51 protein-coding genes and 1 pseudogene are annotated in these 54472 nt (G+C 31.5%); 7 read left to right on the top strand and 45 right to left on the bottom strand.

Annotated elements, in window-relative coordinates; translation table 11 throughout:
- Window positions 1–572 precede the first annotated feature (572 nt).
- The 7 genes from QM536_00510 to murB all read left to right on the top strand — a co-directional run bounded on the left by QM536_00510 (window position 573) and on the right by murB (window position 19081).
- Window positions 573–11807: a T9SS type A sorting domain-containing protein gene (locus QM536_00510; protein ID MDI9355495.1), complete on the top strand. Its 11235-nt coding sequence runs from the start codon at window positions 573–575 to the stop codon at window positions 11805–11807.
- 225 nt (window positions 11808–12032) lie between these two features.
- Window positions 12033–14951: a gliding motility-associated C-terminal domain-containing protein gene (locus tag QM536_00515; GenBank protein ID MDI9355496.1), complete on the top strand. Its 2919-nt coding sequence runs from the start codon at window positions 12033–12035 to the stop codon at window positions 14949–14951.
- 97 nt (window positions 14952–15048) lie between these two features.
- Entirely contained in the window at window positions 15049–15489 is a 441-nt protein-coding gene (locus QM536_00520; protein MDI9355497.1) for a hypothetical protein, read from the top strand.
- A 35-nt stretch (window positions 15490–15524) separates the two neighbouring features.
- On the top strand, window positions 15525–15908 hold the full coding sequence (locus tag QM536_00525; GenBank protein ID MDI9355498.1) for a hypothetical protein: 384 nt from the start codon (window positions 15525–15527) through the stop codon (window positions 15906–15908).
- Window positions 15909–16206: 298 nt separating this feature from the next.
- Window positions 16207–16788, top strand: coding sequence for an acetolactate synthase small subunit (gene ilvN / locus QM536_00530; protein ID MDI9355499.1), 582 nt, complete (start codon window positions 16207–16209; stop codon window positions 16786–16788).
- 6 nt (window positions 16789–16794) lie between these two features.
- Window positions 16795–18042 carry an ABC transporter permease gene (locus tag QM536_00535; GenBank protein MDI9355500.1) on the top strand — a complete coding sequence of 416 codons (1248 nt, stop codon included), beginning with the start codon at window positions 16795–16797 and terminating at the stop codon, window positions 18040–18042.
- A gap of 4 nt (window positions 18043–18046) precedes the next feature.
- Window positions 18047–19081 carry a UDP-N-acetylmuramate dehydrogenase gene (gene murB, locus QM536_00540; GenBank protein MDI9355501.1) on the top strand — a complete coding sequence of 345 codons (1035 nt, stop codon included), beginning with the start codon at window positions 18047–18049 and terminating at the stop codon, window positions 19079–19081.
- On the opposite strand, the gene rnc is transcribed toward murB, so the two are convergent.
- The 45 genes and pseudogenes from rnc to rpsJ all read right to left on the bottom strand — a co-directional run bounded on the left by rnc (window position 19074) and on the right by rpsJ (window position 54370).
- On the bottom strand, window positions 19074–19808 hold the full coding sequence (gene rnc / locus QM536_00545) for a ribonuclease III (protein ID MDI9355502.1): 735 nt from the start codon (window positions 19806–19808) through the stop codon (window positions 19074–19076). The genes murB and rnc overlap by 8 nt on opposite strands.
- Window positions 19809–19811: 3 nt before the next feature.
- Window positions 19812–21065, bottom strand: coding sequence for a beta-ketoacyl-ACP synthase II (gene fabF / locus QM536_00550; protein ID MDI9355503.1), 1254 nt, complete (start codon window positions 21063–21065; stop codon window positions 19812–19814).
- A 9-nt stretch (window positions 21066–21074) separates the two neighbouring features.
- Window positions 21075–21314, bottom strand: coding sequence for an acyl carrier protein (locus QM536_00555; GenBank protein MDI9355504.1), 240 nt, complete (start codon window positions 21312–21314; stop codon window positions 21075–21077).
- Between the two features lie 313 nt (window positions 21315–21627).
- On the bottom strand, window positions 21628–22752 hold the full coding sequence (dnaN, locus tag QM536_00560) for a DNA polymerase III subunit beta (GenBank protein MDI9355505.1): 1125 nt from the start codon (window positions 22750–22752) through the stop codon (window positions 21628–21630).
- Window positions 22753–22784: 32 nt separating this feature from the next.
- On the bottom strand, window positions 22785–23777 hold the full coding sequence (locus QM536_00565) for a MoxR family ATPase (GenBank protein ID MDI9355506.1): 993 nt from the start codon (window positions 23775–23777) through the stop codon (window positions 22785–22787).
- A 250-nt stretch (window positions 23778–24027) separates the two neighbouring features.
- Window positions 24028–24927: a sugar phosphate nucleotidyltransferase gene (locus QM536_00570; protein ID MDI9355507.1), complete on the bottom strand. Its 900-nt coding sequence runs from the start codon at window positions 24925–24927 to the stop codon at window positions 24028–24030.
- 51 nt (window positions 24928–24978) lie between these two features.
- Entirely contained in the window at window positions 24979–26085 is a 1107-nt protein-coding gene (locus QM536_00575; protein MDI9355508.1) for an NADH-quinone oxidoreductase subunit H, read from the bottom strand.
- 44 nt (window positions 26086–26129) lie between these two features.
- Window positions 26130–26909: a (Fe-S)-binding protein gene (locus QM536_00580; GenBank protein ID MDI9355509.1), complete on the bottom strand. Its 780-nt coding sequence runs from the start codon at window positions 26907–26909 to the stop codon at window positions 26130–26132.
- Window positions 26910–27157: 248 nt separating this feature from the next.
- Window positions 27158–28204 carry an aminoglycoside phosphotransferase family protein gene (locus QM536_00585; protein ID MDI9355510.1) on the bottom strand — a complete coding sequence of 349 codons (1047 nt, stop codon included), beginning with the start codon at window positions 28202–28204 and terminating at the stop codon, window positions 27158–27160.
- Window positions 28205–28717: 513 nt separating this feature from the next.
- Window positions 28718–30826: a SurA N-terminal domain-containing protein gene (locus QM536_00590; protein MDI9355511.1), complete on the bottom strand. Its 2109-nt coding sequence runs from the start codon at window positions 30824–30826 to the stop codon at window positions 28718–28720.
- Between the two features lie 192 nt (window positions 30827–31018).
- Window positions 31019–32842, bottom strand: a complete 1824-nt coding sequence (locus QM536_00595) for a LysM peptidoglycan-binding domain-containing protein (protein ID MDI9355512.1) — start codon at window positions 32840–32842, stop codon at window positions 31019–31021.
- Between the two features lie 66 nt (window positions 32843–32908).
- A complete protein-coding gene (locus QM536_00600; GenBank protein ID MDI9355513.1) occupies window positions 32909–33040 on the bottom strand; it encodes a hypothetical protein in 132 nt (43 codons plus the stop codon).
- Between the two features lie 604 nt (window positions 33041–33644).
- A complete protein-coding gene (gene recJ / locus QM536_00605) occupies window positions 33645–35351 on the bottom strand; it encodes a single-stranded-DNA-specific exonuclease RecJ (protein ID MDI9355514.1) in 1707 nt (568 codons plus the stop codon).
- Window positions 35352–35360: 9 nt separating this feature from the next.
- Window positions 35361–36647: an iron chelate uptake ABC transporter family permease subunit gene (locus QM536_00610; protein MDI9355515.1), complete on the bottom strand. Its 1287-nt coding sequence runs from the start codon at window positions 36645–36647 to the stop codon at window positions 35361–35363.
- A gap of 1211 nt (window positions 36648–37858) precedes the next feature.
- Entirely contained in the window at window positions 37859–38845 is a 987-nt protein-coding gene (locus QM536_00615) for a M23 family metallopeptidase (protein ID MDI9355516.1), read from the bottom strand.
- Window positions 38846–39057: 212 nt separating this feature from the next.
- Window positions 39058–40050, bottom strand: a complete 993-nt coding sequence (gene mgrA / locus QM536_00620) for an L-glyceraldehyde 3-phosphate reductase (protein ID MDI9355517.1) — start codon at window positions 40048–40050, stop codon at window positions 39058–39060.
- Between the two features lie 278 nt (window positions 40051–40328).
- Window positions 40329–40742, bottom strand: a pseudogene (gene rplQ / locus QM536_00625) (50S ribosomal protein L17).
- A 6-nt stretch (window positions 40743–40748) separates the two neighbouring features.
- On the bottom strand, window positions 40749–41738 hold the full coding sequence (locus tag QM536_00630) for a DNA-directed RNA polymerase subunit alpha (GenBank protein MDI9355518.1): 990 nt from the start codon (window positions 41736–41738) through the stop codon (window positions 40749–40751).
- Between the two features lie 15 nt (window positions 41739–41753).
- A complete protein-coding gene (gene rpsD, locus QM536_00635; protein MDI9355519.1) occupies window positions 41754–42359 on the bottom strand; it encodes a 30S ribosomal protein S4 in 606 nt (201 codons plus the stop codon).
- 22 nt (window positions 42360–42381) lie between these two features.
- On the bottom strand, window positions 42382–42774 hold the full coding sequence (gene rpsK, locus QM536_00640) for a 30S ribosomal protein S11 (protein ID MDI9355520.1): 393 nt from the start codon (window positions 42772–42774) through the stop codon (window positions 42382–42384).
- A 13-nt stretch (window positions 42775–42787) separates the two neighbouring features.
- Window positions 42788–43165 carry a 30S ribosomal protein S13 gene (gene rpsM / locus QM536_00645; GenBank protein ID MDI9355521.1) on the bottom strand — a complete coding sequence of 126 codons (378 nt, stop codon included), beginning with the start codon at window positions 43163–43165 and terminating at the stop codon, window positions 42788–42790.
- 2 nt (window positions 43166–43167) lie between these two features.
- Window positions 43168–43284, bottom strand: a complete 117-nt coding sequence (gene rpmJ, locus QM536_00650; protein ID MDI9355522.1) for a 50S ribosomal protein L36 — start codon at window positions 43282–43284, stop codon at window positions 43168–43170.
- A 5-nt stretch (window positions 43285–43289) separates the two neighbouring features.
- Entirely contained in the window at window positions 43290–43511 is a 222-nt protein-coding gene (gene infA, locus QM536_00655; protein ID MDI9355523.1) for a translation initiation factor IF-1, read from the bottom strand.
- A gap of 18 nt (window positions 43512–43529) precedes the next feature.
- Window positions 43530–44846, bottom strand: a complete 1317-nt coding sequence (gene secY, locus QM536_00660) for a preprotein translocase subunit SecY (GenBank protein ID MDI9355524.1) — start codon at window positions 44844–44846, stop codon at window positions 43530–43532.
- 22 nt (window positions 44847–44868) lie between these two features.
- A complete protein-coding gene (rplO, locus tag QM536_00665) occupies window positions 44869–45336 on the bottom strand; it encodes a 50S ribosomal protein L15 (protein ID MDI9355525.1) in 468 nt (155 codons plus the stop codon).
- 16 nt (window positions 45337–45352) lie between these two features.
- Window positions 45353–45541 (bottom strand): 50S ribosomal protein L30, encoded by a 189-nt coding sequence (gene rpmD / locus QM536_00670; GenBank protein MDI9355526.1) that lies wholly within the window; start codon window positions 45539–45541, stop codon window positions 45353–45355.
- A 6-nt stretch (window positions 45542–45547) separates the two neighbouring features.
- Window positions 45548–46045, bottom strand: coding sequence for a 30S ribosomal protein S5 (rpsE, locus tag QM536_00675; protein MDI9355527.1), 498 nt, complete (start codon window positions 46043–46045; stop codon window positions 45548–45550).
- Between the two features lie 32 nt (window positions 46046–46077).
- Window positions 46078–46428: a 50S ribosomal protein L18 gene (gene rplR, locus QM536_00680; protein MDI9355528.1), complete on the bottom strand. Its 351-nt coding sequence runs from the start codon at window positions 46426–46428 to the stop codon at window positions 46078–46080.
- Window positions 46429–46432: 4 nt separating this feature from the next.
- Window positions 46433–46993: a 50S ribosomal protein L6 gene (gene rplF, locus QM536_00685; GenBank protein MDI9355529.1), complete on the bottom strand. Its 561-nt coding sequence runs from the start codon at window positions 46991–46993 to the stop codon at window positions 46433–46435.
- 16 nt (window positions 46994–47009) lie between these two features.
- A complete protein-coding gene (gene rpsH, locus QM536_00690) occupies window positions 47010–47408 on the bottom strand; it encodes a 30S ribosomal protein S8 (GenBank protein ID MDI9355530.1) in 399 nt (132 codons plus the stop codon).
- A 40-nt stretch (window positions 47409–47448) separates the two neighbouring features.
- Window positions 47449–47718, bottom strand: a complete 270-nt coding sequence (rpsN, locus tag QM536_00695; protein MDI9355531.1) for a 30S ribosomal protein S14 — start codon at window positions 47716–47718, stop codon at window positions 47449–47451.
- Window positions 47719–47721: 3 nt separating this feature from the next.
- Window positions 47722–48276 (bottom strand): 50S ribosomal protein L5, encoded by a 555-nt coding sequence (rplE, locus tag QM536_00700; protein MDI9355532.1) that lies wholly within the window; start codon window positions 48274–48276, stop codon window positions 47722–47724.
- 6 nt (window positions 48277–48282) lie between these two features.
- Complete coding sequence (rplX, locus tag QM536_00705; GenBank protein MDI9355533.1) at window positions 48283–48612, bottom strand: 50S ribosomal protein L24; 330 nt, start codon at window positions 48610–48612, stop codon at window positions 48283–48285.
- Between the two features lie 4 nt (window positions 48613–48616).
- Window positions 48617–48985 (bottom strand): 50S ribosomal protein L14, encoded by a 369-nt coding sequence (gene rplN, locus QM536_00710; protein MDI9355534.1) that lies wholly within the window; start codon window positions 48983–48985, stop codon window positions 48617–48619.
- Window positions 48985–49242, bottom strand: a complete 258-nt coding sequence (rpsQ, locus tag QM536_00715; protein MDI9355535.1) for a 30S ribosomal protein S17 — start codon at window positions 49240–49242, stop codon at window positions 48985–48987. The genes rplN and rpsQ overlap by 1 nt, the downstream gene beginning before the upstream one ends.
- Complete coding sequence (gene rpmC, locus QM536_00720) at window positions 49239–49442, bottom strand: 50S ribosomal protein L29 (GenBank protein MDI9355536.1); 204 nt, start codon at window positions 49440–49442, stop codon at window positions 49239–49241. The genes rpsQ and rpmC overlap by 4 nt, the downstream gene beginning before the upstream one ends.
- A 1-nt stretch (window position 49443) precedes the next feature.
- Window positions 49444–49866, bottom strand: coding sequence for a 50S ribosomal protein L16 (gene rplP, locus QM536_00725; protein MDI9355537.1), 423 nt, complete (start codon window positions 49864–49866; stop codon window positions 49444–49446).
- Between the two features lie 38 nt (window positions 49867–49904).
- Window positions 49905–50783: a 30S ribosomal protein S3 gene (rpsC, locus tag QM536_00730; protein MDI9355538.1), complete on the bottom strand. Its 879-nt coding sequence runs from the start codon at window positions 50781–50783 to the stop codon at window positions 49905–49907.
- A 23-nt stretch (window positions 50784–50806) separates the two neighbouring features.
- Entirely contained in the window at window positions 50807–51235 is a 429-nt protein-coding gene (gene rplV / locus QM536_00735) for a 50S ribosomal protein L22 (protein ID MDI9355539.1), read from the bottom strand.
- An 11-nt stretch (window positions 51236–51246) separates the two neighbouring features.
- Entirely contained in the window at window positions 51247–51522 is a 276-nt protein-coding gene (gene rpsS / locus QM536_00740; protein MDI9355540.1) for a 30S ribosomal protein S19, read from the bottom strand.
- A gap of 1 nt (window position 51523) precedes the next feature.
- Window positions 51524–52345, bottom strand: a complete 822-nt coding sequence (gene rplB / locus QM536_00745; GenBank protein MDI9355541.1) for a 50S ribosomal protein L2 — start codon at window positions 52343–52345, stop codon at window positions 51524–51526.
- A 15-nt stretch (window positions 52346–52360) separates the two neighbouring features.
- The gene (gene rplW / locus QM536_00750; GenBank protein ID MDI9355542.1) at window positions 52361–52648 is read right to left on the bottom strand and encodes a 50S ribosomal protein L23; all 288 of its coding nucleotides are present in this window, start codon (window positions 52646–52648) and stop codon (window positions 52361–52363) included.
- A gap of 6 nt (window positions 52649–52654) precedes the next feature.
- Entirely contained in the window at window positions 52655–53281 is a 627-nt protein-coding gene (gene rplD / locus QM536_00755) for a 50S ribosomal protein L4 (protein ID MDI9355543.1), read from the bottom strand.
- A 12-nt stretch (window positions 53282–53293) separates the two neighbouring features.
- Complete coding sequence (gene rplC / locus QM536_00760; protein ID MDI9355544.1) at window positions 53294–53917, bottom strand: 50S ribosomal protein L3; 624 nt, start codon at window positions 53915–53917, stop codon at window positions 53294–53296.
- A gap of 147 nt (window positions 53918–54064) precedes the next feature.
- Window positions 54065–54370 carry a 30S ribosomal protein S10 gene (rpsJ, locus tag QM536_00765; protein MDI9355545.1) on the bottom strand — a complete coding sequence of 102 codons (306 nt, stop codon included), beginning with the start codon at window positions 54368–54370 and terminating at the stop codon, window positions 54065–54067.
- Between the last annotated feature and the right edge of the window lie 102 nt (window positions 54371–54472).

The following is a 54472-nucleotide window of genomic DNA, read 5'->3' on the forward strand; positions in this document are numbered from 1 at the left end:
TATAAGACCAGTTTAGAAACTTTATTAACCATGAACTTCCATATATTCGAAAAAAATGTGTAATTTCGGAGAGAAGTGGTGCATGGCAAAGTTCATTTATTTTTTTAATTTAATTTGTAATGAGTATAATTATGTAGAATAAAAGTTTTGTGTGTTATGGATATACATATTTTTTTTAAATCTCTATTTAACACTCTCTAAAAAATTATCTTATTCTGAATGTAAATATTGAATCCACTCCCAAATTTTTTTTTGCAAAAATATTAGTTTTTAAACTTACTGATAATCCAGTGAGTTACAAAACTACAAACGTTCTAAAAGTTACTTTTCAGACACTCTTACTCTCTTCCCTTTCCATATTTATTCATTCGGTGAAAAGATTTTTATACTTTCTTATAATGCTTCTATGATTAATAACCCCAATATTTCACTTTTTTATGAAGAAATAAGTAGGAAATTGCTTTTTATTGTGTTATATTATATTTTTTTTGTATTATAATTTGTATTATATATTGCAATGCAATATAATGATTCGGTAATAGGTAAAAAAATTAAAATAAATAATTGAAGTAATGAAAAAATCTTTTGTAAGAGTACAGTTTGTTTTTTGTGGGGTTTTTATGTGGAGCGTGTTAGGTGTGTATGGAGGAGTGATTATGCGAGAGAATACTACTCTCTTAGCACCTGTGGTATATACTCCGATTGAGGTGACAACTCAAAGTTTTGTAGCAAGGTGGTCTCGAATTGCAGGCGCTACGGGATATAGATTAGATGTGTCTACTAACTCTCATTTTACTTCTTTGTTACCAGGATATGCAAATCTTTTATTGACAGATACTACAAAAGAAGTATTAGGTTTGGAAACAAGTTATATTTATTCGGTGGAGTATCGTTATTTTTATAGAGTGCGAGCTGTTAATACCACTACTAATACTATTTCGGGAAACTCCGATACTATTACTGTTATACCACCACCTCGTTTTACAGAGATGACGAGTAGTGGTTTTTCTCTGGTAGGGGTCAGTAATAATCCAAGTAATAATATTGGGAAGGCTACAAGTAGTTTTGGAGATTTTGATAATGATGGTGATTTAGATTTATTTCTTGCGGGGAGGTCTTCTTATAATACTGTTATCTCAAAACTTTATAGGAATATGGGGGCTGCGGGTTTTGTGGAGATGAGTGGTCCTTATTTTTCCTTTGTGGCAGTAGAGCATTCCACATGTTCTTGGGCTGATTACAATAAAGATGGGTATGTAGACCTTTTTATATCTGGTGAAAATGGAAATCAAAAATATGCTTATCTTTATAGAAACGAAGGTGGGATAGCATTTTCTGTGGCATCTTTTTTTGAAGCGGTAAGTTCTGCTACCAGTTGTTTTGGAGATTATGACAAAGATGGGTATCCGGATCTTTTTGTTTCGGGTGTAAATAGCAGTGGTAGTGTTACTATATCCAATATATATAAAAATAATGGGGGAAATTGGTTTAGTCTTGTTCTTAATACTAATATTGCAGGAACAGAAAATGGTTCGGCGGTTTGGGGGGACTATGATAAGGATTCGGACCTTGATTTATTGCTTTCGGGAACAGTTGGGTCGAGTGGTCCTTATTTTTTTCGTGTGTATGAAAATAGAAATGGTACTTTTACTCCTTCGTATAGTTTTGCATCTTCTGTTTATAATGGTAGCATAAGTGTTGGAGATTATGATTCGGATTCTGATATAGATGTATTCATTACCGGTCATTTCACGAGTTTGTATGGTATTTCCAAATTATATAAAAATAACTCCGTAAGTGCATTTTCTTTTTCAGAAGCATATCCTGGTAATTTTACAGGTTTAAAAAGTTCTACGGGAGCATTTGGAGATTACGATAACGATGGGGACTTAGACTTATTTCTTTCGGGAGTAAATGTTTCAAATGAAACACCTGTTATACAGATATATTATAATACAGGAAATGGTTTTGTAGAAGATCAGTATCATTTTCTTTCAGGTGTTTCTTCGGCTACTCAAAGTGTTGGAGATTATGATAATGATGGGGATATAGATATATTTATTTCAGGTAGAAATGCAAGTAATAATCTCGTTTCCAAGTTTTATAGAAATAACAGTATGAGAAATAGCCCCCCTCTTGTTCCTACTCATCTTCGTAGTGTAGTGAATGGACAAACGGTCACCCTCACATGGGATGCTACAGATGATAGAACTGCTACTTCTGCTCTGAGTTATAATATATACATAAAAAGTATATACAATAATCAGATTCTAAATGTAACGAATGCTCTTGCAAATGGAGTCCGTAAGATTGCTGAAAGGGGGTCAATTGCCAAAAATAGCTACACCATTACTCTGCCATTTATTGCATCGTATTATAAATGGAGTGTTCAAGCGATAGATGCTTCTTTACAAGGCGGAGCATGGGCAGCGGAGAGAGATAGTTTTTTTCTAAAACCTGTTGCTTTTCCCGCACAGAATATTACTACAAACTATACTTCTTATTTACAACCAACAGAATTTACTGCTTCGTGGAATGAATCACTAGGAGCAACGGGCTATCGTGTTGAAGTGGCATTAGATACAGGATTTACACAATATGTTCATGGATATTCTGATACATTAGTAAGTGGAACAAATCTACGAGTAAGAGGGTATCCTTACACTACTTTTTATTATTACAGGGTTCGTGCTGTAAATACAACTACTAACTTTGTTTCTTTATATTCTAACAGAGTTTCTCTTTTTGCTTCCAAGAATTTGAATCAAATAGGATTTGCAGAATGTAATACTTTTTTAGGGCAAAAAAGATCTTCTAATGATGTAGGAGATTATGATGGGGATGGGGATTTAGATATCATTGTTTCGGGAAATGGACAATATTCACAGCTCTACCAAAATCAGGGAAATGGAAATTTTATAGAAGTATACCCAAATACTTTTATAGGGATTTATAAAGGGTATACTACATTTATAGATTATGATAATGATGGCGATGAAGATATTTTTGTAACAGGGGGTAATGTTCAAAATGCTCTTAATCCTGTGGTAAAATTATATAAAAATAATGAAACGGGCTTTACAGAGTCGGTATTGCTTGTGGCTCCTTTTGAAACTCTCCATTCCCCAACGGGTGCTATTGGAGATTATGATAGTGATGGATATTATGATATATTTCTTTCGGGAGAAAGAGCAGATAGGAGTGCTTATAGTCAGGCATTTTACAGAAATATGGGAGGAACGGCTTTTACAAAAGTAGTATTTGACTCTATCCAAGCTGTAGGGAACGCTACCGCAAATATGGCGGACTTTGATAATGATGGAGATTTAGATTTATTTTTGGGAGGGAGGAGGTCATTGATGGATTCTACGGTTGTATTATCTCAATTATACAGAAATATAGGAACAGGATTTCGTAAAATGAGCAATACTTTTACGGGTATAAGAAATGGAACTTCTGCATTTATAGATTACGATAAAGATGGTTTTGTAGATCTCTGGGTTTCAGGAAACAACGGGACTACCAGTCCTGTACATCTTTACAAAAACATGAATGGAACGGGATTTACGAGGAGTAATTTTTCTGCTTTTACATACGCTCATAATGTACATTCTACTTCTTGGGGTGATTACGATGGTGATGGGGACTTAGATGTTTTTATAGGACAAGCAGTATCAGGTTCTGTTTCCAAAATGTATAAAAACAACATAACGGGTTTTTCAGAAGTAGTGGGGAGTGCAAATTCGGGATTTCAGTTACCCTATTTAAGAAACGGAAGTAGTAATTTTGGGGACTTCGATGGAGATGGAGATGCTGATTTATTGGTTGCAGGAGAAAATGAATCCTCACTTTCTTTCACAAAAATATATTGTAATAAGTCCATAGAAAATGAAACACCCTTTGATACACTTACTTTAGCATTAGATGATAGTTCTTTTACGGCATTAAATGGATCTGGCTCTATTCTTTTACAATGGAATAATACTACTCCTAATCGTCTTGCATTTAATTATGATATTTATATAGATAAATATTCTCGTTTTGATACCCTTCGTTCCCATATAAAAAAAACCAATGCTACTTCTCCCTATTTTAGAAGAATTAATAATATTCCATATACGTCTGCTTCTTATACAGAAAATAATCTATCGCCTGGTTTTTATTATTGGAGTGTAAGACAATCGGATGGGCAAAGTTATTTAACAGAATGGGGTTCAGAAAGAACGTTTATGATTATTCCTCCCGCCAGTAAGGTTACTAAAAACTCTTTTGTTGCCATATGGAATAGATTAGACAGTGTCAGAAGTTATACAATGGAAACATCTCCCTCTTTTAATTTTACTACTATTGATTCTATCTATACGAACATAAGAGATACTGTCAAACAAATATCAGGCATCAATAATTCGTTATATTACCGAATAAAACCAATAAATGCCGATACCAGTATACACTATTCTAATATTATTTCTGTGAGATTAGATACGGGATACTTCTCCCCCAGTTATTCTTTTGCAGGAATGCATAATGGTGCTTCTGCTTTTGGAGATTATGATAATGATGGAGATATGGATATATTTATAATGGGTATTGGTAGCACAGGTATTCCTATTAGTATGCTTTATAAAAATAATGGTATAAGAGGGTTTTCGGAAGTATTTCCTAACTTTTTTCCAAAAATAGCAAATGGTGCTGTTGATTTTAAAGATAAAGATGGAGATGGGGATTTGGATATTTTACTAGTGGGAAATAATAACGGAACCGCAGCAAATTTCTTTTATACGAACAATAATGGAACCAGTTTTACTCCCGTTTCTTTCTCTAATGCTATTTACGATAATGTAAGAACTGCGTTAGAAGATTATGATAACGATGGCGATATAGATATATTTCTGTCTTCTCGGAGAGAACCACTTTATGAAGATATTATTTTTCGGAATAATGGAACAGGATTTGTGAGTATGAATACTCCATTTTCATCTGCAGACCAAATACAATTAGCAGATTTAGATATTGATGGAGATTTAGATATATTTGTAACCCAAAGGAATGTTGGAACTAAAGCCCCTGTTGTGTATTGGAATAGAAATGGCATATTTTCTACTTTAGATACTGCTCTTTCTACTTATTCTACCAAAAATGCTGCCTTGGGAGATTATGATAACGATGGAGACTTAGATATTTTTTTAGGAAACAATGCATCTTCTCTTTTCAAAAATAATAATGGTATTTTTTCAGAAAAAATACCAACCCCTTTTCCTAGTACTTCTAATGGGTCCAGCGTATTTGCAGATTATAATAATGATGGTTATTTAGATATGCTTCTCACCGGAAATATATCCCCTTCTAATCCTATTACACGACTGTATAGAGGAATTAAAAACGGATTTTCATCTAGTTATTATACCTTTGTAGGGGTACAGAACGGAATCGCAAGCTTTGTAGATATCGATTTTGATGGAGATCTGGATGTTTTTGTAAATGGACAAGATAATACAAATGCTTCTTATTCTATTCTCTATCTCAATAATAAAGATAATTTTAACCGTTCGGCAAATCCTCCCCTAAGATTAGAACACTCTGTGGTATCAAATAATAAAGTAGTTTTGAGTTGGGGAAATGCTACTGACATAGAAACACCTCAAAATGCTTTACAGTATAATATATCTCTGCGAAGCTCCCCATCAGGAAGTGAAATACGCAGCTCTCATTTTTCTTCTATAAATAGCTTTAGAAATATAATAGAAAGAGGAAGCATCCAAGGAAATACAACATTTTTACAAACTCTTTCCCCGGGAGTTTATTATTGGAATGTGCAAGCAATTGATGCGGGATTAAAAGGTGGAGCATGGGCAACACAAAAAGCATTTACTATTACTCATGGGAAAAATGCTCAAACTATAAGTTTTGATTCCCTTAGAACTCTCATTCCAACAAATCCACCTCTCTTACTTACTGCTACTTCCAGCTCGTCATTAACAGTATCTTACCAAAGTACGAACACGAATATTGCTCTTATTTCAAATGACTCTCTCAAGACGAGAGGAGTAGAAGGAGAAACATATATTATTGCTTTTCAACAAGGAGATTCTTCTTTTTATGCTGCAGAACCAATTGTACGAAAACTTATAGTGAGTCGGACTTTTCAAACATTAGATTTTTTAAATCCCATATCTAAAACTTATGGAGATAGTACCCACATACTTCCTGCTACCACTTCTGCGGGACTCATCGTTTCTTATATGAGTTCTAACTCTGGAGTAGCTACTATATATAACAATACCGTTACCCTCATAGGAACAGGCACTACCCTCATCACTGCTACACAAACAGGAAATATAAGCTATACTCCCATTTCTCTTTCTCAAGTATTACGATACTCCAAACTTCAAACTATTACCTTCTCTCTCCCAATGCAAGTAGAAGCTTGTAAAAGAACTAAGGTTATAGCAACCGTATCATCAGGTCTCACTCTATCGTACAGTAGCACCAATACTATGTTTATGAATACCATTCAAGATACTTCGCTTACTATACAACCCCTTTCTCCTAATATATTGCCATATAACCACACCATTACCGCGTATCAACCAGGAAACATACACTACTACCCCTCAATACCCGTCACCCAAACAACCAATATCACAAAAATAAATACCTCTATCACTTTTGATACTATATCACGCAAAAGATACAATGATATATTTACACTTCCTAACAACAGCTCTACAAATCTATCAGCTTGCTCAAATACTACTTTTCCTATAACTTATACTACAGCCCAGACAAATATTCTCCAAATATCTAATAATACTATACAAGCAATAGGAGTGGGAACAGCAACTATAACCGCAACGGTATCTTCTAATTTTAGTAGTGTGTTTGGAAATTTTCACACACCAAGCCCTGTTTCTCGAGTGGTAATGGTAGAAAAAACAACACAAAGTATCTCTTTTATAAATCTTTCTAACACCAGTTTAGGATATGTGGGTGCAAAAACAATCAATGTATCCGCAAGTTCAGGACTCCCCGTAACTTTATCTCCCACGAGTTTAAATATTGGAAATATAACAGGTTCTCCGTGTAATTCATGGACAAGTTGTACTATCAATTTTACAGGAGGTGGTGGAACAGGAGGATCCAGAATTATTACTGCGAGTCAAGCAGGAAATTCTTATTATCTTCCCACACAAGTAGATATAAGTATACCTGTGAAAGAAAATCAAACCGTAACATTTGTAAATCCATCACCACGAGAATACCGTTACGGTGATCCTCCGTTTGTTCTCACAACACCACAAGTTCAATATTCACCATCTATAACTACTAGAGTTTTTCCATTCCCTATAGACAGCTTGCGTGGTACAGTAAATTCTAAATATGACAGCATACTCGCAGCTGCTAATACTTCTGATAGTATAGTAATTTCTGGAATAGAAAGATTACGTGCAATATCGCTTTATAGAATGGACAGCTCAATTGATGACAGAATAACTTCTGCAACCAACATCTTTTTTGGGGTTAATAGTGGAGCAACTTCTGTAAAAGGAAGCAAGGAAGTTACAATTACTGGTCCAGTTATCCCAATCTTTCTCAGTTCTGATACTGAAGTAATTTCTATGAATAACGGTATGAGCGGCAATACAGCTACTATAGCAGGAGTTGGATTTGCTGAGATTAATGCTTTCGTTCCCGAAAGTGATAGATATTTTGAAGGAAACTCCTTTTATTCATCTTCTTTTTTACCTGTGAATGTACTGCAAGGAACACAGACGATTACCTTTAATGCTCTTCCTGATAAAATATACAGTGATACGAGTTTTATTATACTTGCATCTACAAATAGTAACCTTCCTATTTATTATGTAAGCACGAATACTACTATTCAAATAACCGGTGATAGAGTAACATTAGTAAGACCGGGGGGAGCAACCATAACTGCTTACCAAACAGGAAATATTAATTACACATCTGCATCTCCCGTAAGCAGATCTTTTTCTATATTCAAAGCACCTCAATCTATTTCTTTTTCTTCGCTCCCTGAAGTAACATACGGAGATAATTATATACTTTTAACAGCAGTATCGAATAGTCGGTTACCCATTTCTTTTAACACTGATTTTACGGGAGCGTCTTCTGTAATTATATCTCATGATACCTTGAAAATACAAGCGGCAGGGACCGTCTTGATTATTGCATCACAGTTAGGTAATGATTCTTATTACCCGGCAAGAGATAGTGTCCAAACACTCATCATTCATAAAAAATCACAAAGTATTACTTTTGATTCCATTCCTGTACAAAAATTTATTGGGTCTAATCCGTTCTTTACAATCCCTATTAGGAGCAGTAGCAGCATCCCTATATCCTATTCTTTTTCTAACCCTACCCTTATCCAATCCATATCCCCCGAAAAAGTAGTCACCATGAATGGTGTAGGAAGCACTATCATAACATCTCAACAATCAGGTAATAATAATTATACACCCTCTAATACTATATCTAGACTCCTAATTATTAAAGCAGACCAAAGCATCACACTAGCACCCATCCCTCCAAAATTCTATTTAGATAGATTCAAAGCAGATATTTTTACAGAGAGTCTTCGTCCTATAACATATAGATTCTCTAATACTCTCGCTACTGTTGTAGATGATACCCTCATAATGCAAGGAGTTGGAACCGTTGCTCTTACTGTAAAACTATTGGGAGATGCTTATTACCTACCATCTGATTCTATAACTAGAATTATTACCATAACCAAAAGATCCCAAACCATACGTATACCCCAACTTCCAACAATACGATTCGGAGACGCACCATTTGTTCTCGGAATATCTGCAACCAGTTCATTATCCGTATCATCCAGAGCATCTAATGGAATAATTGTTCTTACCGGAAATACTGCCACTATAAGAGGTAGCGGAATAGTAGCTATCACATCTCAACAAACAGGAAATATAAACTTCTTACCAGCCAAAAGCGTGGTAACATTCTTAACCATTCAGAAAAAAAGACAATCCATTGCTTTCCCTCCCATAGCAGAGAAAACATATCAAGATGCACCCTTCTCTCTAATAGCATCTAATTCCGCAAATCTCCCCATAACTTTCATCACATCAAACTCTAAAGTATCTGTATCCGGAAATAATCTCATTATTAACGAAGCAGGAATAACTACTATAACAGCATTTGGAATTGGAGATCAAAATTATGAAGCATCAGATAGTATATCCCAATCTCTTACAATACATAAAAAACAACAAACCATACATTTTCCAACAATACAACCTCTCGTCTACCAACAAGAAATCCCAACTAATGCATCCGCTACAAGTCAACTCCCCCTTTCTTACCAAAGTTCCCATTCTGATGTCATCATTTTTAATAATACCATTATAGCAAATACCGTCGGAACGGTTACTATTGTCCTTATACAAGAAGGAAATAAAAACTTCTTACCCGCAAATTTTGTATTTCAAATCATAACCATTAATAAAAAACCACAAACTATAACATTTCCAACAATCCCCAAAAAAATATACGGCGACCCCAATTTTATACTCCTCGCCACAGCATCCAGTAATAAAGAAATCTCTTTCTCCACATCTAATACACTTGTCAGTATATTCGGAAAAAACGCTACTATACAAGGAGCAGGAACAGTTACTATATATGCAATTCAAGAAGGCGATGATATCTATGACTATGAACAAACAAGCCAAGTCCTTTCTATAAATAAAAAATCACAAAACATATCCTTCCCAATAATACCCCATAAAACAACCCTCAGCCCTCTCTTTACCCCCAATGCTACTGCTTCCTCCTTGCTCCCCCCCTCTTACATATCTCTCAATTCATCCGTATCTATGGTAGATAACCAATTTGTAAAAACACAGAGCGGAGGAATGGCACATATCCTTGCTTTGCAAACAGGAAATGAAAACTATCTCCCCGCAACACCTATAACACAATCTTTCATCGTCTTTGATTATATGAAAAAATTTCAAACAATACACTTTCCTACAATAGGAAATAAAATAATAGCCGATGAAACTTTTATACTCACAGCTTCCTCAACATCAGCATTAGAAATAACATACATATCATCCGATACCTCCCTTGTCTCTATCATTGGAAACACCGCTCATATCATAGAAGGAGGGGCAGTTTCTATAACCGCATATCAATCAGGAAATGATATTTATAATATTGCTCTTCCCGTCACCCAAATAGTAAATATATTCGACACCTATAAAGACCCCCAAACCATAACTTTTGAAAACTTTACCTATAAATACTTAGAAGACCAACAATTTACCCTTACTGCCAACTCCTCTTCTAAACTCCCCATTACTTTTATCTCTTCCAACACAACAATAGCAACTATCACTCATAATAATGTCATGTTGAAAAAAGGAGGAGTAATCCAAATAACAGCAAAACAAGACGGAAATACTTTTTATAACCCCGCCACCCCTATAACTAAAACACTTTTCATCTTTGACAAAAGTAAAGAAAATCAATCCATTCAATTCGACCCCATTGCACCACAAGTTTTTGGATATCTATTCCCACCTCTCAATGCCTTTGCTACTTCAGGACTATCAGTATATTATACCTCACAAAATACAAATATAGCTACCGTAGATGGAAATATGATTATCGTCCAACAACCTGGTATTGCCACCATAACTGCCTTTCAAAACGGAGATGCAATTTATAATCCCGCCACACCAACCTCTCAATACGTTATAATACACGTCTATAACAAAAAATATCAAACTATCACCTTTAAACCCATCCCAGAACAAAAACTATTTAACAAAAAACTCACCCTAACAGCATATGCAAGCTCCTCACTCCCTATATCATACACATCATCCGACTCCACTATCGCATCTATATCTGAAAATATCGTTTCTTTCAAACAAAAAGGTATTGTATTTATAACTGCCCTACAACATGGAGACGAACATTTTAATCCCGCAATTCCTATCACAGAAAAACTATTTATACAAGACCCAACAAAAACAACACAAACAATCACCTTCTCCCCTATAAACCCAAAATACTTCCACGAAAACACTTTCTCACTAAACGCATTCTCCTCATCAGGATTAGAAATAATATATCAAACATCTAACCTAGAAATAGTAGCCCTCTATAAAAACACTATTACCATACTATCCCCAGGAACCATAAATATAACAGCCACTCAAACCGGAAATAACGAATATCTCGCCGCTACACCAATAACCCAAACAATAACCATCAATAAATCATACCAAACAGCCCCCATCCCCATAATTATAGAACAATGTCTCTGCAATCCCATCATTACACTGCCCCTATACTCCTCAGCCTCTCTCCCAATAACATACTCCTCGTCTACCAAACTCCTCACTATCAATAAAAATAACTTTATTTTATTAAAAAATGGGATAGCTACAATAACAGCATACCAAACAGGAAATAATTTTTATAACCCAATAAACCCTTTACAGATTTTAGTAAAAATAACCCCTTTAATTCTTACTCCCACACAAAAAAATAATACCTCTATTACCATATATCCCAATCCTACTCATGACTATATAACCATTCAATCGAATAAAACACAAAATGTTTCCGCCCTAAAATTATATGATATGACAGGAAAAAATTATGAACTCAAAATGAAAAGTAATGAATGGAACGGAACTTATGAAATAGACTTAAAAACATTGGTAAAAGGAGAATATATCTTAGTCCTCTACGATGAAACAGGAAAAATATTGAAAGCCGAAAAAATAACCAAGAATTAAAAATAAAATGTAATACTATAATATATAAAATGATAACAGCTTATATCATTGTATGGAAATGCAAAAAAATAATGAAAAGATTCTTACATTTTCTCATTATTGTATATGATTATGTTACATATGTATTTTTCACCAGATAAGGCATATAAGTTCATAAAAGGTATCGGGTGCTTTCCCTCTCACAATAATAAAAATCTATTTTTACAATCTCACCCAATAAAAAACATGAAAACCACATTAAAAATAACATTAGAAGCTCTAATAGCAGTATGTGTTTGTTTTTTCTCTTTTCTCAACGCCCATTCTACCCATATAAGAGCGGGAGAAATCATAGTAAGACGGCTTTCTGCCAGTGATTATAAATACGAAATAAAAGTAATTGGCTATACAAATACAAGTTCAACAGCAGATTTTGGAATGGGACAGCTCACTTTAGGAGATGGAACTATCCTTACCATAGATGACGTTGTTACTCTCCCCATAATAAACCAACCCGTACCAGGTGCTGACAATGTAGGATATAATACATTAGTATTTGAACATACTTATAGTAATAGAGGAACTTTCATCATTGGTTATACAGAACCAAATAGAGATGAAGGCGTTCTAAATATCCCAAACTCCGTAAATACCCCATTTTATGTGGAAACAAAAATAGTTATCAACTCCCAATCTACCTCTTCAGTAGGTCTTAATAGAAGCCCCGTCTTTACTTCTAAACCAATCGATAAAGCAAACGTAGGATCTATTTTTTTTCATAACCCCGGCGCCTACGATCCGGATGGAGATAGCTTATCATTTTCTCTCATTACTCCTCAAAGCAACGCTAAAAAAGATATTAATGGGTATAGACCACCCAATTTCAACTCTTTTTATACCAATATCAATTATGCACAAGGAAATGAAGCAAAAAATGGAGAACCTCTTTTTTATATAAATGATACTACAGGAACCCTTACATGGGACGCACCTGGCGATGCAAAAACAACAACAAGAGATGGTACTAAAAGAGAATATAACATCGCATTTAAAGTCACAGAATGGAGAAAAAACTATGGAACTTGGAACGAAATAGGATATGTAGTCAGAGATATGCAAATAATAGTAGAAGAAACAGATAATAAACGCCCCGAACTCATAACACCACCAGATACCTGTCTCATAGCAGGCAATACAATAGAAAAAATTATCAGAACCCAAGACCCTGAAAACCTCCCTATGAAAATAGAACTCTTCGGAGCAATGAGTCAAGACGACTTCATAAACCCTCCTACCATATTCCCTAAATTTATTGTCCCCGAATATATTGCAAATGCAAAAATGAACTTTCTATGGAAAACTTCTTGTGAAAATATCAGAGACGTCCCTTACCAAGCCATCTTTAAAGTCACAGATACACACCCCGCACCATTCTCTTCCCCACGATTAGTGAACTTTAAAACTTGGGAAATACAAGTAGTACCACCTCCTCCTCAAAATCTTATCGCTACACCACAACCCAAAAGAACCATAAAACTCACCTGGGATAAATATGTATGCCCAAAAGCAGATAGCATACAAATATGGAGAAAAGTCGATAGCTTTGCATACTCCCCAAAACCATGTGAACTGGGAATACCTAAAAATGGAGGATATGAACTTATCACAAAAACCCACACTGCCCATACAGAATACACAGATGATAACAATAAAAAAGGATTAGCGCCCGCAGCTACTTATTGCTATAGAATAGTTGCAAATGTTCCATATCCCTACTCCCTTGAAAGCATAGCTTCCGATGAAGCATGCACTACTATTTTAGGAAGCGCACCCATTATAACAAACGTAGATATTAATAAAACAGATACAGAAACAGGAGAACTTTCCATAAAATGGAAACCACCATTTCAAATAGATTCCCTTGATATAGTACCACCATATACTTATAAAATACTCAAAAAAGAAAAAACAGAACCTCACTTCTCAACCCTAATAGAATCGACTCCCGATACCTTTTTCATAGAAAAAAAACTCAATACAGCTGATAAAACACACTTTTATAAGATAATGCTCTTAGATAAATATAAAAATATCCGAGACAGCTCTGCTATTGCAAGCTCCGTAAGAGCTGAAATAAAACCAAGTGCAGGATCATTAGAACTAACATGGTCCGCAGAAACCCCATGGACCATAAAAAGTCAAAAATACCCTACTCATAATATCTTTAGAAATAATGCTATTCCCCAATATCCCGATAGCATGGTAAAAATATCCGAAGTAAATATATTTACAAACGAATTATATTATGCAGATAACGGAACTTATAATAGCACTCGTTTATCCGAAAATACAGAGTACTGTTATTACATACAAACATTAGGCACCTACCAAAACCCAAGAGTACAGGACCCCCTTCTGAATAGTTCTCAAATAATATGCTCCAAGCCAAAGGATACCATACCGCCATGTCTTCCAACACAGTTTACTCTCAACGCAGCTTTGAATAACGACCATTGTGAAAGTAAACTGAATGACCAATGTCAATTTGAAAATATCTCTAATACCATTACATGGCAAAACCAAATATCAGACACATGCCAAAATGACCTTGCCTATTATAAAATATATTTTACCGATGATATAAACATCGCTCTCAAACCTATTGCAACAGTCACTATTAACCAAAAAATCAAAGAACAACAATTTATTCACACGAATATACCTTCTTTTAAAGGATGCTATTATATAACCTCCGTAGATAAATCCAATAATGAAAGCAAACCCACAGAAAAAACCTGTGTAGATAACTGCCCATTCATATATTTTCCCAACGTTTTTACCCCAAATAATGACAAAAAAAACGATGTATTCACTCCCTATTATTACATAGACCAAACAAACTCAGCAGAATTTAACAAAATGCTCTGCATCAGATTTGTAAAAAATCTTACTTTTTTTGTTTTCAATAAAGACGGCGTAACTGTCTATAATTATGATTCTAGAACCAACGAAAATAGTATTTTCATACAATGGAATGGAAAAGGAAATAATGGAAAAGAACTAGAATCTGGAGTCTATTTTTTTGAAGCATCTGTAGAATTGGATGTGTTAGATACAAAAAATACTCAAAAAAAATATAAAGGATGGATACAAATAATGAGGTAAACCAATATTTTTATAAAATATACATTCACAAATACAAAAAATCAAAAAACACAAATATAAATTACTAAAAATCAGTTTCATCAGTGTTTCATTAAACATGAAAAGAACATATTTAGTATTGGTAGTACCGTTTTTCATATCCACTTGGGTATATGCCCAAAAGGACAGCATTGGAGGAAGCATTTTATCTGCATCCTTACAATTCCCTCCGAAGGAAGTAAACTGGCTCTCAAGCAAAGGTTTTACTTATGATACCTATAATGGAAGGAACGAGGAAGTAAATTATTATCTGCGGCAGGCAGTAAGATATAGAAAGCAGAGGAAAAATAATCTACTCATTGGAACGGGAATTGGTTTTGCAGCTGCAACTCCTCTTTTTATATATGCTGGAATTCTTATACATGATTTAGTAACGCACCCGAGGATGCATTTTCTTAATTTTGGTGGTACTGTTATAAAAACGCTTTTGATTATGGCGGGAGTAGTAGTGACTGGTACAGGATATGGTATAGAGCATAGTTTTACCCCCACCGTATAAAACGTAGATCGGGGCTGTCTATTTATGATGCACAAATGGCTCTGCGAGGAGAAGGAGAAAGAAAAACCACTCCTCCTAATGAATTTAACACTATGAGGTATTTATCTTGGTTAGAAGAATACTCTTTTCATGTAAAAAGTTATAAGTGGGATGTGGAAGAAATAAACCTGCACCTGCGAGCCGCCATAAAGAACAGAGAAACACTCAGAAAAATAAGAATATATGCAACGGGAGCATTAGCAATAGCTGGTGCAGGAATTATTGCATCCAGCACTCTTAATACACCTTCTGTAAATAATTCTGCTGTGATAATATCAGGAGCAGCACTTGCTGGTACCACTATATTTCTAAACATACATCTTAGAAATAAGGCAAGGAAGCATGTGCAACAGGCAAATATGTTGCGTGCTGTAAGATAAAATTTGTATCTCTGTGCAAATATTTGAGTATAGGAATCATCCCTCCCACCAATGGCAGAAAGGGAGGCATAGTAGTGAATGATTATAAAGATGCTTATTGTTTTGAGGCGTTGAAATAAGAAAAAATAGTAAAACAGAGAGGATAATGTAAGAGTTAAAAACCCTTGTGGTTGGTCTCATTATAAAAATATAAATAAGAAAAAGAGTGTCCGTAAAGACATTTTTGTTATAAATATCATAATTTATGTAGATTTTCGTAAAATGTTAAATAGATACAATAATTTTTAATACATCAAATATGTCATCACTTTATACAAAACAAATGGAAGAAGATACAGAAAGAGATTTTACTCTTTCTGTATTAACAGAAGATAAAGCAGGATTGCTGAATCATATTACTATTATATTTACACGTAGAAAAATAAATATAAAAAGTTTGAATGTTTCTTCAACAGAAGTAGAAGGAGTAAGTAGATTTACTATAGTAGTATTTTCTACTCGGGAAAGAATAGAAAAAATAGTAAAACAAATTAAAAAATTGGTAGATGTTTTGGGAGCTTTTTTATACGAGGATACCCAAATTCATTACCAAGAATTAGCTCTTTATAAAGTTCCTCTCAAAATATTTATGGGAGGCGATAAAATAGAAAAGATAGTAAGAGATAATAATGCTCGTATTTTAGCAATAGAAGAAGATTATATAATCATTGAAAAAACAGGACATAAAAACGAAACCTCTGCTTTATTTGAATCTTTATCACCATATGGGGTTTTAGAATTTGTACGTTCGGGGAGAATATCTATGTCTATGAGCAAACGTCCAACACAAACCTTTTTGAAAGAGTTAGAAGAAGCAAAAACAAATTCTATTTACCAATAATATTGTATGAAAGCATTGCGTTTAGTACTTGAAAGTTTTTATTTTGCAGCGGCAGCATTAAAAACAAATTTATTACGAACAATACTCTCTTTGGCTGGGGTCACTGTTGGAATATTTGTAATTATTACAGTTTTTACTTTGGTAGATTCTTTAGAAAAAAGTGTAAAGGAGAGTTTTAATTTTATAGGATCCGATAATCTCTATGTAGAGAAATGGCCTTGGGGATTTTCAGGAAATTACCCTTGGTGGAAATATATAAATAGACCTCAACCTACTTATGAAGAATATAAATTTTTAGAGTCTAATCTTGATTTCTGTAAAGCAATTACGATTATTTCTTTTGCTGATAACGTAACAACTAAAAAAGGCAGTAACTCTTGCAGAGGGAATTTACAAGGGGTTTCTTATAGTCACAAAAACGTATATGACATCCCTATAGAAAAAGGAAGATATTTTACAGAATTAGAAGCCGATAATGCATCCAATGTTATTGTTTTAGGTAGTAAAATAGCAGAAAACCTTTTTAAAAATGAAGACCCTATAAAAAAAAGAATTAGTATAAAAGGGCTCAAGTACTTTGTTGTGGGAGTAATCAAAAAAGAAGGGGAAAGCTTCATTGGAAATACAAGTAATGATGAAAATATGTTCATGCCTATTAAATCATTTAAGAAAATTTTCTTTTCAAACTCATACGATGGAGCGTATACGTTCTTTGCGGCAAAGGCGAAACAAGAAGATATTGGTATGACGGAATTGGAAGGAGAATTAAGGGGGTTACTAAGACAAAAAAGAACATTGAAACCACAACAAGAAGATAATTTTGCAATTAATCGACCAGAGGCACTTGCCTCGTTTTTTGCTTCTATATTTAGTGTGTTAACCATCGCAGGATGGGTTATTGGAAGTTTTTCAATTCTTGTAGGAGGATTTGGTATAGCAAATATAATGTTTGTATCGGTAAAAGAAAGAACTCATATTATCGGTATTCAAAAATCATTAGGGGCAAAAAATTATTTTATTCTTTGCCAATTTCTCTTTGAATCTATCTTTTTAAGTACTATAGGAGGAATGACGGGGCTATTTTTAGTGTACCTTATCACTTTTATTCCAATAGGTTCTCTCTCCTTACAACTGACAATAGGAAATGCATTGGTAGGTATATTGGTTTCTTCTATCATTGGAATTGTTTCCGGAATAATTCCTGCATTTAATGCTTCTCGATTAGACCCAGTTATTGCTATTAGAACACAATAATTTTATGTATTCTATTCAAGAGAGAGTAAATCTTTTTCCCTTTCATACATTTCATTGCCATGTGTTTTCAAAATATTTTATAGAAGTGAAACAAGAAGAAGATTTAAACTCCATTCTTTCTTCAAAAATATTTTCTGAAAATCCTTATTTTATTATCGGAGGGGGCAGTAATATTCTTTTTTTACATGATTATGAAGGGATTATTCTAAAAATATCTCTTATGGGTATAACATTAATTACAGAGGATAGTGACACAGTAGTTATAAAAGTAGGTGCAGGGGTTATTTGGGATAATTTTGTAAGTTTTTGTGTTAAAAAAAATTATGGAGGGATCGAAAATCTTTCCTTAATACCTGGTACAGTAGGAGCAAGTCCTATTCAAAATATAGGTGCTTATGGAGTAGAAATAAAAGAATGCATAGAAAGAGTATATGCTTTAGATGTTATTTTACAAAAAGAATGTTCTTTTTCGGCTGAAGAATGCCAATTTGATTATAGAAATAGTATATTTAAAAATTCTTTGAAAGGAAAAAAGATTATTACGAAAGTACTTTTTAGATTGTCTAAAAAACCGAAAATAAATATTTCTTACCCAGATGTGCAAAAAAAATTAAAAGAACGGGGTATACTATATCCTACTTTATTAGATATCCGTAAAGCAATTATACATATAAGAACAGAAAAACTCCCCGACCCCCATGTACTGGGAAATGCGGGAAGTTTTTTTAAAAATCCTATTATTTCATTTTCTGATTTTCAAAGAATACAAAAACAATATCCGGATATTATAGGATATAAACAATCGCATTCTTTTGTAAAAATACCAGCAGCTTTTTTAATAGAAAAATCGGGATGGAAAGGGAAGAGAATAGGTATGGTAGGAACTTATCCCAAGCAACCATTAGTAATAGTAAATTATGATAATGCTACGGGAAAAGAGATATGGGATTTTGCGCGTATGATACAAAAATCTGTATTTGATTTATTTGGCATCCAATTAGAACCTGAGGTAAATATACATTATAAAACGATTATATAATCTGTATTTTTTTACAAGCATTTGCAGAAGATTCTTGTTCAGCTTTTTTTTTATTACTTCCCCATCCAATGCCTATTTCTTCATTGTTTAGTATTATAAGAGATTTAAATCTTTTTGAAGTACGGTCGTGTGGAGATTCAACCATTTGAAAATCTAATTTTGTTGAATGTTTTTGTGCCCATTGCAGAAGGATACCTTTATGATTATTATTGATAATTACTTGTGTAGTATCTACATGGGGCATTATTATTTTTGTAATAATAAATTTTTTACAGAAATTATATCCTTTATCTATATAAACAGCTGCTATAAGAGCTTCTAAGGTATTTCCATAAATATTTGTGTTTAGAAAATTTTTTGAAGTATCAATAATATTTATAAGGTTATGAATTCTCATTTTTTTAGCAATTATATTCATATGTTCTCTACTTACTATTCTAGACCTTACTTGTGTAAGAAACCCTTCATTTTTAAAAGGATATTTATTAAATAAATATTCAGCAACTATCATATTAAGAACAGCATCTCCTAAGTATTCTAGTCTTTCATTTGACTCTGTAATGCCGTGGTGTGTCTTGATTTTAGAAATAGATTTGTGTAGAACAGAAAGTTTATACAATTCTATATTAGATGGTTTTTCCCCTATAAGTTCTTTAATTGTGGTTTCAAACAGTATCTCATTTTCTGTTCTTCGTTTTCCGAGTAATTGCATCCATCGTAATACCATTTGTTACTTTTCGAATTTTTTAAATACGATAGAAGTATTATGTCCTCCAAATCCAAAAGTATTGCTTATACAAATATTTACTTTTCTTTGCTGTGAAGAATTAAAGGTAAAGTTTATCTTATTATCTAATTCTTCATCGTCTGTAAAATGATTGATAGTAGGAGGAATAGTTTGATGCATTATAGCGAGTATAGAAGCTATAGATTCTATAGCACCTGCGGCACCTAAAAGATGCCCTGTCATGGATTTGGTGGAGCTTATGTTTATACTATAGACATGTTTTTGGAACACTTCTTGTATAGCTTTAATTTCTGCTTTATCACCAAGAGGGGTAGATGTTCCATGTACATTTATATAATCAACATCTGATGCTTTTATGCGAGCATCTTGGATAGCATTTATGAGTACAGATTTAGCACCAATTCCTTCGGGATGGGGTGCAGTAAGATGGTAGGCATCGGCAGACATTCCGGCTCCTATAATTTCTGCATATATTTTAGCTCCTCTTGCTTTTGCATGAGAAAGAGATTCTAATATTAAAGCACCTGCTCCTTCGCCAAGTACAAATCCATCTCTTTCTTTATCAAAGGGTCTGGATGCGGTTTCTGGAGATTGGTTTCTTTCTGAGAGAGCTTTGCATGCATTAAATCCTCCAATACCTGATTCATTAATACACGCTTCTGAACCACCTGTTACAAAAACATCTGCTTTACCTAATCGGATGTAATTTAAGGCATCTATTATGGCGTTACTGGAAGAAGCACATGCGGAGACAGTTGCAAAATTAGGACCTCTGAATCCGTATCTCATAGAAATGTGTCCTGCAGCTATGTCGGCAATCATTTTAGGAATAAAAAAGGGATTATATCGTGGAGTTCCGTCACCTCTTGCAAATTCTGTTACTTCATCATGAAAAGTTTTTAATCCTCCTATCCCACTTCCCCATATAACCCCTATTCTATCTTTGTTGATTTTATCTATATCTATAAATGAATGTTTAATTGCTTCATCACTAGAAACTATTGCATAATGAGTGTATGAATCCATTTTTCTGATTTCTTTTTTATCTATATGATTCAGTGGATCAAAATTTTTTATCTCGCATGCAAATTTAGTTTTAAATTTTTCAGCATTAAATTTTGTAATAAAAGAAGCTCCACTTACTCCATTTGAAAGTCCTTTCCAATACTCCTCTATAGTATTTCCTATCGGAGTAAGTGCTCCAAGTCCAGTAACTACAACTCTTTCAAACTTCATTAGTTCTAATTATTTAGATGTGTGTTCTTGTATATATTTTACTACTTCACCTACTGTTTTGATTTTTTCTGCTTCGTTATCAGGAATAGTAATTTTAAACTGGTGTTCAAATTCCATTACTAATTCTACTATGTCTAATGAATCTGCCCCTAAGTCATTTGCAAAATTCGCATCAATAGTAACTTGTGATGGTTCTATTCCTAATTTACCTACAATAATAGTTTTAACTTGTTCTTCTATCTGTGACATTGTTTAAATTGGTTATTAAAATATTTAAATAAATAGCATTGATTTTTTGATGAATATAATTGTTGAGTATGTTATCAAAAAGTTATTTTGATACATTTATAATTTTTTAACTATTTGGTTATAAATAGTTTTAAAACTCAATATTTTTATGAAAGCGGTTCTTCATTGCCATCTTCCATTGTTTATAGGTTCTGTCTAAAACTTTATTTTTGGTATCCTTTTAATCTGGTAACTATTTGGTTATTGGTAGTTTTAAAACTGAATGTTTGTGTAAAAAAGAGTTTTTATAGATGATTCAATAGATGAGTGTTTCTTAATCATTGTTCGAGTTTAAAATAACAGGCATTACGAGTATAAGGATATCTTCATTTAATTCTTGTTCTAGAGGTAGAATAAGTGCTGCTTTACTTGGATTTAACATTTTAAAATCTACCATATCAGTATCTAATATTTCAAAAATATTTATGAGAGATTTTCCATTAAACCCTATTTCTATATCTTCACCACTGTGTTCTACAATAAGATTTTCTTTGGCTTCTGTTGATCTATCTATATTTTCTGCAGATATTTCCATGTGATTATCTGTAAGATTTAGACGTATTAAATGGGTGTTTGTATCAGCGTAGATAAAAGTCCGTTTCAATGTTCCTAGGAAATTCGTTTTATTTACTGTAAAAATATTATCATTGTTGTGCGGGATAACATTTTCATAGTTTGGAAATTTATCATTTATAACACGACTTATCATCTGAATATTTTGGAATTTAAATATAATACAGGAATCATTAAATCCAATAATAACATCTGTTTTTTCGATAGGGAGTTTTAAAATATCTAGTGCTTTTTTTTGAACGATACATTCGCCTTCGGATTCACATGTTACATCTGTTCTTGTGTATCTAATAAGTCTATGTCCATCGGTTGATACAAGTGTTAAAGCATTTGTTTGAAATTTAAATAATACTCCTGTCATGGCAGGTCTCATCTCATCTGTTCCTATCATGGGTTTTGTAGTTTTTATTCCTTTTGATAATACAGTGGAATAAATCATTACAGTGGAAGTATCGGTTGTTTCTATTGTTTTTGGATAATCTTGAGGATTGGTCCCTAAAAGTTTATATGTTCCTCCATCGTTAGTTGTGATTTCTATGTTGTATGATATTTCATCAAAGGAGAAAGTGATGATTTGATCTGGTAAATTGGATAATGTTTCTAAGAATATTTTTGCAGGGACAGCGATGGATCCTTCTTCGGTAGTATCTACATTTGAATCTACTATCATTGTGGTGTTTGTATCTGTGGCTGTGGTTTTAAGAACTCCGTCTTTTATTTCAAAAAGAAAGTTTTCTAATACGGGCATTATAGGATTATTAGAAATAGGTCCGATAACAAGGGACAGTTGTTTTTTTATATATGTTGATAATACGGTAAATTTCATTGGTTTATTTTTAAAAATTATTTGTTAAAAAATTATTTAAATCCTTTTGTGGTAAGTGGGATTTTGTTCAGTATGTGTTCTATTATGTCTTTTGTTTTTACATTCTCTGCTTCAGCTTCATAGTTTAAGATGATACGGTGTTGGAATACGTCTATTGCCATATCTTTTATATCTTCTGGAAGTACAAAATCTCTTTGTTGAAAAAATGCTTGTGCTTTTGCTGCTATATTTAGGTTAATGGAAGCGCGTGGAGAGGCACCGAATTGAATATATTTTTCTATTTCTTTGAATCCATAGTCTTTAGGGTTTCTGGTAGCAAATACGAGTTCTATTATGTAATGTTCTAAAGAATCTGATATGCTCACTTGACTTATTTCTTGTTTTATAGAAGAGATATCTTCTTTGGTGAGGATGACATCTAATTGTGGTTCGGATCCGAATTTAGTCATGGTTCTCATTATTTCTAGTTCTTCATGTTTATTTGGATAATCAACATATACTTTTAGCATAAATCTATCTACTTGTGCTTCAGGAAGAGGATATGTTCCTTCTTGTTCTACGGGATTTTGGGTTGCGAGTACTAAAAATGGTTTGTCTAAGGAATAACTTGTTTCTCCGATGGTTACTTGTTTTTCTTGCATGCATTCTAAGAGGGCTGCTTGTACTTTTGCCGGGGAGCGGTTTACTTCGTCGGCAAGTATTATATTAGCAAAAATAGGACCTTTTTTTACTTCAAATATAGATTTTTGTTGATTGTATATCATCGTTCCTACTAAATCAGCAGGTAAGAGATCGGGAGTAAATTGTATTCTTTTAAACTGTAATTGAAGTATTTTTGCTAATGTATTTACTGTTAGTGTTTTTGCTAAACCTGGTACTCCTTCTAATAGTATATGTCCATTGGTGAATAGTCCTATAAGTAGTCTATTTACCATATATTCTTGTCCTACTATTACTTTTTTTATTTCTTTAAAAACTTGGTTTATTTTATTTTGGTGGTCTTTTTTTGTTTCGTGGGTAATCATAATTTTTTATTATATTCTTATTTTTATATATTATGTGTAAAATATTTTTTTTATATATTATATGCAAAATAAATTATTTTTTTATATTTTATAGATAACTATGTAGGTATATTTAAAAAAATTCATTTTTTATTCAAAATAATTTAATAACTAAAAAAAAATGGGTAATTATATGAGCGTAATAGAAAAAATTATCACAAATTCCTCTCCTTTTAAAGGTGGGATGCAAAGACTTGCTTGAATCTTTTTTTTAATTATCTTTTCTTATATCATCAGGATAATGCCTCTCTAAAACGAGTTTATGAATTTTTTCTTTGACTATTGCTTGTTCTTCTTTATAAGTAATTCCTATCCAATTTTTTCCATCAGGTATTATATCTATGGTTGCATTTTCTTTTTGCATCATATAATACACAGCAGAAGGGATATAAAATTCTGCTTTTGAGCTTCCTTTATTTATCTGATGAAATACGTTCCATTGATTTTCTAAAGAGGTAAATAATACTGAGGTAAATGCCCAACAATTCATAGACACAAAGGTATTATCTGCTAATATTTCTCTTTCTTTATGAGGTTCTTCGTTGGTAATAATTCCATTTTTGGAAGCTATATGTGTTTTTTCTACCAAAGATAGTAGCTGTTTATGTGTATTTAGTTCACAAATGCCACGAGAAACACTTCCTGCGAGAGAAAGAGTTTCTTTTAAAAGATAGGCAACCATAGCAAAATGGAGCTTTGTATTATCTACCTGCATTAAAAAATTGGATAGTGCTTTATAGGCTTCTCTTCCATAAAAATCATCGGCATTTACCAAAGCAAATGGTTCTTTGAGAGTATCTTTACAAGATAACAGTGCATGCCCACTTCCCCAAGGCTTTATTCGTTCTGCTGATTGTTTGGGAGGTGTTTGTATTATAAACTCTATAGAAATTTTATTTTTCCAAAAAGTGTGTATATGTTCTTTTATAAGAGCGAGAATATCTTTTCGGACAATAATGATGACTCGTGAAAATCCGCATAAAACAGCATCATAAATAGCGTAATCCATAATCCATTCCCCTGAAGGTCCGAAAGCATCAGCTTGTTTGATTCCTCCATACCTACTTCCTACACCCGCTGCAAGTATTACTAATGAGTATTTTTGCTTCATATAATATATTGATGTAAAATAATGAGAATATATAATGTTAAAATAATAATTTCAAATTGTTGAGAGAGCATAAGAAGGATTTATAAAAATGACTTTCCATAAAATACAAAGTAAAAAAATGAGTAAAGTAAGGGGGACTAAATATTTCCACGAAAGTATAAAAATTTGATCTATTCTCAAACGAGGAAACGACCATCGTATCCATATTTGTAAAAAAACACCTACAGATGATTTTGTGATAATCCAAAAAACTCCCCAAAAGAGTTCTAAAAAAGTATTATCTATCCCTGAAGTCCATAGGCCGAGATTCAAAAAAGACACATTAGGAAAAGGACTTGTCCATCCTCCAAAAAAAAGAAATACGATGATAAGGGAAACTAAAAACATTTTTCCATATTCTGCAAGCATAAAAAATCCCCATCGAAGTCCTGAATACTCTGTATGATAACCTCCCACTAACTCTGATTCTGCTTCTGCAACATCAAAAGGGGTTCTATTGCACTCCGCTAAAGCAGATATAAAATAGAGTATCAAAACAGGGATGAGGATAGGGATTTTTACAATATTCCACAAAAAAAAACCTCCTAATGTATTGACTTCTATGGAAGATATTATGCCAAAGAGAGTGACTCTCTCGTTTGCAAAAATACTTTGTTGCATTGCAATAGTATGGAAATCAAAACTATTGGTAAATATAATAACACACAAAAGAGCGAGAGAATTGGGAATAGAGTATGCAATAATTTGGCTGACAGCACGAATAGAGCCTAAAAGAGAATATTTGTTATGACTCCCTATTCCTGCCATCAAAATACCCATAACATCAAAAGAAAGAATTGCTATAATATATAATACTCCAAGAGGTGCTTTTACATTGAGAAAATGCCTACTGAGCGGAAATACTGCAAAGCAAGATAATACAGAAGTAAATACAAGAATGGGTGCGAACATGAATAGGTATTTTCGGGCATTGGTGGGGATAATATCTTCTTTTTGTGCCAATTTCATAACATCGGCTATAGTTTGAAATATTCCGTATTTTCCTACTCTATTGGGTCCTATTCTATCTTGTATAAAAGCTGCTATTTTTCTTTCTGCATAAACTCCTATAAGTCCGACAAAGAGTAATGTTGCTAAAAAAAAAAGAAAATAAAACATAAAAGGAAGATTTGTCTATCCGATGTGTAATTTAGTATATCTTATTATGTGTTATTTGCAATGAGTTCTGCAATATCCATGACTTTTACTTGGTCTTGTTTGTCTTTATTTTTTACTCCATCACTGAGCATAGTCATACAAAACGGACAAGCGGTAGCAATTATATCAGGGTTTAATTGAAGTGCTTCTTCTGTTCTTATAATATTTATTTCTGCCGTTCCTTTTTCTGCTTCTTTAAACATCTGTCCCCCCCCTGCTCCACAGCAAAGTCCATTGGTTCGGCATCGTTTCATTTCTACTAAATCTGCATCTAAATTTTTTATGAGTTCTCTCGGTGCTTCATAAATTCCATTTGCTCTTCCTAAATAACAAGAATCATGGTAGGTAATTTTTTTTCCTTTGAATGCTCCACCTTCTATTTTTATTTTTCCTTCATCTATCAGGTGTTGCAAAAAAGTAGAATGATGAATAACTTCATAGCTTCCGCCCAAAGACGGGTATTCATTTTTAAGAGTATTAAAGCAATGGGGACAGGCAGTAACTATTTTTTTTATTTTATAGGTATTCAAAATCTGAATATTATTCAAAGCTGTCACTTGAAATAAAAAATCATTCCCCGTTCGTTTAGCTGGATCACCGGTACACATTTCTTCATTCCCTAAAACAGCAAAATGGATACCGCACTCTTGCAAAATTTTTACAAAAGAACGAGTCACTCGCTGATACCGACTATCAAAAGATCCCGCACAACCTACCCAAAAAAGAACTTCAGGTACTTCCCCACGAGATGCCATATCTGACACTGTTTGTATTGTATCTTTCATTTTTCTTATATTACTATAATATGTATTTTACGATTTCTCAATGGAAAAAATTATGTATTGGTTCTTAATAGCAAATATATGCATATTAAAAAATATTTGAACATATATAAAAATAACGAAAATAAACATTATATTATTATTTTATTTTTTCACGATTCTAAGTGCTATGTAAGAGTGTTTTTTTAATCTATTTAGAATATTGTATAAATAAAAATGGTACCATTCCAAAAAAATCGTATAGACTTGTATTATGTGTTTATAAAACTCATCTGTTCACAAAGAAAGAGCTGGTTTCTTGCCCTATCTAAATTATGTTCCTCATAATGAATCTTATAGTATACATTACCATCTATGTAATCTGTCAAAAACCTTACTGCCATAAGCAATGCCATATAAGCTCCGCTGATATCTATGCATTCTTCTTCTATGGAAGAAAGTGTATTTTTCCATCCTTCTCTATATCCTTTTTTTATAAAATCTATTCTTTTTGTATCTATACGAATATCTTTTAAAACAGTATGGTCTTCGGGATAATCTATGCAAGAGGTTCTTATAATATCGCCCACATCATAGATAATATATCCGGGCATAACGGTATCCAAATCTACCACGGCAATTGGCTCATTTGTAACAGTATCAAAGAGAATATTGTTTATCTTCGTATCATTATGCATAATACGGAGAGGTAGTGCATTGATTTTTATGAGATTATCTATTTTTTGAAACAGGGAAGACAACTGATAGAGTATTTCTAATTCTTTTTTTACTTTCTCTACTCTGTGGTAAGCATTTTTTTGTACTACCTTCTCTAATGCTTCCATTCTCTTGGTTGCACTGTGAAAATAGGGGATAGATGGGATTATATGAGACATCTCAAACCCTGATAAACAATAAGAAAAAGAAGCATACGCTTTTGCTGTCTTATAACAAATATCCTCTGTTATGGGAATGGAAGATATAGTATCTCCTACGTAAGTGTAGATTCGCCAATATGCATCTGTATCATATAAAAATAAATTTCCATTGTGAGTAGGTACAATCAATGGTATCCGAAGCGCATATTCTTTATTATGTGCAAGATGCTTTGTTATACTCTGTATAGTATTCATCAGTATTGGAACATCTGAAAATATACTGTGATTTATTTTTTGGAGGATGTATGTATTTGTATCCGTTGTGATGAGAAAAGTATGATGGATAAGTCCAACAGAAATGGGCAGAAAAGATTGGTAATGTCCTTGTATTTGAAAGGAATGTACTTTTTTGGGTATAGAATCAAAATCTTTGTAATGCATAGAATTATTTTTATGTTTGTAGAGCATAAAGTAAATGATAGTGTGGTTGTTCAGAAAAATAGAAATACGGTAACTCTTTATCTACTTTTTTTAATGAGAGTGTCGCAAAGTTCTTTTTACACAGATATTTAATTTTGAATCTATTGATAATCAAAGAGTTACAAAACTACAAACGTGCTAAAAGCGATTTTTCGGACATTCTCTTTTAGATTTCATTTTGGTATTTTATTTTTTTATGGTATTGTAATTATTTTTTGTAAATATAATTTTCAAATGTAAAGAAAAAAAATCTCGTTGTTTGTTAAAAAAATAACTGCATTGTATATTTTTTATTTGGGAATACATTACGAAAGATTTGCTTTAGAAAAATCAATCAGGAGTGGATAATGTATTTGATGTATAATAAAAAAGAGGGCATCTTTTTACAGACGCTCTCTTTTTTATTTGTTTCTTTCGGGCTTATCTTTTGTTAAGAATTATTTTTAGCAAAGAGATAGTGGGGGGAATTGCATATTAAAATGCTTTGTATCTTTTATCTTGTATGTTATTATATTTTTTGATAGATTCAAATATTTGGTATTGAGAAAGCGAATACCTTTGTTGCATCATTTGTATATAAAGAGATTGATAATCTTGTGGTTCGGGGGGAGTATTGATGGTGAGGAGTTCTATGATTACAATTCCATTATCGGTTTTTATGGGTTTAGATTTTTTTCCCGGTTGGAGTGCAAAGGCAGTTCCTATTGCTTCGTATGCGGGTCCTACTCCTTCTATGATATTATCAGATATCTTAAGGTTATACGTAGTTTTTATAGAGGTATTTGGGTATTTTTTTTGGATTTCTTCTAATGGTTCTTCTGTAGAGGGTATTTGAGCAAGGATGAGTTCTGCTTTTTTTTCTGCGGTTACTTTATAGGTTATATTATTTTTCACAGCTTCTATGTTCGCTGTTCCTTGTTTTTGTTCTTGTGTCATAACAGCTATTACGTAGTCGTTTTCTAGTTCAAATACATTGGATATTTTTCCTATTTCTCCTTCGTTGTAGAGCCATGTAACTATAGATCTGGCGCTGGTGAGGACACCGATACTAAAGTTTCCTGGTTTTATTTCTTTTTCTTCGTAGATATAGTAAAAATTATCTGTAGCATTTTTATGAAAATCTTCTAATGTTTTTGTATTGAGTGCAAAGATATCGGCTTTTTTGTATGCTTCGTTTTTAGTTTCATCTCCTGCGTTCAGGTTTTTCTCTATGATTGCGATTTGGTATATTTGAGAAGTTTTTAATTCCGTTACTTTAATGATATGGAATCCAAAATCTGTTTCTGTGAGTGTATTTACGACACCTGTTTTAGATGCTGAGAATACTGTGTTTTCAAATGGTTTTACCATTCTTCCTGATTGGAACCATCCGAGGTCTCCACCTCTTTCTACTGTTCCATCTGTTCCATATAATCGTGCTTGTTCTTCAAAAGAATCGGGATTTTTGAGGATGTCGTTTAGTATTTTTTGTGCTTGGTCTTTTGCTTTTTGTTTTGCTTCGTCAGTGTTGTCGTTGGGTTTTATTAAAATATGGCTTGCACGGGCGTATTCTACTGTATCTTTGAGGGATTTTGATAATTTATAAAGGGTATATACTCCATTTTGAAGTTTTGGTCCTACGATAGTGTTTTCTTTTAATGGAGTAATGCTATCTCGGAGAAAAGTAGTAAGCATGTTGGGAGTATATGTAATAAAAGCATTTTCATTATCTGAGTTAAGAGTAGCAAAAATAGAGTCGTTGTCTGTTTTTTGGAAGATATCTTTTATTTTTTCTACTTCTTCTTTGACTATGGCTGTATCTTCAGATGATGGTATAATGGGAAAAGTTATATATTGTATTCCTCTTGATTGTTCTTTTTGATATGTATTTTTATGTTTTTGAAGATACGTCTCTAATTCATCATCTGTTATTTTTATCTCAGCATCAGATATGGTGTTGTATGGGATAAAAAGATATTTGATTTCGGCAATTTTATTATCGTTACGGTATTTATTTTTGAGTTCTTCTTGTGTGATATAATTGGTGTGAGTGATGAGGTTATCGTATTTATTGGTTATTCTATTAGGTCCTAGTTCTTTTTCAAAGAGGTACCATGATATTTGTTGTTTTGTGGATTGTTTTGGTAGGCTTTGAAGATACCCAATTATTCTATTTCTATCCAAAATACCTGTTTCAGGGTCTGTAAATATTTGTTGTACTTGTGGGTGAATATTATTTCCTTGTACCATGTCTACTATTTCTTCGGGTGTTACTTCCATTCCTAGTTCTTCAAATTCCTGTTTGTAGCAAAGATCTCTGATGAGGGTGTTCCATGTCTGTTCTTTTATGGATTCCAATTCTTGTGAGGAGGGCATTCTTTCTGTATTGAGTCGGTATGTTTGTATTATTTCCTCTTCTTTTGCTTGGTATTGTTCTATGGTTATGTCTTCATCTCCAAATGTTCCTATGACGTTCCTTTTTTCTCCAAAAAGAATAGAACCAGGTCCCAAAAGGTCTCCTCCCAATAAAAAAAGTATAAGTGCGGCTCCTATTATCCCAACTGTGAGAGATGTTTTTTCTCTTATTTTCCCTATTAATCCCATGTATCTTGATTTATGTTTATTAATTATGAGTTATATTATAATACATATTTTATTATTTTTGAATAAAAGCAAAGATATATTTATTTTTTTTTTTTTGTGATTTTGTAATTTTGTTGTATTAAAAGTATGTTTGTATATATTGTTTTTTAAATTATTAAGGAGTTAAGTTTGATTATGATGCGAAAAGGCATTTTATTTTGGTATTTTTAATATCTCTTTTATGTTTATATTGGTATTTGCTTTGTTATTTAATTTCATAATGGCTTCGGGTGTGGTGTTATATTTTTTTGCTATGGAGTGCATGGTTTCGCCTTTTATTACTTGGTGAGTGCTGGGATAGGATATAGTATTTTGTTTCCATTCTGAGGGTATATTGGGTATTTTTATTTGTTGGTTTATAGATATAGTATTTGTAATATTATTATATTTCAGGAGGTCTTCTATGCTGATTTTATATTTTTTAGATAGTGAATATAGCGTTTCTCCTGCTACTACTGTGTGGGTGTTCAAAATGCTATCAGTAGATATTTGAGGTATATTTTCTATGTACCGGGTAGTGATATTGATAATAGTGTCTGTTATTTTTTCAGTATTATTTCTAATATTTGTGGGGAGAGATGATGTGGTGTCTATGATTTGTTGGACTAATGGAGTTATTTTGTGTAGGGTATCTGTTACTGTTTGTATTATTGTAGATATGGTGTCTATTTTCTGTTGTATATTTTCGGGTATGGATATTTGTTTTATGGGGTTGTTTGGTTTTTTGGGGATAGAAGTGGAGTCATATTCTATTGGTATGTTGAGTGGTCTTATTTTTCGTAACCATACTATTCTCCCTGCTATTGGTTTTTCATTTTCCCGTATTCTATTTTTTTTGAGTAGGTGCTTTAGTTTTATACCGTATTTTTGAGATATGAGCCATAGTGTTTCATGTTCTTGTAGAGTGTGAAAAAAAGTTATTGCTTTTCTTTTTTTATGTTGCAAATAGTAGGTTTGATTTTTTTGTATGCTTTCTGTTTCTTCTATATCGTTATATTGGATAAATTTTTTAGGAGATATATTAGAATTTTGAAGGAAATCAGAGATAGATTGGTTTTTATCGGCGATAACAGCGGGAATAGAGTTTATTTTTACTGATAGAGAGGTATGGTAGAAGGTTATGTTTTCTTTGAGAGATACAAATTCTTCATAAACGAGGTTTTCTTCTTCTATGATGGTAGATTTTTGGAGAGAGGGGATGATAATGGTATATTCTTTATCGGTAGGAATTTCTTTTTTTTTCAACCATTTGTTATAGGTGGTGAGTAGTTCTATTGTGATTCCTTGTTCTTGGGCTATTTTTTCTATTTTTTTGCCTTGTGTTTTTTTATATTCGTTTAGAACTATAGACCGTCGGTGGTCTTTTTTGAGTTCTTTTTCAAAAGCTATTTTATGTGCTAAAAAAGTTTTAAAATACCAATGCGTGTTTTTATCTATGTTCATTGTAGTAGCACCAAATTTTTTTTTATCTACGTATTTTTCTGCTCCTGTCTTGCCTGTGTTGTATGCGATAGTAGAATATACCCAATTATCAAAACTCTTATTATGGCTTTTGAGATAGCGGCAAGCAGATTTTGTGGAAGATACAATATTCATTCGTTCATCTACCCAATCATCTATCCTCAGTCCATTTTCACGTCCGGTTGCTTCTTTAAACTGCCAATAACCGACAGCATTTGCAGAAGAAACGGCATCAGATATAAGAGCACTTTCTTGAACGCACAGATATTTATAATCATCAGGTACTCCTTCTTCTTTCAAAATACGCTCTATTATGGGAAAATAAGCATTCATTCTATCAATTTTTATTTTGAGATACTTTTCACTCAATAAAAGTGCTTCTATTTGATCCTGAATTTCCTTACGTGCGTCTTCTGTTATGTGCAGTTTTACATCTCCGAATATTTTCAAATGAAAAGGAACTGAAGTATTGTTACTATACGCCCATTCAAGTGTAAAAAAAATATACAGGAACAAAATATATACGCTTGTATTTTTAGATATACACATTTTTTCTCTTATTATTAAAAAAATAATGTAATGTTAAAAAATTATTTTTGAGGATTTTACTATACACAAATCGTTATCGAAAAAGAAAGAAGTATCTCGGGCTGCTTGCTCGCATCCAAAAATCTTTCTAAAAGCTATATCATTTGTTATATCTACAAATACCATCTTTTTATCATGTTTTTATGTTTCTATACAAATTAGTTTATTAGGTATGTTGCTCAATTTTTTAATATTGACAAAATAATTACTTTCTCAAAAAAATATATATTTCTATTGCCTATAGAATAATTTCTCTCTCTTTTAAAGAATTTATATAAAATTTTGACATTGTATGAAATATTTTTTTAACAATGGGGGAATTTAAAAAATATTCCGTTAGTTCTATTTTAGAATATACCTCTTCACATGGACATAAACAAAAAAAACAGAATCAATAGAATCCAACTTTAACGGTGAAATAAAGAAACTCTTTAGAAAATATGTTTTAAAGAACTATACAAAAAATTGTGGTAACAGCAATAGAATTAAGGAAAGAGGTATTAAAAACACAAACAGCCCCAAAGTGGCTACGTATCTTAGTTATACATATAACTCCATAGCTTTCGTTTGACCTTTCAGGGGGTTATATATCGGCTATAATATTTCTATCTCTTCGAGATTTTTTCTTTTAATAATCAAAAACATAAAAAAACATCTGCAATTATATATTTTATATTGTATAAAGTTTGTGATAATTTTTTATTTTTACATTATAAACACAAAATTTTTCTTAGTCTATTTTTATATCTTTTATATGCAATTCTATCGGAATGTGCGGCGAAAAATCGCTTTTTTCAAAAGAATATGCTATATGAAAATAAGCTCCCGAACGAATCGCTTCGTACACATGTAGCATACCAAAAGCAATTGCATTGTATCCTACGTTTGTTTCGCGTGCTTGTGTGATAAACATTTTGATATGTGCATTTTTTAGTAAAGTAACATTCTTTGCTTGGACAAATGTAGATGCAAAAGTAGGTCTCATATTGGAGGGACCAAAAGGTGCCATTTGAGAGAGATTTTGAAAGAGGGAAAGAAAATTATCATGGAAAGGTATCACCATATCTATTTCTACTTTAGGAAATAACAAGTACGGTTTTTTATTGCGCTGCACTATTTCCTCAAATTTTTTTGCGAAAGAATGAAAATGTTGCTTTTCTAATGTGAGTCCTGCAGCGTGGGAATGCCCTCCAAATTGCTGTAAAAAATCTTTACATTCCTCAATAGCATTATAGAGGTCAAAATCTTTTATAGACCTGCCACTGCCAACTAATTTCCCATTAGATTCAGTAAGAATAATAGTAGGACGGTAATACTTCTCTATACAACGCGAGGCAACTATTCCTACTACCCCTTTATTCCAATGTTCTTGAAAAAGCACCGTAGAATGAGCTGCTTGTAAGGTTGCATCGTTTTCTATCAAAGATATTGCTTCCCCACTCATTATTTTTTCAATAGATCTTCGTTCTTTATTCTCCGCATTCATTTCTTTTGCAAATTGAAAACATTCTTCTTCGTCGTCCGAAAGTAGCAATTTAATAATAATATCAGCATTAGATATTCTGCCAGGTGCATTAATTATAGGGCTTATACCAAAAACAATATCTGTAACATTTATTTTTTTGTGTTCTAATCCTAATACTTTTTTTAACATTCTGATAGCAGTGGGAGGGTTATTTTGTATTTGCTCAATACCGAGAGCAGTAATGACTCTATTTTCGCCTGTTATAGGAACAATATCTGCACAAATGCTAATAGCAACAGCATATAAATGCTGCAATACTTCTCCTTCGTATATATCATTTTTCAGAGAAAAGGCGTGAACAAGCTTCAATCCTATACCACAGCCCGTCAGTTCTTTGTAAGGATAAGGGCATTCAGATTGTTTCGGGTTCAAAATAGCAATTGCATTTGGCAGAACATCGTCAGGTATGTGATGGTCACAGATGATTATATCTATCCCTAAAGAATTGGCAAGGGATACTTTGTCTACAGATTTTATCCCACAATCCAAAGCAATAATAAGTTTTATGCCATTCTCCGATGCCCACATAATACCTTTTTCAGAGATCCCATACCCTTCTAAATGTCTATTAGGAATATAAAAAGAAAGTTTTTGGTGGTAGGAATGTAAAAATTTATACACCAAAAAGACAGCTGTAGTACCATCTACATCATAATCTCCATATACAAGAATATTTTCATCGTGAAGGATTGATTGTTCTATTCTGCAAACCGCCTTGTGCATATCTTTCATTAAAAAAGGATCGTGCAAATGGGAAATATTCGGTGATAAAAAATTTTTTATTTTTTCCTCAGTATCGTATCCTCTTTGCAATAGGAGAGTTGCTACTATTTTATTGTTCGCTACTAAGGGGAGAATTTCTTGTGTTTTTTTTTCTTCGGGTGCATCTTTATAAACCCATATTTTTTCCATCAATTGTTTTTAATAAGGTATTTTAGAATTGTGCGGGTCGGTGTGGGGAAATTGTAATTTCTGTTCTAATTTTTTTTCTATTTCAGGGGTGATAATATGTTCTATATTTTCTGCATCTTCGTGGACATTCTTTGTGGGTATATGTAAGTAATTTGCTAAATACATTTCCCATAATCTATGAACTTTCACTATATTTTGCCCTTTTTTCCTCCCCTTATCTGTAAATTTCCAAGAATCTTTTTGTTTGAATATATACCCCTTAGTCCATAAGAAATAAAGTCCTCTCTTTAATTCTAAAGAAGAAAAATATCGTTTTTTTTGAATAGAATGTTTTGTTATTGGTTCAAAAAACAAAAGGTTATGCTCCCCCAAAGCATAAAAGGTTTTAAGAATATTTTCCTCTAATATCTTTTGAGAAAGCAGTATTTTTTTGAAAAACTTATAAAAGAAACCCCTGTATGGAGAAAAAAAGAAAGAAAAAAAAGCAATTCCTGATAGAACAATAACTATCCATGGTCCCGTAGGCATAGAAGGAGCTGTATAAGAAATATATGCTCCTATAACAGATGCAAAAGTAGAAAAAACACAGGAATAGAGTAATAAACGAATAAAATTATTTGTCCAAAATCGGGAAATAGCAACAGGGGTAATGAGCATAGCAGACATAAGCACTATACCCACCGCTTGGATCCCCATAACTACGGACAATATGCTCAGAAAACTGATTAAAAATTCTAATAATTTAGTAGGAAGTCCTATACTTTTAGCAAATTCTTTATCGAAAACCATCAGATGAAACTCTTTATAGAAAAGAACAATTACTGATAACACGAAGAGACAAAGGAATAGAAACACCATTACATCTTCTCGGACAATAGATGCCGCTTTTCCAAAAATATAATGGTCAAGTCCGCTCTGTTCCGCGTTCCCCGAGTGCTGAATAATAGTCAACATCCATATTCCTAAACTAAAAAAGAACGAGAGAGTTATGCCTATGGCAGCATCTTCTTTTATTTTTGTGTTATGGGATATAATATGTATAAGCCAAAGAGAACACCATCCGGTAACCATTGCTCCTATTACTAAAAAGAGAGGATTTTTATTTCCCGAAATGAGAAATGAGAGGCAAATCCCTGGTAAAACGGAATGAGATAATGCATCACCGATGAGGGATTGTTTCTTGACGAATATAAAACTCCCGATAAGAGCCGAACTGATGGACAATAACACCGAACCTATCACTACATATTTGATATTGGCATCGGAAAAAGAAAAAAAATAGAGAAAATCTTCCATTGGTTTTTTGGTAAGAACAAAGGCAAGTGCTTAAAATTGATTTTGATTATTGTGAAATTCAAAAAATATAAAAAATCATTTGAAATCTTAAAAAATTCAGAGCAAAAGTATGTTTTTTTTGCGCATCTCTATTCTTTTTTGGCTAAAAATAAAAAAATACTGTCTTGTATATAATTTCTTTTCAAAAAAAGTTCTTTGATTTATGATGACCGATATCTTATTGAGGTAAAGTTTTTTATTGTTTCAATTGATTTAAAATAGAGATTAAAAGGAACATAACCGAGATTATAGGAATCATTATATAAAATAAAAAATAAATAGTTATGAAAATAAATACGAAATAACAAGAATTTGCATGGACATTGATATTTCATCGTAAGAAGGAAAAAAATTTTATCTTAAAATTATAGGTTATGGAGCTAAATATATGATAAAATATACGGAAAATTTGCAACTTTTCCTATTTATGCGTGAGATAAAAGTACAAGTATCGCGTCTTCATTGTCATGGTACAAAAGTTGTAAAAAATGGAAAGAACCCTAAATGGGTTCAAAATTTTAAGTGCAAATATTGTAAGAAATAATTTCAATATGAAAGTATTTACAACGAAGCAGATACTTGAATAAAAAAACTGATAATCAACCTATTAGATAAAAATTTTAGAATTCAAAATATAGCAGTGATTCTGAAAGTGGGGTACTCAATTCGTGTTAAAATTACTGGTGTTGCAAGTTTAAAAACATAAAATAATACCAAAACAAAAGGCATATACAAGCATCCAAATCAATGAGTTTTGATCGTATATAACACACAAAAAGAAAAGAAAGTTATGGATAATCCATGCTTATGCTCCATAAACAAAAGAAATTTTAGCGTATGCTATGGGAAAAAGAAATGCAAAAACATTCAAAAAAACTGAATGAAAATCTAAAAAAATTAAAAATAGGACCCTTATTTTGATAACTGGGGGGGACATTTCAAACGTTATTTTGGTAGATAAATGTGTTATTGACAAACAAGGGACATTATCTATCGAAAAGATGCATATCTCATTTACAGCCAGAAATAGGAGATTTGTGAGAAAATTACTTATTTTTTAAGAAAAAATAAAATCATAAAGATGCTCTTGTTCTCACTGTTATAACATCGTAATCTTTCTCACCATACTTTACACATAACCTAATTTTTTTTCGTAAGGGATAAGTAAATCACTATTCTCCGTTCCCTAATGATTGATTTTCTATAGAAGCCAATCGTATAATTTCTTCATATTGTTCAGGGGTCATATCTCTAGAAAAGAATGCTACCGGATTCTCACGTTTTCCATTTATATGAATTTCATAATGAAGATGAGGAGCGGTCGATTTTCCAGTACTTCCTACAAAACCTATTATATCTCCCCTTGTGACTTTCTGCCCCTGTTTCACATTAAAACTACTCATATGTGCATATAAAGTTTTGTAGCCAAAACCATGATCTATCATTATATGTTTACCATATCCCCAAAAAGTTGATTTTACTAAAATAACTACCCCGTTCCCCGTAGCATGTATTTCTGTTCCTAAAGTAGCAGAAAAATCTACTCCTTCATGCATCCGTCTTACTTTTAAAAAAGGATCAATTCGCGGACCATATCCTGAAGAAAGTTTATCCAAATTAGGGTTTAGAATTGGTTGAATAGCTGGAATGGATTGCGTTAAATCATCTTTTTTCTTCGCTAGAGATAGTATCTCATCGTAAGATTTTGTCTGATTATATATTTGTTTTTTGAGATTCTCTAAACGTTTTGTAAGATCTAATAAAATAGTTTTTTGCTCTATATCAGATTCATTAATTTTTTTATATATATCACTACTTTTTGTGTCTGTTGCTTTTAAAGTAAGGGACATAGGATCACTTTGAAAAATAGTTCTATATATATCTATATCTTTTTTTTGAAGTAATTTTAATCTCTTCTGAATATCATGGGTTTCTTCTGAAAATATTTTATGATAGAACTCTAAAGATTCTTTTTCCTTTCGGAGATTTGCTTCTTTAGGTGAATCAAAATATTTGACATAAAATAATAAAATACTTAAAGCGAATATTAAAGTACTCAATACAAATGCCATTACATTAAGAAACCAATCCCATGGAGAACTTTTTATAGGTTCGTATTTACAAGTATCTGAATTATAGTAATATTTTATCTTTGCCATTATTGAAAATATATTCTATCGTATCTTTTTAAGTAGTTTTTTTTTATTACCAATAAAAAAACTATTTTATTGTATGTAATCTAACAAAGTAGATCTTTTATCATTATAAAATTTTTGTTTCTAATAATATCAAAAATATTCATTTTTAAGATATTAAATGATGTATTATCAAATAAAATAATAATAAATAGTCCCCTTTTATGCTATAAATATCAATGTTTTACAACTTGATCTATACTATCTATTTCTTCCTGAGTAAAGTTATAATTTTGAAGAGCGCCCAAACAATCTATTAATTGAGTCACTTTACTCACCCCGATGAGAACAGAAGTAATATTTGGATTCTTTAATAACCATCCTAATGACATTTGGGCAAGTGTCTGATTCCTTTTTTGGGCTATATCATTTAATTTTTTTATCTTCTCCATTACTTCATTATTTACTTCTTCTTGTTTTAAAAATCCTGTGGGCTTATATGCTCTAGAATCTTGAGGAATAGAAGTAATGTATTTATTTGTAAGTAATCCTTGAGCTAGCGGAGAAAACGGGATACAACCAACTCCATTTTTATAAAGTATGTCTAATAGTTCACTTTCTACCCATCGGTTTAACAAAGAATATTTAGGTTGGTGTATGGTACATTTTACACCTAATTTCGTTAGTATTTCAAATGCTCTTTCTGAATCTTTCGCTTTATAATTTGAAATTCCTATATAAAGAGCTTTTCCTTGTTGTACAATAGAGTGTAGTGTCCCCATAGTTTCTTCTAAAGGAGTATCAGCATCAAATCTATGGTGATAAAAAATATCTACATAATCTATTTTCATCCTTTTTAAACTTTGGTCTAAACTAGAAATTAAATATTTTTTAGAACCAAAATCTCCATACGGACCTTCCCACATATAATATCCTGCCTTTGTGGAAATAATCATTTCATCTCTGTATTTTTTAAAATTTTGGTGTAATATCTTTCCAAAATTTTCTTCCGCTGCCCCTGAAGGAGGTCCATAATTATTTGCTAAATCAAAATGTGTAATACCATTATCAAAAGATGTTTTAATAATTTCTAATTGATTTGCGAAAGGATCCACATATCCAAAATTATGCCATAGTCCTAAAGATATGGCAGGTAATTTTAAACCGCTTTTGCCACACCTCCGATATTCCATTGTTTTATATCTTTCTGAATTTGCTGTGTAATGCATATAAAATTAACAGGAATTTAAAAGGACTTAGAAAATTATAAAATACATCATTTCTGTATATTTATTAAACATCATATTTTTTACACGATACTCTCAATACAATAACAAAATTGTTTGTTTTTAACAACTAAAAGTATCTGTAAATTATTTTTTTATTTATTTACTATTTGTACATTTTCTATAGCTGTAGATTCTTTTTTTGTTCCCTTTCCTCGTCGTATGCGCTTCTTTTCCTCTGTAGTATCTTTAGCGCTTTCTAATAAAAGAGTATTAAAATCCACTAATTCTATAATACACATATCTGCACCATCACCTAAACGGCTACCAGTTTTAATAATCCTCGTATACCCTCCATTTCTATTAATTACTTTATTAGAAATAGTAGAGAAAAGTTCATGAACACTTTCCTTATTTTTAAGATAACTAAAAACAACTCTTCTATAGTGTGTTATTTTTTTATTCATATCCACAGATGATATACTTGTGGAAGAACTGTTTTCTTTTTCTCCGTTACTAAATACTATTTTCGATCTAGTAATAAGTGGTTCTACATATTGCCTTAAAGATTTTGCTTTTGCAATAGTAGTAGTAATTCGTTTCTTTAGAATGAGAGAATTTGCTAAATTTGAAAGTAAAGAGCGTCTATGTTTAGATTTTACTCCCAAGTGATTGTTTTTTTTTCCGTGTCTCATATATTTTTATTCTATATCTATTTTATATTTTGATACATCCATTCCGAATTCTAATCTTTTATCTTTCACAAGTTTTTCTATTTCTGTTAATGATTTTTTTCCAAAATTTCTAAATTTCATCATATCTGTTATATCCAATCTTACTAAATCCCCTAATGTTTTTATACCAGACATTCTAAGGCAGTTATAAGCTCTTACAGATAATCCCAAATCTTCAATATATATTCTTAGCAATTTACGCATATACAAATATTCTTCATCATCTACCTGTTTTGGTAAGCTGTCATCTAATTCTATTTCAGAATCCGAACAGAGTGCAAAATGTTGTATTAGTATTTTTGCCGCCGATCTTAAAGCATCTTTAGTATCTATAGAACCATCTGTTTCTATATATAATGTAAGCTGTTCATAATCCGTTTTTTGTTCTACTCTTGTGTTTTCTACACTATACTTTACATTTTTAATTGGTGTAAATATAGAATCGGTGTATATGACCCCTATACTATTTTCTTCGTTAGATTCTTTATTATCTTCTGCTGAAATATAACCGCGTCCTTTTTGAATTGTTAATTCTATTTCAAAATTAATGTTTTCTTCCAAATTACATATAATATGCTTAGGATTTAGCACTTCGTATGAAGAAGTAAATTTCATTATATCTCCTGCCACAAATTTATTTTTCTTTGAAATACGGATATTTATTTTATCATGAATATCAGCAGAAATTTTTTTGAATCGTATCATTTTAAGATTGAGTATTATTTCTGTAACATCTTCCATTACCCCCTCAACAGTAGAGAATTCATGTAACACCCCAGGTATTTTTATAGATGTTATCGCATATCCTTCCAAAGAAGATAAAAGTATTCTTCTCAATGCATTACCTATAGTTACTCCGTAACCCCTTTCCAAAGGTTTAAATGTAAAAGAAGCCTTATTACTGCCCAATTTTTCCATCGCCACTTTTTCAGGCCTTTGAAATTCTAATATAGACATAAAAAATTATATTATTTATTTAGAATAAAGTTCAACTATTAATTGTTCATTAATATTTTCTGGTATTTCCTTTTTAGATGGGGCATAAATAAATTTGCCCTTCATTCCTTTAGTATCCCATTCTAACCAGTCATATTTTGTTTGATTAGTAACTTGAAAATTCTTGGATATTATTTCTAAAGATATAGAGCTTTCCCTTACACCAACAATATCTCCGCTTTTTAAAAAATAACTCGGTATATTAACCACATTATCATTTACAATGATATGCTTATGGGATACAAGTTGTCTTGCTTCCCTTCTTGTTTTTCCTATACCTAATCTATATACTACATTGTCTAATCTACTCTCTAACATTTTTAATAAATTTTCTCCAGCTGCTCCTTCTTTACTAGACGCTTTATAAAACGTATTATAAAATTGTTTTTCTAAAACACCATATAAATATTTTGCTTTTTGTTTTTCTGCGAGTTGAATAGCATACGTAGATGCCTTTTTTTTTCTACCTCTTCCATGTTGCCCAGGAGGTGTATTTTTCCTCTGCAATACTTTACCACCACCTAAAATTGGTTCTCCAAATTTTCTTGATATTCTTATTTTTGGTCCTATGTATCTTGCCATCTTTTCTTACTTTATTTATTTTTTATACTCTACGTCTTTTTGGAGGACGACACCCATTATGAGGTAAGGGAGTTACATCTCTTATACATGCTATTTCTATACCTGTACTTTGAATAGTTCTAATAGCCGAATCTCTTCCAGAACCAGAACCACTCACAAATACATCTACTTTTCGTAGTCCCATCTCATAAGCTGCTTGTGAACAATTAAGCGCAGTTACTTGTGCAGCATAAGGTGTATTTTTTTTTGATCCTCTAAATTTTGATTTTCCAGCTGAAGACCAGCATATAACCTCTCCTTTGTTATTTGTAATAGAAATAATAATATTATTAAACGAAGCACGTATATGTGCTTGTCCGATAGCTTCAACAATTACAACTCTTTTTTTTGTTTTATCTTTTTTCTTTTCTACCATAGCTAATTAATTTCTATTTAGTAACTTTCTTTTTATTTGCAACCACTTTTCTTTTTCCTTTCCTCGTTCTACTATTATTTTTGGTGTGCTGTCCTCTCACAGGAAGTCCTTTTCTATGACGCAATCCTCTATAACATCCTATGTCTAGTAGTCTTTTTATACTCAACTGTACATCTGATTTAAGAACACCTTCTACTTTAATATTCTCAGAAATAATACTTCTAATTTTTTTTGATTCTTGATCAGTCCATTCGGATACCTTTTTATTCCAATCTATATTAGCATTTGTAAGTATCTTTTGTGCTAATTTTTTCCCTATTCCAAAAATATAAGTAAGTCCTATTTCTCCTCTTTTATTATCGGGAATATCTACTCCAGCTATACGTGCCATAATTATCCTTGTCTTTGTTTAAATCTTGGATTTTTTTTATTAATTACATATAATATTCCTTTCCTACGAATTATTTTACAATCCACACTTCTTTTTTTTACTGATGTTTTTACTTTCATAATAATTAATTTTTATATCTGAAAACTATCCTACCTTTTGTTAAATCATACGGAGACATTTCTATTCTTACTTTATCCCCAGGTAAAATTTTTATATAATTCATTCGCATCTTTCCTGATATATGAGATAAAACCTTATGCCCCCCTTCTAATCCAACAGTAAACATTGCATTAGATAAAGCCTCAATTATAGTTCCATCTTTTTCTATAGAAAATTGCTTTGCCATTGTATTTATATATCTTTATTAAACCGAATCATTTATATTAAATCGTTCTTTAAACTTCCCCGTTTTCATAATACCTTCATAATGCATCATTAAAAGATAACTTTCTATTTGCTGTAAGGTCTCTAAGATAACACCAACCATAATAAGCAAGGAAGTACCACCAAAAAATTGTGAAAACTCGTTTTTTACTCCCACAATTCCAGCGAATGATGGCATTATAGCTATCAAAGCCAAAAATAACGCACCAGGTAATGTTATTTTTGATAGTATATTATCTATAAATTCAGCTGTATCTTTCCCCGGTTTAATTCCAGGTATAAATCCACCATTACGTTTCATATCATCCACTATCTGATTTGGATCCACTGTAATAGCAGTGTAAAAAAAAGTAAATATAATAATGAGAACCGCAAACATTAAATTATACTGCCAAGATCTGTAATCTGAAAAAGAAGCTACTATATATGATACTACATCATTTTGTTCTGTAAAAAAACTTGCTATCAAAGAAGGAACGAACATGAGAGATTGTGCAAATATAATCGGCATAACCCCAGCAGAATTCACTTTAAGAGGTAAATACTGCCTTTGAACCCCTTGAACACGACTTCCTATTTGTTTAGCATATTGAATGGGAATTTTTCTAACCCCTTGAATAAGCATAACTACCATTATTATTACAAAAAATAAAAAACAAAGTTCTAATATAAATATTAACATCTGTCCCATACCCCGAGAATATGCTTCTAACAAAATTGCAGTCGGAAATCTAGAAACTATTCCTATCATTATAAGCATAGATATACCATTCCCTATCCCTTTATCTGTTATTTTTTCTCCTAACCACATACAAAATATAGTACCAGCAACTAATATTACAATGCATGATAAAGAAAACAAGAATCTATTTTCCATTACTATTGCCTCTTTAGGGATACTTACCGCAATATAACTAGATGCTTGAACAACCGTGATAAGAACTGTTAATATTCTTGTATATTGATTAATTTTTTTTCTCCCCGAATCCCCTTCTTTTTGCATTCTTTGAAAATATGGAATAGTAATTGTCAAAAGTTGCAACACAATAGAAGCAGATATGTACGGCATAATTCCTAAAGCAAATATAGATGCATTGCTAAAAGCTCCTCCCACAAAAGTATCTAATAATCCTAAAATTCCTCCTTGATTGTCTAAAAGTTTAGTAGGATCAATACCAGGCAATACAATAAATGAACCTATTCTAAATATAAGAACAAAATATAAAGTATTTATTATTCTAACTCTTAATGGTTCTATTGAAAAAATATTTTTTATGACCGAGATAAACTTATTCATTACTGAATCGTTTTATTTTTTGTTATAATTTATTTTTATTCTCATTAATAATATGTACTTTTCCCCCTAGTTTTTCAATAGTGTGAACGGCTTCTTGAGAAAATTTATGAGCAAACACAGAAATTTTATGATTTAATTCTCCTTTATTTAATATTTTAATGCTATCTTTTTTATTACAGATTTCATTCTGAATCAAAACATCATGCGTTAATTCTATAATTTTTGTAGATTCTACAAACGAATTTAGTAACCCTACATTTATAGTTCTATATTTTTTTTTATTATTATTATTAAAACCAAATTTAGGTATCCTTCTATGTAAAGGCATTTGTCCTCCTTCAAATCCTATTTTTCTACTATACCCAGACCGTGACTGTGCTCCTTTATGACCACGAGTAGAGGTTCCACCATGCCCTGATCCAGTACCTCTTCCAATTCTTTTTTCTTTTTTTACAGATCCTGTTGCCGGCTTTAAATTATGTAACTTCATAATATCGTTTATACGTTTAATGTTTTATTATAATATATTTTACCAAATGATTTACACTTAATACCATTCCTTGTATTTGAGGGTTGTATGCTTTTTCTACACTTCTATTTATTTTTCCCAATCCAAGTGCTAATAAAGTTCTTCTTTGGTAATTTGCTCTATCTGAAACACCTTTTATTTGTGTTATAATTACTTTTTCTTTCATATTGATTTAACCGTTAAAGACTTTTTCCAAACTAATACCTCTTTGTTTTGCAATGAAAAAAGAGTCTCTCATTTTTTCTAGAGCATGAAACGTCGCTTTCACCACATTATGAGGATTAGATGACCCTTTTGATTTTGCCAAACAATTATGAACTCCTACTGCTTCCAATACAGATCTCATAGTTCCTCCTGCAATAACTCCAGTTCCTACAGTAGCAGGTTTTATAAGTACAAACCCCCCTCCAAATTTTCCTATTGCCTCGTGAGGAAGAGTACTATTAATAATTGGAATCTTTATTAAATTTTTCTTTGCATCATCCCTTGCTTTATTAATAGCATCACTTATTTCATTTGCTTTTCCTAATCCATGTCCTACTATTCCATTACCATTCCCAACAACCAATACCAAGGAAAAACTAAATCTTCTTCCCCCCTTTACAACTTTTGTTACCCTATTAATAGCCACTACTTTTTCTCTGTACTCAGTATCTTCTATTTTTAGCATTTATTTTACCTATTAAAGATGTTTTTAATTAATTAAAACTTTAAACCTGTTTCTCTGGCGGATTCTGCTAAAGCTTTTATCCTCCCATGGTACGGATAACCATTTCTATCAAAAACACAATTTATTATTCCTTTTTCTATTGCTTTTTCTCCTATTTTTTTGCCAACAGATTTTGAAATTTCTAAATTAATTTTATCTTTAAATCCAATATCTGCAGAAGAAGAAGAAACTATAGTATATCCTCTCGTATCATCTATAAGTTGGACATAAATATTTTTATTACTCTTAAAAACACTCATGCGAGGTCGTTCAAGAGTCCCTTTTATTTTACTTCTTACTCCTTTTTTTATACGTAATCTTTTTTCTTGTTTACTAATACTCATTTTTTTATTTTTTACTAGCTGTTTTTCCTGCTTTTCTTCTAATAATTTCTCCTACAAATTTTATTCCTTTTTCTTTATATGGTTCCGCTGGACGTAATGATTTTATTTTTGCAGCTACTTGTCCTAATAGTTGTTTATCTATACATTCTAAAGTTATTATCGGATTTTTCCCTTTTAATGTTTCTGTGAAAACTTTTACTTCTTGTGGCAAACTCATAAATATAGTATGAGAATACCCTAAACTCATTTCCAATAAGTTATTTTGATGAGTAGCTTTAAATCCTACTCCCACAATTTCCATCTGAACTTTATAACCGTTCATAACTCCAATTACCATATTATTGATAATACTTCTATATAACCCATGCAGAGCTCTATGCCTACGTTGATCACTAACTCTATTTACTAAAAGAGTATTCTTATCTATGGTTATTTGAATACTTTCATCTATTTTACAAGATAATTCACCTTTAGACCCCTTTATTTTTACAATATGATTACTCTCATCTACACTAACTGAAATCCCTTGTTGTAAGATAATAGGTTTTTTTCCAATTCTTGACATAATTATTTAATTAGTATTAATATACGTAACATAATATTTCACCACCTGTATTATTTAGCTTTGCCTGCTTATCAGTCATTAATCCTTTGGATGTAGAAAGTATTGCTATACCCATCCCATTGAGAACACGTGGCATTTTTGTTGCTTTTACATATTTTCTGAGACCGGGTGTACTTACTCTTTCTATACATTGAATAACACTTGATTTATTGTATTGTGCATATTTTAATGCGATTCTAATAATTCCTTGTTTATTATCTTCTAAAGTTTTGTAATTCAGAATATATCCATTTTCATAAAGTACTTTACACAATTCTTTTTTTATATTAGAAGATGGAATATCTACTATTTTGTGACTTGCTTTTATAGCATTTCTAATTCTCGTAAGAAAATCTGCTATTGGATCTGACATCATATTTTTTATTGTAATATGGTTTTTTAGATTATGTATTATGTTACCAACTTGCTTTTGTAATCCCGGAAATTTTCCCTAAAGATGCCATTTCTCTAAAAGCGATTCTAGATATTCCAAATTTCCTCATATACCCCCGAGGTCTTCCTGTTAAATTACATCTATTATGAATTCTGACGGGAGAAGCATTACGTGGCAGTTTATCTAGTCCTTTTGTATCTCTAGCTTTCTTTAAAGATTCTCTTTTATCTTTATATTTTTTTACTAATTCTAATCTTTTTAAATTTCTAATTACTACAGATTTTTTTGCCATGTTTTATTTATTTTTTACTACGAAAGGTAATCCGAACAATTTTAAAAGTCTATATGATTCTTCATCATTTTTTGCGGAAGTTACAAATGTAACATCCATACCAGAAATTTTTGAAACTTTTTCTATACTTATTTCTGTAAAAATAATTTGCTCTTTGATACCAAGTGTGTAATTCCCTCTTCCATCAAATCCATTTTCTCTTATTCCTTTAAAATCCCTTACACGAGGTAATGCTACATTTATTAATCTATCTAAAAATTCATACATTTTATTTCCTCGTAATGTAACTTTTGCTCCTATAGGAATATTTTCACGAAGTTTAAAATTTGATATAGCTATTTTAGATTTGGTTATCAAAGATTTCTGTCCTGTAATTAATGTGAGTTCTTCGGCACCTATATCAGCAAGTTTTTTATCATTAACCGCTACACCAATTCCTTTATTAATACATATTTTCGTTATTTTCGGGACTTGCATTATAGACCTGTAACGAAAGTGTTCTACCATATTTGGTAATATCTCTTCTCTATATTTTATTTTTAATCTTGGTTCTATCATAAATATTTAAATAAAAACTCCTCCTTTTTTTGAGTACCTTTTAAGTTTACCGGTATCATCTAATTTTCTTCCTATTCTTGATGCTACTCCTGAATATACTACCATAATATTACTTATATGAATAGGTGCTTCTTTTTTTATAATCCCTCCTTTTGTATTTGCAGCAGTTGGTTTTAAATGTTTAATAACCATGTTACACCCCTGTACAATAGCTTTTTGCTCTTTTTTCAAAATAGAAATGATTTTTCCTGTTTTTCCTTTACTATTTCCTGCTATTATTTTCACAGTATCATTTTTACGAATATGTAGTTTTTTTGTTCTTGTGTTGTTTTGCATATTTTTATAATACTTCTGGTGCTAAAGATATTATTTTCATAAATTGTTTTTCTCTTAATTCACGCGCTACAGGACCAAATATACGAGTCCCTTTTGGTTCATCATTAGCAGTAAGTAATACAGCAGCATTATCTTCAAAGCTAATATAAGATCCGTCTTTTCTTCTTATTTTTTTTTTTGTTCTCACTATAACAGCTTTAGAAACAGTTCCTTTTTTTACATTACCGTTTGATAATGCTGATTTTATGGATACTATTATTTTATCACCCACAGATGCATAGCGTTTTCCTGTTCCACCTAGCACACGAATACAAAGTATTTCTTTTGCCCCCGAATTATCCGCAACATTTAATCTACTTTCTTGTTGTATCATTATTTTATTCTTTCTATGATTTCAACTAATCGCCAACGTTTATTTTTACTTAATGGTCTTGTTTCCATTATATGAACTGTATCACCTATTTTTGATTCGTTTTTTTCATCATGGACCATAAATTTTGTGGTTTTACCTATAAATTTACCGTACACATGGTGTTTTTCTCTTCTATGAATTTCCACCACTATTGATTTTTGCATTTTGTTGCTAATTACTTTTCCTATTCTTTCTTTTCTTATATTTCTTTCTTTCATTGAATTGGTTTAGATTTTCTGATAGATATTTCTGTATATATCATTGCTATAGTTTTTCGTACTACACTAATGCGTTTTGGGTTTTCTATTGGTGTAATAGAATGAGCTAATTTCAATTTTAGAAGAGTATTTTTTTCTATTTCTATTTTAGAATACAAATCCTCTAACGAATATGCTTTTATGTCTATTTTATTTTTCATATTATTTATTTACGTAATCTCTTTTAACGACAAATTTTGTTTTTATTGGCAATTTCATTGCAGCTAAACGGAGTGATTCTTTTGCATCATCTAATGGTATACCAACGGATTCAAAAAGTATGGTTCCAGGTTTTACAACAGCTACCCAATACTCAGGAGATCCTTTTCCTTTCCCCATACGTACTTCTGCTGGTTTTTTTGTAATCGGTTTATCAGGAAATATTCTAATCCATACTTGTCCTTCTCGTTTCATATATCTCGTAACTGCTATTCTAGACGCCTCTATTTGTCTAGACGTTATTCTGCCGGGTTCTATTGCTTTTAATCCAAATGTTCCAAATGCTATGTCATGCCCGCGTTGAGCTATTCCTTTTATTCTTCCTTTTTGTTGTTTTCTAAATTTTGTTTTTTTTGGTTGCAACATGTTTTTATAAGTAGCTCTTTATTCTAATAGTGAATGAGTTATTTTTTATGATTTTCTAATGGTTTGTTATTGTTTTTATTGTATCGTTTTAGTGAACCATTTTTTTTTGATTTGTTTTCCATTTCATTTGATTTAACATTAGTAGAAGAATATTTTTCATCCAATGCTCGTTTTTGGTGTTTTTGAATATGCGTCTCATTAGGTTCTTTTTCATGAGTATTCATATGGTTTTGGTTATAACTATGTTTTGCTGTCAAATCTTTTTCATTTTCTGGATTATTTTGTTTTTTTCTACTATATATTTCTTGTTTAAATATCCATACTTTGATTCCTATCTTTCCATAAATTGTATTTGCTTCAGATGTAGCGTAGTCAATATCTGCTCTTATAGTTTGTAATGGTATTCTTCCTTCTTTATATTGTTCTGCTCTTGCCATTTCAGCACCACCAAGTCGTCCGGATACTCTAATTTTTATTCCATAAATACTCGATTTCATAGAAGTTGCTATAGCTTGTTTTATTACTTTTTTATAAGGGGTTCTTGCCTCTATTTGTAAAGATATAGATTGGGCTACTAAATATGCGTCCATTTCTGGTTTTTTTATTTCGGATATATTTATAGTAATCTCTTTATTACTTATTTTTTGTATTTCATCTTTCATTTTATCTACTTCTGTTCCTCCTCTGCCTATTATTGTTCCTGGTTTAGATGTACGAATAGTTAGTATTACTTGTTTTAGGGTTCTTTCTATATATATTTTAGATATCCCGTTCCTATATATTTTTTTATTAATATAATTTCTAATTTTTTCATCTTCTAATAGTTTTTCAGAAAAATTAGATCCTCCATACCAATTAGAATCCCAATTTCTAACGACACCTACTCTTAATCCTATTGGATTCACTTTTTGTCCCATACGATATAATATAATTTCTTAAGTTATGTGATTTTATTTTTTTTTGTATCATTTTGGTTATATGAATCTTGATTTTTATCTTCTATTTGATCGGGTTCTGTTATAAATTCCATGCTTTCTAATACTATAGTAAGATGATTTGAACGTTTTCTTATTCTAAATCCTCTTCCTTTTGTGGCGGGTCTTAGTCTTTTTAGCATTTTACCGCTATCTACATATATTTCTTTTACAAAAAGTGTATTTTCTTCTATCGCTAAGGATTCGGGGTTTTTTTCTTCCCAATTTTTCATGGCAGACATAAGGGTTTTTTCCAAGCTGATAGAACAGTGGCTTTTTTCATGTTTTAAAATATTTATAGCTGTAGTTATTTTTTTTCCTCTAATAGTATCCGCTATTAATCTCATTTTCCTAGGAGAAGTGGGTATTTTTTTTTGTGCTGCTCTTGCTTCCATATATTATAGTGTTATATTTTTTCTTTTTTACCAGGTGTATGTCCTCTAAATACTCTTGTAGGCGAAAACTCGCCTAATTTATGTCCAACCATGTTTTCGGTAATGTATACAGGAATAAATTTGTTACCGTTATGTACCGCGAATGTATATCCTACAAAATCTGGAGATATGGTAGATCTTCTGGACCATGTTTTAATAACTGTTTTTTTTCCTGTTTTGGCAATATTTTGTATTTTAACATCAAGTCTATAATCAATATAAGGACCTTTTTTTAGCGATCTTCCCATACTATTTTCGTTTAGTAATTATCATATTATTAGAGTATTTTATTTTTGATCTTGTTTTTTTCCCTTTAGAATAAAGTCCTTTTCTAGATCTTGGTTGTCCTCCGGAAGCTTTTCCTTCACCTCCTCCCATCGGATGGTCTACTGGATTCATAGCAACGCCTCTTACACGTGGTCTTCTTCCCATCCATCTAGATCTTCCTGCTTTTCCAATACTTATGTTCATATGTTCTGCGTTTGAAACAGATCCTATTGTAGCGGTACAAGTGACGAGTACTGTTCTCACTTCATTTGATGGCATTTTTATAGTAGCATATTTTCCTTCTCGTGCTATTAATTGAGCATAACATCCTGCGCTTCTTACCATGTTTCCACCTTGTCCTGGTTTTATTTCTATATTATGAATAATAGTTCCGAGAGGTATTTCTGATATAGGTAATGCATTTCCAATTTCTGGCGGAATTCCACTTCCTGACATAATTGTTTGTCCTACTTGGATTCCGTGAGGTGCTATTATATAAGTTTTTTCTCCATCTTTATAATATACTAAAGCTACGAAAGAAGAACGATATGGATCATATTCTATACTTTTTACTATTGCTTCTATATTAAATTTATTTCTTTTAAAATCAATTATTCTGTACATTTGTTTATGTCCTCCTCCTATATACCTCATTGTTCTTCTGCCTTTGTTATTTCTTCCTCCTGTTTTTTTTATTCTTATAAGAAGTGATTTTTCAGGTTTTTGTGCTGTAAGAATTGAATAATCAGGGGCTATTCTAAAGCGTTGTCCGGGTGTAACTGGTTTAATTTTTTTTAATGGCATAGTTTTATTTAGTAATTATTTTTCGGAATAAAAATCTATAAGATTGCCCTCTATAAGGGTGACAATCGCTTTTTTAAATGTAAAAGTTTTCCCTTTCATTATTTTAGTTTTAGTAGACTTGTTTTTATTTGTTCCTGAATAAAATATTGTATTTACTGATTCTACTTGTACTTTGTAATATCTTTCTATTTCTTTTTTTATTTCTATTTTATTACTATATTTATCCACAATAAATCCGTATTTTCGTTTATTGTTTTGGTTTGATATTTTTTCTGTTACTATTGGTTTTATTAATATACTCATAAAAAATTATTTTAAAATATTTTGAATATTTTGTATTGATTTCTCCAAAAAAATTATATTGTCAGCGTTTAAAATTTGATATGTGTTTATATAAGGAAGAAGTATAACTTGGGATTGTTTTATATTTCTACTAGATAGATAGATATTATTATTTTGTTTATCTAGTATGAAAAGTACTTTTTTATCTATAATATCAAGATTTTGTATTATTTTTAAAAATTCTCTTGTTTTAGGTGTTTCTAAATCAAAATTTTCTACTACTTGAATTTTATTTTCTGTTGCTTTATATGATAGAGCGGATTTTCTTGCGAGTATTTTTTCTTTTTTGTTCAATTTAAAATGATAATCACGGGGTTTTGGTCCGAATATAGTTCCTCCGCCTTTAAATAGTGGGGATTTTAAGCTTCCAGCTCTTGCTCCTCCTGTTCCTTTTTGTTTTTTTATTTTTCTAGTAGATCTAGAAACCTCGGCTCTTTCTTTTGTTTTATGAGTTCCTTGTCTTTGATTAGCAAGGTATTGTTTTACGTCTAAATATATAACGTGATCATTTGGTTTGATTTGGAAAATGTTATCTGGTAGTTCTATTATTCTACCTGTGTCTTCTCCTGTATATTTTTTTATATTTATGTTCATTATTAAGTATTTTTATTTTTCAATAATTATATATGAATTTTTTGCACCTGGAACGGCACCAGATATAACGAGTATATTTTGTTCTGGTATAATTTTTAATATTTCTAGATTTGATATTTTAACTCTATCATTTCCTGTTCTTCCTGCCATTCTCATTCCTCTAAACACTCTTGATGGAAAAGAGCAAGACCCTATGGATCCTGGTGCTCTTAATCTGTTGTGTTGTCCGTGTGTAGCTCCTCCTACTCCAGAAAATCCATGTCGTTTTACTACTCCTTGGAATCCTTTCCCCTTGGAGGTTCCTACTACTTTTACTTTATCTTTTACGTTGAATATATCTTCTATTTTTAGAACTTTACCTAGTTCTACGGGGTAATCGGCTTTAAATTTTTTAAACTCTACAATTTTTCTTTTAGGAGTTGTGTTTGCTTTATTAAAATGTCCTTTTAATGCTTTTGTTGTATGTTTTTCTTTTTTTTCTTCGTAAGAAAGTTGTATTGCTTCGTACTTATCTTTTTCTTTTGTTTTAATTTGAGTGATAACACAGGGTCCTGCTTGTATAACAGTACATGCTATATTTATAGAATTTTCATAAACTGTGGTCATTCCAATTTTTTTTCCAATTATTCCAGACATTTGTTAGTATTTATATGTTTAATTTGTAAAATTATGATTTTTTATTTTAAAATCAAAAATAATAGTAAAAAAGTATTTTTTATCATTATTTTATATATAAAATTATTAAGATATGTATTTTTTAATAAAAAGTACAATTATTTTTTGTTACGCTTTGATTTCTACGTCAACACCGCTCGGGAGGTCCATTTTCATCAAGGCATCGATAGTTTTAGTATTTGTGGAGTATATATCTAGTAATCTTTTATAGGTACAGAGTTGAAATTGTTCTCTTGATTTTTTATTTACATGTGGTGATCTTAATACAGTAAATATTTCTTTTTTAGTAGGAAGCGGTATAGGACCGTTTACTTTTGCTCCTGTAGATTTAACTGCGTGGAGTATTTGTTCAGATGATTTATCTATAAGTAAGTGATCGTGTGATTTTAGTTTTATTCTAATTTTTTGATTCATTTTATTTGGTATATTATTTTATTTTTATTTATAGTGTGAAACGACAAATTACTATTTTTTTTATTTTTGTTTTATTTTTTATATAAAAAAGGTAAAAAAAAA

The organism is Chitinophagaceae bacterium, assembly GCA_030053935.1.
Taxonomy (GTDB): domain Bacteria; phylum Bacteroidota; class Bacteroidia; order Cytophagales; family JASGCU01; genus JASGCU01.

Excerpts from the sequence above, each read along its gene's own strand:
- QM536_00510 (MDI9355495.1), top strand. The coding sequence starts at position 573 with ATGAAAAAATCTTTTGTAAGAGTACAGTTTGTTTTTTGTGGGGTTTTT.
- QM536_00515 (MDI9355496.1), top strand. The coding sequence starts at position 12,033 with ATGAAAACCACATTAAAAATAACATTAGAAGCTCTAATAGCAGTATGT.
- QM536_00520 (MDI9355497.1), top strand. The coding sequence starts at position 15,049 with ATGAAAAGAACATATTTAGTATTGGTAGTACCGTTTTTCATATCCACT.
- QM536_00525 (MDI9355498.1), top strand. The coding sequence starts at position 15,525 with ATGGCTCTGCGAGGAGAAGGAGAAAGAAAAACCACTCCTCCTAATGAA.
- ilvN (MDI9355499.1), top strand. The coding sequence starts at position 16,207 with ATGTCATCACTTTATACAAAACAAATGGAAGAAGATACAGAAAGAGAT.
- QM536_00535 (MDI9355500.1), top strand. The coding sequence starts at position 16,795 with ATGAAAGCATTGCGTTTAGTACTTGAAAGTTTTTATTTTGCAGCGGCA.
- murB (MDI9355501.1), top strand. The coding sequence starts at position 18,047 with ATGTATTCTATTCAAGAGAGAGTAAATCTTTTTCCCTTTCATACATTT.
- rnc (MDI9355502.1), bottom strand. The coding sequence starts at position 19,808 with ATGGTATTACGATGGATGCAATTACTCGGAAAACGAAGAACAGAAAAT.
- fabF (MDI9355503.1), bottom strand. The coding sequence starts at position 21,065 with ATGAAGTTTGAAAGAGTTGTAGTTACTGGACTTGGAGCACTTACTCCG.
- QM536_00555 (MDI9355504.1), bottom strand. The coding sequence starts at position 21,314 with ATGTCACAGATAGAAGAACAAGTTAAAACTATTATTGTAGGTAAATTA.
- dnaN (MDI9355505.1), bottom strand. The coding sequence starts at position 22,752 with ATGAAATTTACCGTATTATCAACATATATAAAAAAACAACTGTCCCTT.
- QM536_00565 (MDI9355506.1), bottom strand. The coding sequence starts at position 23,777 with ATGATTACCCACGAAACAAAAAAAGACCACCAAAATAAAATAAACCAA.
- QM536_00570 (MDI9355507.1), bottom strand. The coding sequence starts at position 24,927 with ATGAAGCAAAAATACTCATTAGTAATACTTGCAGCGGGTGTAGGAAGT.
- QM536_00575 (MDI9355508.1), bottom strand. The coding sequence starts at position 26,085 with ATGTTTTATTTTCTTTTTTTTTTAGCAACATTACTCTTTGTCGGACTT.
- QM536_00580 (MDI9355509.1), bottom strand. The coding sequence starts at position 26,909 with ATGAAAGATACAATACAAACAGTGTCAGATATGGCATCTCGTGGGGAA.
- QM536_00585 (MDI9355510.1), bottom strand. The coding sequence starts at position 28,204 with ATGCATTACAAAGATTTTGATTCTATACCCAAAAAAGTACATTCCTTT.
- QM536_00590 (MDI9355511.1), bottom strand. The coding sequence starts at position 30,826 with ATGGGATTAATAGGGAAAATAAGAGAAAAAACATCTCTCACAGTTGGG.
- QM536_00600 (MDI9355513.1), bottom strand. The coding sequence starts at position 33,040 with ATGGTATTTGTAGATATAACAAATGATATAGCTTTTAGAAAGATTTTT.
- recJ (MDI9355514.1), bottom strand. The coding sequence starts at position 35,351 with ATGGAAAAAATATGGGTTTATAAAGATGCACCCGAAGAAAAAAAAACA.
- QM536_00610 (MDI9355515.1), bottom strand. The coding sequence starts at position 36,647 with ATGGAAGATTTTCTCTATTTTTTTTCTTTTTCCGATGCCAATATCAAA.
- QM536_00615 (MDI9355516.1), bottom strand. The coding sequence starts at position 38,845 with ATGGCAAAGATAAAATATTACTATAATTCAGATACTTGTAAATACGAA.
- mgrA (MDI9355517.1), bottom strand. The coding sequence starts at position 40,050 with ATGCATTACACAGCAAATTCAGAAAGATATAAAACAATGGAATATCGG.
- QM536_00630 (MDI9355518.1), bottom strand. The coding sequence starts at position 41,738 with ATGTCTATATTAGAATTTCAAAGGCCTGAAAAAGTGGCGATGGAAAAA.
- rpsD (MDI9355519.1), bottom strand. The coding sequence starts at position 42,359 with ATGGCAAGATACATAGGACCAAAAATAAGAATATCAAGAAAATTTGGA.
- rpsK (MDI9355520.1), bottom strand. The coding sequence starts at position 42,774 with ATGGTAGAAAAGAAAAAAGATAAAACAAAAAAAAGAGTTGTAATTGTT.
- rpsM (MDI9355521.1), bottom strand. The coding sequence starts at position 43,165 with ATGGCACGTATAGCTGGAGTAGATATTCCCGATAATAAAAGAGGAGAA.
- rpmJ (MDI9355522.1), bottom strand. The coding sequence starts at position 43,284 with ATGAAAGTAAAAACATCAGTAAAAAAAAGAAGTGTGGATTGTAAAATA.
- infA (MDI9355523.1), bottom strand. The coding sequence starts at position 43,511 with ATGGCAAAGCAATTTTCTATAGAAAAAGATGGAACTATAATTGAGGCT.
- secY (MDI9355524.1), bottom strand. The coding sequence starts at position 44,846 with ATGAATAAGTTTATCTCGGTCATAAAAAATATTTTTTCAATAGAACCA.
- rplO (MDI9355525.1), bottom strand. The coding sequence starts at position 45,336 with ATGAAGTTACATAATTTAAAGCCGGCAACAGGATCTGTAAAAAAAGAA.
- rpmD (MDI9355526.1), bottom strand. The coding sequence starts at position 45,541 with ATGAAAGAAAAAGTAATTATAACACAAATAAAAGGTGTTTCAGATAGA.
- rpsE (MDI9355527.1), bottom strand. The coding sequence starts at position 46,045 with ATGCTAAAAATAGAAGATACTGAGTACAGAGAAAAAGTAGTGGCTATT.
- rplR (MDI9355528.1), bottom strand. The coding sequence starts at position 46,428 with ATGAGTATTAGTAAACAAGAAAAAAGATTACGTATAAAAAAAGGAGTA.
- rplF (MDI9355529.1), bottom strand. The coding sequence starts at position 46,993 with ATGTCAAGAATTGGAAAAAAACCTATTATCTTACAACAAGGGATTTCA.
- rpsH (MDI9355530.1), bottom strand. The coding sequence starts at position 47,408 with ATGATGTCAGATCCAATAGCAGATTTTCTTACGAGAATTAGAAATGCT.
- rpsN (MDI9355531.1), bottom strand. The coding sequence starts at position 47,718 with ATGGCAAAAAAATCTGTAGTAATTAGAAATTTAAAAAGATTAGAATTA.
- rplE (MDI9355532.1), bottom strand. The coding sequence starts at position 48,276 with ATGATAGAACCAAGATTAAAAATAAAATATAGAGAAGAGATATTACCA.
- rplX (MDI9355533.1), bottom strand. The coding sequence starts at position 48,612 with ATGCAAAACAACACAAGAACAAAAAAACTACATATTCGTAAAAATGAT.
- rplN (MDI9355534.1), bottom strand. The coding sequence starts at position 48,985 with ATGATACAACAAGAAAGTAGATTAAATGTTGCGGATAATTCGGGGGCA.
- rpsQ (MDI9355535.1), bottom strand. The coding sequence starts at position 49,242 with ATGAAAGAAAGAAATATAAGAAAAGAAAGAATAGGAAAAGTAATTAGC.
- rpmC (MDI9355536.1), bottom strand. The coding sequence starts at position 49,442 with ATGAAAAATAAAATAGACATAAAAGCATATTCGTTAGAGGATTTGTAT.
- rplP (MDI9355537.1), bottom strand. The coding sequence starts at position 49,866 with ATGTTGCAACCAAAAAAAACAAAATTTAGAAAACAACAAAAAGGAAGA.
- rpsC (MDI9355538.1), bottom strand. The coding sequence starts at position 50,783 with ATGGGACAAAAAGTGAATCCAATAGGATTAAGAGTAGGTGTCGTTAGA.
- rplV (MDI9355539.1), bottom strand. The coding sequence starts at position 51,235 with ATGGAAGCAAGAGCAGCACAAAAAAAAATACCCACTTCTCCTAGGAAA.
- rpsS (MDI9355540.1), bottom strand. The coding sequence starts at position 51,522 with ATGGGAAGATCGCTAAAAAAAGGTCCTTATATTGATTATAGACTTGAT.
- rplB (MDI9355541.1), bottom strand. The coding sequence starts at position 52,345 with ATGCCATTAAAAAAAATTAAACCAGTTACACCCGGACAACGCTTTAGA.
- rplW (MDI9355542.1), bottom strand. The coding sequence starts at position 52,648 with ATGAGTATATTAATAAAACCAATAGTAACAGAAAAAATATCAAACCAA.
- rplD (MDI9355543.1), bottom strand. The coding sequence starts at position 53,281 with ATGAACATAAATATAAAAAAATATACAGGAGAAGACACAGGTAGAATA.
- rplC (MDI9355544.1), bottom strand. The coding sequence starts at position 53,917 with ATGTCTGGAATAATTGGAAAAAAAATTGGAATGACCACAGTTTATGAA.
- rpsJ (MDI9355545.1), bottom strand. The coding sequence starts at position 54,370 with ATGAATCAAAAAATTAGAATAAAACTAAAATCACACGATCACTTACTT.